General features: G+C 61.2%; 66 protein-coding genes, 1 tRNA gene and 2 pseudogenes (1 of these 69 cut by a window edge). 66 read left to right on the top strand and 3 right to left on the bottom strand.

The features are described 5' to 3' along the window. On the bottom strand, nt 1-286 hold the 5' portion of the coding sequence (locus ACK1VC_RS07135) for a hypothetical protein (protein WP_449117921.1). 110 nt of this gene lie to the left of the window's left edge; 286 of the gene's 396 nt are visible here — the first part of the coding sequence; the start codon lies at nt 284-286; its stop codon lies beyond the left edge, outside the window. Nucleotides 287-687: 401 nt separating this feature from the next. Then, nucleotides 688-1530 (bottom strand): LexA family transcriptional regulator, encoded by an 843-nt coding sequence (locus tag ACK1VC_RS07130; RefSeq protein ID WP_449117920.1) that lies wholly within the window; start codon nt 1528-1530, stop codon nt 688-690. 102 nt (nt 1531-1632) lie between these two features. Here ACK1VC_RS07130 and ACK1VC_RS07125 point away from each other — a divergent pair, with 102 nt between their 5' ends. From ACK1VC_RS07125 to ACK1VC_RS06930, 40 genes are all read left to right on the top strand, one after another. Further along, a complete protein-coding gene (locus ACK1VC_RS07125; RefSeq protein ID WP_059395662.1) occupies nt 1633-1854 on the top strand; it encodes a hypothetical protein in 222 nt (73 codons plus the stop codon). A 29-nt stretch (nt 1855-1883) separates the two neighbouring features. Continuing rightward, complete coding sequence (locus ACK1VC_RS07120) at nt 1884-2093, top strand: hypothetical protein (RefSeq protein ID WP_014859732.1); 210 nt, start codon at nt 1884-1886, stop codon at nt 2091-2093. A gap of 18 nt (nt 2094-2111) precedes the next feature. Then, nucleotides 2112-2324: a hypothetical protein gene (locus tag ACK1VC_RS07115; protein ID WP_014859733.1), complete on the top strand. Its 213-nt coding sequence runs from the start codon at nt 2112-2114 to the stop codon at nt 2322-2324. Nucleotides 2325-2503: 179 nt separating this feature from the next. Next, nucleotides 2504-3241: a Rha family transcriptional regulator gene (locus ACK1VC_RS07110; RefSeq protein ID WP_449117919.1), complete on the top strand. Its 738-nt coding sequence runs from the start codon at nt 2504-2506 to the stop codon at nt 3239-3241. 169 nt (nt 3242-3410) lie between these two features. After that, the gene (locus tag ACK1VC_RS07105; protein ID WP_449117918.1) at nt 3411-4160 is read left to right on the top strand and encodes a helix-turn-helix domain-containing protein; all 750 of its coding nucleotides are present in this window, start codon (nt 3411-3413) and stop codon (nt 4158-4160) included. Then, nucleotides 4150-4956 (top strand): ATP-binding protein, encoded by an 807-nt coding sequence (locus tag ACK1VC_RS07100; protein ID WP_449117917.1) that lies wholly within the window; start codon nt 4150-4152, stop codon nt 4954-4956. The genes ACK1VC_RS07105 and ACK1VC_RS07100 overlap by 11 nt, the downstream gene beginning before the upstream one ends. Next, nucleotides 4957-5202 (top strand): hypothetical protein, encoded by a 246-nt coding sequence (locus ACK1VC_RS07095; RefSeq protein ID WP_449117916.1) that lies wholly within the window; start codon nt 4957-4959, stop codon nt 5200-5202. It begins immediately after the preceding gene. Next, entirely contained in the window at nt 5199-5390 is a 192-nt protein-coding gene (locus tag ACK1VC_RS07090) for a hypothetical protein (protein ID WP_449117915.1), read from the top strand. Before ACK1VC_RS07095 ends, ACK1VC_RS07090 begins: the two co-directional genes overlap by 4 nt. Continuing rightward, on the top strand, nt 5390-5998 hold the full coding sequence (locus tag ACK1VC_RS07085) for a hypothetical protein (RefSeq protein WP_053870489.1): 609 nt from the start codon (nt 5390-5392) through the stop codon (nt 5996-5998). The genes ACK1VC_RS07090 and ACK1VC_RS07085 overlap by 1 nt, the downstream gene beginning before the upstream one ends. Then, nucleotides 5998-6492, top strand: a complete 495-nt coding sequence (locus ACK1VC_RS07080) for an ead/Ea22-like family protein (RefSeq protein ID WP_028697949.1) — start codon at nt 5998-6000, stop codon at nt 6490-6492. The genes ACK1VC_RS07085 and ACK1VC_RS07080 overlap by 1 nt, the downstream gene beginning before the upstream one ends. Next, on the top strand, nt 6479-6655 hold the full coding sequence (locus ACK1VC_RS07075) for a hypothetical protein (RefSeq protein ID WP_153811171.1): 177 nt from the start codon (nt 6479-6481) through the stop codon (nt 6653-6655). Before ACK1VC_RS07080 ends, ACK1VC_RS07075 begins: the two co-directional genes overlap by 14 nt. Further along, nucleotides 6648-7118, top strand: coding sequence for a hypothetical protein (locus ACK1VC_RS07070; RefSeq protein ID WP_047934752.1), 471 nt, complete (start codon nt 6648-6650; stop codon nt 7116-7118). The genes ACK1VC_RS07075 and ACK1VC_RS07070 overlap by 8 nt, the downstream gene beginning before the upstream one ends. Then, nucleotides 7115-7720: a recombination protein NinG gene (locus ACK1VC_RS07065; protein ID WP_449117914.1), complete on the top strand. Its 606-nt coding sequence runs from the start codon at nt 7115-7117 to the stop codon at nt 7718-7720. Before ACK1VC_RS07070 ends, ACK1VC_RS07065 begins: the two co-directional genes overlap by 4 nt. Beyond that, the gene (locus ACK1VC_RS07060) at nt 7717-7863 is read left to right on the top strand and encodes a hypothetical protein (protein ID WP_449117913.1); all 147 of its coding nucleotides are present in this window, start codon (nt 7717-7719) and stop codon (nt 7861-7863) included. Before ACK1VC_RS07065 ends, ACK1VC_RS07060 begins: the two co-directional genes overlap by 4 nt. Next, the gene (locus ACK1VC_RS07055; protein ID WP_449117912.1) at nt 7860-8405 is read left to right on the top strand and encodes a hypothetical protein; all 546 of its coding nucleotides are present in this window, start codon (nt 7860-7862) and stop codon (nt 8403-8405) included. Before ACK1VC_RS07060 ends, ACK1VC_RS07055 begins: the two co-directional genes overlap by 4 nt. Nucleotides 8406-8497: 92 nt before the next feature. Next, nucleotides 8498-9031 (top strand): GIY-YIG nuclease family protein, encoded by a 534-nt coding sequence (locus ACK1VC_RS07050; protein ID WP_449117911.1) that lies wholly within the window; start codon nt 8498-8500, stop codon nt 9029-9031. Between the two features lie 296 nt (nt 9032-9327). Continuing rightward, nucleotides 9328-9401, top strand: a tRNA-Gly gene (locus tag ACK1VC_RS07045). An 87-nt stretch (nt 9402-9488) separates the two neighbouring features. Beyond that, nucleotides 9489-9800 carry a hypothetical protein gene (locus tag ACK1VC_RS07040; RefSeq protein ID WP_064314657.1) on the top strand — a complete coding sequence of 104 codons (312 nt, stop codon included), beginning with the start codon at nt 9489-9491 and terminating at the stop codon, nt 9798-9800. Then, nucleotides 9800-10069 carry a hypothetical protein gene (locus ACK1VC_RS07035; protein ID WP_332729220.1) on the top strand — a complete coding sequence of 90 codons (270 nt, stop codon included), beginning with the start codon at nt 9800-9802 and terminating at the stop codon, nt 10067-10069. Before ACK1VC_RS07040 ends, ACK1VC_RS07035 begins: the two co-directional genes overlap by 1 nt. A gap of 310 nt (nt 10070-10379) precedes the next feature. After that, nucleotides 10380-10610 (top strand): Acb2/Tad1 domain-containing protein, encoded by a 231-nt coding sequence (locus ACK1VC_RS07030; RefSeq protein WP_063426746.1) that lies wholly within the window; start codon nt 10380-10382, stop codon nt 10608-10610. 8 nt (nt 10611-10618) lie between these two features. Then, complete coding sequence (locus tag ACK1VC_RS07025) at nt 10619-11053, top strand: proteasome subunit beta (protein WP_449117910.1); 435 nt, start codon at nt 10619-10621, stop codon at nt 11051-11053. Nucleotides 11054-11062: 9 nt separating this feature from the next. Then, nucleotides 11063-11587, top strand: coding sequence for a hypothetical protein (locus ACK1VC_RS07020; protein WP_449117909.1), 525 nt, complete (start codon nt 11063-11065; stop codon nt 11585-11587). A gap of 2 nt (nt 11588-11589) precedes the next feature. Beyond that, complete coding sequence (locus tag ACK1VC_RS07015; protein ID WP_449117908.1) at nt 11590-13077, top strand: terminase; 1488 nt, start codon at nt 11590-11592, stop codon at nt 13075-13077. A gap of 8 nt (nt 13078-13085) precedes the next feature. Next, a complete protein-coding gene (locus tag ACK1VC_RS07010; RefSeq protein WP_449117907.1) occupies nt 13086-14504 on the top strand; it encodes a DUF4055 domain-containing protein in 1419 nt (472 codons plus the stop codon). Further along, the gene (locus tag ACK1VC_RS07005) at nt 14505-15551 is read left to right on the top strand and encodes a phage minor head protein (RefSeq protein WP_449117906.1); all 1047 of its coding nucleotides are present in this window, start codon (nt 14505-14507) and stop codon (nt 15549-15551) included. A gap of 116 nt (nt 15552-15667) precedes the next feature. Continuing rightward, nucleotides 15668-16378: a hypothetical protein gene (locus ACK1VC_RS07000; protein ID WP_449117905.1), complete on the top strand. Its 711-nt coding sequence runs from the start codon at nt 15668-15670 to the stop codon at nt 16376-16378. Nucleotides 16379-16390: 12 nt separating this feature from the next. Continuing rightward, nucleotides 16391-17359, top strand: a complete 969-nt coding sequence (locus ACK1VC_RS06995) for a major capsid protein (protein ID WP_016487763.1) — start codon at nt 16391-16393, stop codon at nt 17357-17359. A gap of 48 nt (nt 17360-17407) precedes the next feature. After that, on the top strand, nt 17408-17989 hold the full coding sequence (locus ACK1VC_RS06990; RefSeq protein ID WP_046787135.1) for a hypothetical protein: 582 nt from the start codon (nt 17408-17410) through the stop codon (nt 17987-17989). A 39-nt stretch (nt 17990-18028) separates the two neighbouring features. After that, complete coding sequence (locus ACK1VC_RS06985; RefSeq protein WP_449117904.1) at nt 18029-18421, top strand: protein singed; 393 nt, start codon at nt 18029-18031, stop codon at nt 18419-18421. 2 nt (nt 18422-18423) lie between these two features. Then, nucleotides 18424-18807 carry a glutamate 5-kinase gene (locus ACK1VC_RS06980; protein ID WP_449117903.1) on the top strand — a complete coding sequence of 128 codons (384 nt, stop codon included), beginning with the start codon at nt 18424-18426 and terminating at the stop codon, nt 18805-18807. After that, nucleotides 18807-19187, top strand: a complete 381-nt coding sequence (locus tag ACK1VC_RS06975) for an HK97 gp10 family phage protein (protein WP_449117902.1) — start codon at nt 18807-18809, stop codon at nt 19185-19187. The genes ACK1VC_RS06980 and ACK1VC_RS06975 overlap by 1 nt, the downstream gene beginning before the upstream one ends. Continuing rightward, complete coding sequence (locus ACK1VC_RS06970; RefSeq protein ID WP_449117901.1) at nt 19184-19606, top strand: hypothetical protein; 423 nt, start codon at nt 19184-19186, stop codon at nt 19604-19606. The genes ACK1VC_RS06975 and ACK1VC_RS06970 overlap by 4 nt, the downstream gene beginning before the upstream one ends. A 65-nt stretch (nt 19607-19671) precedes the next feature. Continuing rightward, nucleotides 19672-20835 carry a phage tail tube protein gene (locus ACK1VC_RS06965; RefSeq protein WP_449117900.1) on the top strand — a complete coding sequence of 388 codons (1164 nt, stop codon included), beginning with the start codon at nt 19672-19674 and terminating at the stop codon, nt 20833-20835. Nucleotides 20836-20913: 78 nt separating this feature from the next. Beyond that, complete coding sequence (locus ACK1VC_RS06960; protein WP_064614185.1) at nt 20914-21375, top strand: hypothetical protein; 462 nt, start codon at nt 20914-20916, stop codon at nt 21373-21375. 59 nt (nt 21376-21434) lie between these two features. Next, nucleotides 21435-21644: a hypothetical protein gene (locus ACK1VC_RS06955; protein WP_449117899.1), complete on the top strand. Its 210-nt coding sequence runs from the start codon at nt 21435-21437 to the stop codon at nt 21642-21644. A gap of 14 nt (nt 21645-21658) precedes the next feature. After that, nucleotides 21659-21982 (top strand): hypothetical protein, encoded by a 324-nt coding sequence (locus tag ACK1VC_RS06950; RefSeq protein ID WP_060489611.1) that lies wholly within the window; start codon nt 21659-21661, stop codon nt 21980-21982. 417 nt (nt 21983-22399) lie between these two features. After that, a complete protein-coding gene (locus ACK1VC_RS06945; protein ID WP_054830723.1) occupies nt 22400-22684 on the top strand; it encodes a hypothetical protein in 285 nt (94 codons plus the stop codon). 55 nt (nt 22685-22739) lie between these two features. Continuing rightward, a complete protein-coding gene (locus ACK1VC_RS06940) occupies nt 22740-23126 on the top strand; it encodes a hypothetical protein (RefSeq protein ID WP_054830724.1) in 387 nt (128 codons plus the stop codon). Nucleotides 23127-23183: 57 nt separating this feature from the next. After that, nucleotides 23184-27356: a tape measure protein gene (locus tag ACK1VC_RS06935; RefSeq protein WP_449117898.1), complete on the top strand. Its 4173-nt coding sequence runs from the start codon at nt 23184-23186 to the stop codon at nt 27354-27356. Nucleotides 27357-27377: 21 nt separating this feature from the next. After that, nucleotides 27378-27950, top strand: coding sequence for a hypothetical protein (locus tag ACK1VC_RS06930; RefSeq protein WP_280091202.1), 573 nt, complete (start codon nt 27378-27380; stop codon nt 27948-27950). Here ACK1VC_RS06930 and ACK1VC_RS06925 read toward each other — a convergent pair. Further along, nucleotides 27947-28201, bottom strand: a complete 255-nt coding sequence (locus tag ACK1VC_RS06925; RefSeq protein ID WP_449117897.1) for a hypothetical protein — start codon at nt 28199-28201, stop codon at nt 27947-27949. The two genes, ACK1VC_RS06930 and ACK1VC_RS06925, sit on opposite strands and share 4 nt — an antisense overlap. A gap of 108 nt (nt 28202-28309) precedes the next feature. Between ACK1VC_RS06925 and ACK1VC_RS06920 the strand changes: the two genes are divergently transcribed. The 26 genes and pseudogenes from ACK1VC_RS06920 to ureG all read left to right on the top strand — a co-directional run. Next, nucleotides 28310-28762 carry a transposase gene (locus tag ACK1VC_RS06920; RefSeq protein ID WP_449117896.1) on the top strand — a complete coding sequence of 151 codons (453 nt, stop codon included), beginning with the start codon at nt 28310-28312 and terminating at the stop codon, nt 28760-28762. Beyond that, nucleotides 28759-29238 carry a DUF1833 family protein gene (locus ACK1VC_RS06915; RefSeq protein ID WP_449117895.1) on the top strand — a complete coding sequence of 160 codons (480 nt, stop codon included), beginning with the start codon at nt 28759-28761 and terminating at the stop codon, nt 29236-29238. Before ACK1VC_RS06920 ends, ACK1VC_RS06915 begins: the two co-directional genes overlap by 4 nt. Nucleotides 29239-29240: 2 nt before the next feature. Further along, nucleotides 29241-29618, top strand: coding sequence for a hypothetical protein (locus ACK1VC_RS06910; protein WP_209952924.1), 378 nt, complete (start codon nt 29241-29243; stop codon nt 29616-29618). Beyond that, a complete protein-coding gene (locus ACK1VC_RS06905) occupies nt 29615-32671 on the top strand; it encodes a host specificity factor TipJ family phage tail protein (RefSeq protein WP_449117894.1) in 3057 nt (1018 codons plus the stop codon). Before ACK1VC_RS06910 ends, ACK1VC_RS06905 begins: the two co-directional genes overlap by 4 nt. Nucleotides 32672-32727: 56 nt before the next feature. Beyond that, nucleotides 32728-34773, top strand: a complete 2046-nt coding sequence (locus tag ACK1VC_RS06900; RefSeq protein ID WP_449117893.1) for a sialidase family protein — start codon at nt 32728-32730, stop codon at nt 34771-34773. Nucleotides 34774-34784: 11 nt separating this feature from the next. After that, entirely contained in the window at nt 34785-35861 is a 1077-nt protein-coding gene (locus ACK1VC_RS06895; protein WP_449117892.1) for a hypothetical protein, read from the top strand. Nucleotides 35862-35922: 61 nt separating this feature from the next. After that, entirely contained in the window at nt 35923-36354 is a 432-nt protein-coding gene (locus ACK1VC_RS06890; RefSeq protein WP_449117891.1) for a lysozyme, read from the top strand. Further along, on the top strand, nt 36351-36851 hold the full coding sequence (locus ACK1VC_RS06885; RefSeq protein ID WP_449117890.1) for a DUF2514 domain-containing protein: 501 nt from the start codon (nt 36351-36353) through the stop codon (nt 36849-36851). Before ACK1VC_RS06890 ends, ACK1VC_RS06885 begins: the two co-directional genes overlap by 4 nt. Before the next feature lie 65 nt (nt 36852-36916). Next, the gene (locus tag ACK1VC_RS06880) at nt 36917-37210 is read left to right on the top strand and encodes a hypothetical protein (protein ID WP_151325724.1); all 294 of its coding nucleotides are present in this window, start codon (nt 36917-36919) and stop codon (nt 37208-37210) included. Beyond that, on the top strand, nt 37207-37506 hold the full coding sequence (locus tag ACK1VC_RS06875) for a hypothetical protein (RefSeq protein WP_449117889.1): 300 nt from the start codon (nt 37207-37209) through the stop codon (nt 37504-37506). Before ACK1VC_RS06880 ends, ACK1VC_RS06875 begins: the two co-directional genes overlap by 4 nt. Nucleotides 37507-37614: 108 nt before the next feature. Then, the gene (locus ACK1VC_RS06870; RefSeq protein ID WP_449117888.1) at nt 37615-38625 is read left to right on the top strand and encodes a LysR family transcriptional regulator; all 1011 of its coding nucleotides are present in this window, start codon (nt 37615-37617) and stop codon (nt 38623-38625) included. Nucleotides 38626-38830: 205 nt separating this feature from the next. Next, nucleotides 38831-40372 (top strand): UxaA family hydrolase, encoded by a 1542-nt coding sequence (locus tag ACK1VC_RS06865; RefSeq protein ID WP_016486433.1) that lies wholly within the window; start codon nt 38831-38833, stop codon nt 40370-40372. Nucleotides 40373-40407: 35 nt separating this feature from the next. Then, nucleotides 40408-40821, top strand: a pseudogene (locus tag ACK1VC_RS06860) (Ldh family oxidoreductase); the annotation flags it as partial. 109 nt (nt 40822-40930) lie between these two features. Then, complete coding sequence (locus ACK1VC_RS06855; protein ID WP_016486435.1) at nt 40931-42148, top strand: fumarylacetoacetate hydrolase family protein; 1218 nt, start codon at nt 40931-40933, stop codon at nt 42146-42148. 147 nt (nt 42149-42295) lie between these two features. After that, nucleotides 42296-42556 (top strand): annotated as a pseudogene (locus tag ACK1VC_RS06850) (hypothetical protein); the annotation flags it as partial. Nucleotides 42557-42672: 116 nt separating this feature from the next. Further along, nucleotides 42673-44322, top strand: a complete 1650-nt coding sequence (locus ACK1VC_RS06845; protein WP_191087612.1) for a VRR-NUC domain-containing protein — start codon at nt 42673-42675, stop codon at nt 44320-44322. Beyond that, complete coding sequence (locus tag ACK1VC_RS06840; RefSeq protein WP_070086624.1) at nt 44319-46622, top strand: ATP-dependent DNA helicase; 2304 nt, start codon at nt 44319-44321, stop codon at nt 46620-46622. Before ACK1VC_RS06845 ends, ACK1VC_RS06840 begins: the two co-directional genes overlap by 4 nt. 173 nt (nt 46623-46795) lie before the next feature. After that, complete coding sequence (locus tag ACK1VC_RS06835) at nt 46796-47710, top strand: site-specific integrase (protein ID WP_016486438.1); 915 nt, start codon at nt 46796-46798, stop codon at nt 47708-47710. A 367-nt stretch (nt 47711-48077) separates the two neighbouring features. Continuing rightward, the gene (locus tag ACK1VC_RS06830; protein WP_449117887.1) at nt 48078-48911 is read left to right on the top strand and encodes an urease accessory protein UreD; all 834 of its coding nucleotides are present in this window, start codon (nt 48078-48080) and stop codon (nt 48909-48911) included. A gap of 9 nt (nt 48912-48920) precedes the next feature. Continuing rightward, nucleotides 48921-49223, top strand: coding sequence for an urease subunit gamma (locus ACK1VC_RS06825; protein WP_016486440.1), 303 nt, complete (start codon nt 48921-48923; stop codon nt 49221-49223). Between the two features lie 19 nt (nt 49224-49242). After that, complete coding sequence (locus ACK1VC_RS06820) at nt 49243-49560, top strand: urease subunit beta (RefSeq protein ID WP_016486441.1); 318 nt, start codon at nt 49243-49245, stop codon at nt 49558-49560. Beyond that, a complete protein-coding gene (ureC, locus tag ACK1VC_RS06815) occupies nt 49557-51260 on the top strand; it encodes an urease subunit alpha (protein WP_197884327.1) in 1704 nt (567 codons plus the stop codon). The genes ACK1VC_RS06820 and ureC overlap by 4 nt, the downstream gene beginning before the upstream one ends. A 10-nt stretch (nt 51261-51270) precedes the next feature. Beyond that, nucleotides 51271-51768, top strand: a complete 498-nt coding sequence (gene ureE, locus ACK1VC_RS06810) for an urease accessory protein UreE (RefSeq protein ID WP_016486443.1) — start codon at nt 51271-51273, stop codon at nt 51766-51768. A gap of 18 nt (nt 51769-51786) precedes the next feature. Further along, entirely contained in the window at nt 51787-52332 is a 546-nt protein-coding gene (locus tag ACK1VC_RS06805; protein WP_191087614.1) for a HupE/UreJ family protein, read from the top strand. Further along, the gene (locus ACK1VC_RS06800; protein WP_060516645.1) at nt 52332-53006 is read left to right on the top strand and encodes an urease accessory protein UreF; all 675 of its coding nucleotides are present in this window, start codon (nt 52332-52334) and stop codon (nt 53004-53006) included. The genes ACK1VC_RS06805 and ACK1VC_RS06800 overlap by 1 nt, the downstream gene beginning before the upstream one ends. Before the next feature lie 11 nt (nt 53007-53017). Next, on the top strand, nt 53018-53606 hold a 589-nt coding region (gene ureG, locus ACK1VC_RS06795), incomplete at its 3' end, for an urease accessory protein UreG (RefSeq protein WP_449117886.1).

Genomic DNA, 53606 nt, shown 5'->3' with positions numbered 1-53606 from the left:
AAACCATGCCAGATACCGCTCCGACGAAAGAGGCAGATCCGAGCATGACGGGCACATCCCGGATGTCATAGGAAAGCATTTCTTTCATGGATACCCTCCTTGTGCGCTCTTCATTGATCTCCATGATCAAATTATACACTTGAATAGTTTGCCCGCACGCGCCATACGTGTCGATCAAGGCGATGCTGCCAGCAATCTCTCGAAAATGCTCGTGGACTTCATAGGGTGACTCATCGACCTCGTCTTCGACCAGGTCATAGAAGTCGTAAGCAACAGCGAGCTCCATCAGTGCTCCTCACTCATTGCTTCTCTGACATGGTTTGCATGGAACAGGCGAGTGTCACCGCATACGTCGCAGCTGGCAGAGTAAAACCAGATCCCTAGCCCCTTGATGTATGGAACCGGCGTAGATAGCAGGCCAGCAGTTCCGCCAGTAGGGGCCGGTACTGCCTCATATGTACCTCTCTCGCAGAATGTGCAGCGTCTTCCTGGCCTCATGCGCTCAAGGTAATCCCTCAAAGCATTACGGGGCACCCTTAACTTGCGAGCCCTAGCCTCGATCACTTCACCGTCTGCAGATTCCGCTGGTCTTTCTTGATCGTCAGGCATTGGCTTCTCCTTGGCTATGCGGACACCCCGGTGTGGGCAGGGCAAAATTATGCGGGTTGGGCTTGGTTAGGGGCATGGTTAGACCGGTTGCCCGTTCCAGACGTAGAGCACACGAGCCAAGATATGCGTATCGTCGACGCGAATGTCCTCGGGATCGTGATGCTTGTTGTCCGATATCATCTTGAATCGATCCTTTCCTTTCTTCTGGAGGCGCTTCACGTAAAGCATCTCGTCATGAGAGAAGAGGTAGATGCCGTCACCGGTGAACTCACGGATCGTGATGTCGACAAGCAAGGGGTCGCGATCCTTGATTGTCGGAGCCATCGACTGGCCCCAGCCGGTGATCACTTTAAGGTGATAATGCTCCTTGAACGTGATACCCATCTCGCGCAGATGTCTAGGGCTTACTCGTATGTCCTGAAGCATTTCTGGGTAATCATGAGGGATCTGACCGCCGCCCATCGCCGCCCGGACGTCGTAGTGAGCAATCCATACTTCGTCGCCAACCTGGCCAGGCCTGGAAAAGTCGACAGTTACCATGTTGGATGAAGCCTGCTCAGCGGACTTTTCCTCAATGGCATCGGCGATTTTCTGGCGAGCATCTTGAGAAAGACCTTTGCCATGCTTGGCCAGCATCTGCTTGACGATATCGGCAGTGGAAAGGGTGGCTCGCTCTTCCGGCTGAGTCTCGACTTCGCCCAATGGCTCATAGCCACGCAGCTGATCGGTGGTGATACCGAAGAAGTCGGCTAAAGGCCTGACCTGCTTGTCAGTCGGCTCTTTGATGCCTTTTGGGCCTTGAGGCTTGAGAATCCTGGAAATGGTCGACTGGCCGACGCTTGTCCGGCTCGACAGCTCAACCTGAGTTATGCCATTTGCGGCCATCAGTTGAGCGAGAATTTTATCTATCGATTTATGCATGAGTGCAATGCTGCCTCCCGGCGGTGCATACAGCAATACAGCGGAGCGTTGACAGATATGCACCAGTGCATGATGATGTGCATATCAAAAAAGGAGGCAGCCATGAGCGCTACCGATCTTCCGAAAAAACTGGATGAGCTGCTGGGCTCAGGCATGACCTACAAGGCCATTGCTGAACGCGCCAAGTGCGACGTCTCGACCGTTTTCCGTATTCGCAACGGCCAGATCAGCAACCCGAGCTATGTCGCCGGAACCGCTATCGACCAAATGCACGCTGAGCTGGCCAAGAACGGCAAGCAAAGCCTCAAGAAATCTGCCGCTTAACCACTTTTCAATCACAAGGAAATCCCTGAATGCACCTGGACCCCGCCAACAAACGCAGCGAAGTGATCAAGTCGCGCTGGAAGCCTGAAGAGGTCCGAAAGCTGCGCATGGAAGCCCGTATGGCTGGCATGCAGCTGGCCACCTACGTGCACGAACTGGCCAACCTCGGCCGCCGCCTGGGCGCTGCTGATCTGCTCCGGGAAATGAACGGCGCTGGTGAGCAGGATAAAACGGCCTGAAGCCCCTATGGAGGGCCTATGCCTGAAACCACCTTCGAATTGCTGCCAATCGAGGTGAAGGCTGAGGTTCGACAGCTGGCTGCCGACCTTGGCTGGAGCCTGGATAGATCGACGGATGAGTACTTGGAAATGAGTCGCTCACTCGCAGTCCAGGAGCAATTGAGACAAATGCGACACAAGGCCCCCGTGTTGGGGCTGGTAGGGCACAAAAAGGGCCTCGATGTTCCCTGATTGTGGAAAGACAGAGGCCCTATTTCGGGCTTCTTACAGGCACAAAAAAGCCGGGATTGCGCCCCGGCTCTCTGCAACACATAACTGAGACCAATTATATGCATACGCAGAACCTGAGTCTACAACCCAACAACAGGCCCGCGCCACAAAATGCGAGGCAGGAAAACGTGGCGCGCACGATGTCATCGCGTGAAATCGCAGAATTGGTGGAGGCTCGCCACAACGATGTGGTCGCCACCATCGAGCGGCTCTTCGCCAAAAACCTTTTACGATCAAGTCGTAAAAGCCGGCGCGAGGCTACTGGCGGGCGACCAGTCGACGTCTACGACCTGATTGAGCGTGACACCCATCTGGTGGTGGCCGGGTACAGCGACGAACATCGGGCAAAGGTCATCGACCGCTGGCAGGAGTTGGAAGGCCAGGTAGCCGTAGCGCTACCCGACTTCACCAATCCAGCCGCCGCCGCGCGCGCGTGGGCCGACCAGGTCGAACAGAAGGAGGCCGCCGAGCAAGCCCGTGTACTGCTGACCGTCGAAGTCCAGGCCCAGGCCACAAAGATCGAGCACCTCGAGAACCTGTTCAAGGAAGGTATGACCGCCACCCAGTTCTGCAAGGGCCTCAATGGGGTCAACGTCATGCAGATCGGGCATTACCTGGAAGGCCGCAGCTGGCTCTTCAACGAGAGCAAGTCCGGTACCCGCTGGCGCGTCGGCTCGTACGCCCGCGACAAGTACATGACCGAGCATCAGCACGAGGTCGCTCCCCACGGCAAAGACCCGTTCATCTCCTTCACGCCTGTGCTTCTGCGCAAGGGCGCTGTGCGCCTGTACGAGCTGTACCTGGCCGGCCAGTTGCCCATGAAGAAGAACTGGGACGGCCTGCACACCCACGACAAGGCCGTGCGGGGTGCAGCATGACTCCTGAGGATATCCAAAAAATTCGCCAGATTTTCGAAAGCATCTGCGCAGAAAAGATGGAGTTCTTGCATCGAGCGCACAGGGCCGAGAGGGCATCGGTTATCTGGAAAGCTTTTGCGCTCACAGGCTGGTCGATTTTAGGAATGTCTCTGTTGCTTGGAGTACTGCCATGAGCATGGAATTGATGGTCAAGGCCATGAAGACCAAGGTCGGCAATCCGCTGCGCAAGCTGGTGCTCATCAAGCTGGCCGACAACGCGAGCGACCAGGGCGAGTGCTGGCCGTCGTATCAACACATCGCCGACCAGTGCGAGATCGACCGGAGCACCGTTCGCAAGCATATCAAGCACTTGGAGGCTCAAGGCTTGGTGCGTATCGAAAACCGCGAAGGGCCGAAGGGAAACAGCTCGAACCTGTACCGCATAACCCTGTGCCGACCTGTAGGCCCAAACAGCACCCCTGTAGGCCCAGAAAGCACAGGTGTAGGCCCACAGCCTACAGGGGGTGTAGGCCCAGAAAGCACCAGAACCAGTCACTATTTTGAATCAGTCACTGAACCAGTAGAGCAGACGGTCGCTGCCGCTCCCTCGGCGAAGAAGAAGGCTCCGAAGTTTGATCCGATGACCTGCAAGCCAACCAACGTCAGCGAGCAGACCTGGGCCGACTGGTGCCAGCACCGCAAAGAGATCCGCAAGCCACTGACCGCCACCACCTGCGAGAAGCAGGCCAAGACGCTGGCCGGCCACCACGCGCCCGACGCTGTGATCAACCAGTCGATCAGCAACGGCTGGACCGGCCTGTTCCCGGAGAAGGTGTTGCCAGGTACTCAGGCGAACGGCAGTAGCCGCCACCACGGCTTCAACGACAAGGACTACACCAGCGGCCTCAAGCGCCGGGAGGATGGCAGCTATGCGCTCTGAGAAAGTCACCCCGATCAACCAGTCATCCCTTGTTGATCGCATCCAGCCAGCCGAGTGCGAGAAGCACGGCCCCTTCGAGCAGAAGGTCACCATGCTGCTGGGCAAGGCTCTGCGCAGCCACTGCCCTGAATGCGCTCGCATTGCCAAGGAAGAGCGAGAGGCCCGCGCAGAGGCCGAGCAGGCCCTGAACGTGCGCCTGGCGATCTCCCGCAAGCTGGGAGACTCGCTGATCCCGAAACGCTTCGCGGATCGCTCCCTGGCGAACTACAGGGCAGAACACAAGGGCCAGGCCGAGGCGCTGCGCTTCTGCCGGCACTACGTGAAGACCTTCGACCAGATCGCCGAGAACGGGCGCTGCATGGTGCTGCTGGGCAAGCCAGGCACCGGCAAGACTCACCTGGGCGCCGGTATGGCCAACGACCTGATGCGCAACACCTCACATTCAGCCGTGTACCGCACTGTCGGCTCAATCCTGCAAGCCATCCGCGCCACCTACGACCGTTCCAGCGAGGCGACCGAGGCCAGCATTCTCGCCAGCCTGATCGAGCCATCACTGCTGGTGCTGGACGAGGTAGGCGTGAGCAAGGAGCAGCCCAGCGACTTCGAGCTGACCACCCTGTTCGCGATCATCAACGGCCGGTACGAGCAGGTGAAGCCAACGGTGGTCATTTCCAACCTGGATGGCAGCCAGCTTCCAATGGCCATGGGCGAGCGCTGCGTCGACCGCCTGCGCGAGGGCGGAATGATCGTGGTCCCGTTCGAGTGGGAATCGCACCGCGGCAAGGAGGGCGTCTGAATGTGCATCTGGTTTGAAGTGACACCGCTCCATGGGAATCCCGAGGAGGTCGACAACGCCACGCAGATGGCGGCCATCGCTGGGTGCGAGGTATCGGACCTGCCGACCATCAGCGGTTCAGCCATGCAGGAAAACGACTGCCTGTGCGATTTCGACGCCGAGGCCTTCGGGAAGAAGTTCGGTTTCAGGCTGCAGGAGGGTGAAGCCACCTTCGATCACTACCTGATTCAGGAGGCCCGCCCATGACTCCAGCACAAGAAATCACAGTCGCCCAGCTCAAGAGCCAGGGCTTTTCACGGGTCGTGGAAGGCCGGGAAATCGTCCGCATGACCAAGGGCGCCGACCGCCGTGTCGTGATGGCTGATGGCAGCCAGAAGCGCGGGTATCACGTTGAGTTTGAGCGCGCCGGGCAGCCGGCCGGGGAGGGGGTGTGATGGAAAAGCCAATTCTTTGTCTGGACTTCGACGGAGTCCTGCACAGCTACGAAAGCGGCTGGAAGGGTGCCGATGTGATCCCTGATGCTGCCGTACCCGGCGCAGTCGAGTTCCTGGCAGGAGCAGTGAACGAGTTCACCGTTTCCATTTACTCGAGCCGATCTGGCCAGGACAACGGGATTATGGCCATGCAGTTCTGGCTCACGCTGAACCTGTACAGGGCGATGGATCAGGCGGATGCGGATGAAATCCTTGGTCAGATCCAATGGCCCACGGAGAAGCCGCCGGCGCTGGTGACCATCGACGACCGGGCAATCACTTTCACCGGCGAGTGGCCGTCAATCGCCTCCCTGAAAGCGTTCAAGCCCTGGAACAAGGTCGATCACCTTACCACGCACGATGGATGTGACCAGTGCATCCACTGCCAATTGATGCGTCAGCAGGAGGCGCGCGAGCGTGGCGGCATGCCCTCCCTGATGAGGGAAGCTCAAGCCATCGTCGAGCAGAAATTTCTGTTCCCCCGGTTCATCGACGGGACGCCACTGGCCAATGACATCGCAGTCTGGATGGCTGAGTTCGCCGCTCAGAAGCTCGAGGAGAAGCACTGATGGACACCAACAAGATGCGCGACCTGAAAGCGATGGCTGAGGCTGCAGGCAGCGATGAGTGGTATGCCGCTGGCGATCTGCGCTATTGCGACGACAAGACCGGAGAAACCCATGGCCTACACCATGATGACAGCCGGTTCATCGCCGCTGCTAGCCCGGCCACTGTCCTGGCCCTATTCGTGGAGATCGAGCGGCTGGAGCGTTCTCGCCACGAGGAGGAGGGGCGCTCCAATATGTCCAGCCGGGCGCATCGAGTCGTATCCGAGAAGCGTGACTCGGTTGAGCAAGAGCGCGACCAGCTCAAGGCGGAGAACGAGGCCCTGCGCAAGGCCTTGGGCGAAATCAGCGGGCAAGTAGACGGAAACATCAGGTGCACCGTCCGTGACGTAGTGAATGGCCTTCCTGACGTGCAGGACATCTACGGCTATTGCGATGCGATTGACGAGATCATCGACGCAGCCATGGCAAAGGAGGCGAGCCATGACCATGAATAATTTCGCTCAACTCGTTGGCTACGCGGTCATGGGCGCTGGTGGTGCGATGTTGGCCATGTACGCGCTGTACCTGGCCTGGGCGATGTTTTGCGGAACTGCCAGCGGCTTCGTCAGGGCGGCCAGGGTTATCAGGGCGGCATGCAAGGGGGTGAAGCGTGGCTGAGAAAATCTCCGTCAACTCCCAGGCCAAGCTCTCCGAGGCCGTGACCATGCTCACCCGTATGTTCCGCGACAAGAAGTTCGTAGTGGTCAGTATGCGCCCGGGGAAGGACCGCACTCTTGACCAGAACGCACTGTGGTTTGCCATGTACGACCGCATCGCCAAGAGCACCGAGATGGGCGACATCGAGGATGTCCGCCGGTACTGCAAGCTGCACTTCGGCGTGCCGATCATGCGCGCCGGCTGCGATGAGTTCCGCACCGGCTGGGCCGAGTCGTTCATCCACCTGCCGTATGAGGTGAAGCTTCGCCTGATGGGGCCTTGTGCGATGTTCGGGCCCGATGGTTTCCCGGTAACCCGCCTGTTCGACCGAGCCCAGGGCTGCCAGTACACCGACCGCATCGTGGCCGAGTTCGCACCGCAGGGTGTGGTGTTCAGCGACTTGCTTAGCGAGGAGGCGGCATGACCCTGGCCAAGGAGATCAAACCGAAGAAGTGCAAGGCGCCGGGCTGCGGCAAGCCCTTCAAGCCAACCATGACCACGCAGAAGGTGTGTAGCATCGCCTGCGCCCTGGCCATGTCGAAGGATTCGAAGGTGCAGAAGGTCGCGGCCAAGGCCATCACCAAGCAGGCCCGCCAGGACCTGCAGGAGCGCCGGGAGAAGCTGAAGACCCGCCGCGAGCACATGGCCGAGGCGCAAACTGCGTTCAACGCGTACATACGTGAGCGCGACGCCGGCCTTCCGTGCATCAGCTGCGACTCGAACCCGAGCGACCACGACCTCATCACCGGCAGCCGCTGGGACGCCGGCCATTACCGGTCAGTAGGAGCCTATCCGGAGCTGCGCTTCGAGCCGCTGAACGTCCACCGCCAGTGCGTGAAGTGTAACCGGAACCTGTCTGGTAACGCGGTCGAGTACCGCATCCGTCTGGTAAAGCGCATCGGCGCCGACCAGGTGGAATGGCTCGAAGGGCCTCATAAGCCCCAGCGCCTGACCATCGAAGACCTGCAGGCCATCAAGGCCCTGTACAGGCAGAAGCTCAAAGACCTACGGAGAGTCGCAGCATGACACCAGCATGGGGATTCCTGATTCTGGCCATCCTCATGGTGGTGGGTGGTGTGGCGTTGTCCTGGGCAGGCGCAGTGCGCCGCAAGCGCAGCTACGAAGAATTCATTTTGAGAAAGGCCAAGCGGGCAGGGGGTGGGCAGTGAACTATCAGAACGTGGTATCGGCAGTGGTTCGCGCACTGGCGGCCGAGACGATCAACAGCGCTGGCGGGTGTGACTTCGAGCCGAAGGTCCAAGTAGCCAAGCAGAAGGGCGCCATCGTGGGCAAGGAGGCTGCGTTCCTCTTCGACTGCATGGTATTCAGCCGGCTGCACAAAAACCTCACAGCGGAGCACTGGCGGCACCTGGTGGCGAAGTATTCGACTCACGTCGACCGTAAGCACGCGGCGATCGAGCAGATCACGCGCTCGCACCGCTCGCCAGCGCCTGAACGGTTTCGTCACTGCGCGATCTTGACCTGGGCCATGCCCAAGCTGCCAGGGGTGGACGGCAAGCGCAGTACCTGCGTTCTACCTGCTGCATGGTACGAGATGGATAACTGGACCGATGACCCTCATCCGATCAAGACTCAGGAGCGCTGGAGGCGGGACATTCGCAAGGCTCTAGAGCGCGAAGTAGACGCTGCGCTGGTCGAGGCCCAGCACATTCTCGACCATGAAGGCCTTTTGGTGGCAAATGTCGCTTGACTGCGAATGAGCCAGTGAGCCAATATACGTCCATCCTGTGATTCCTGCGCCTGATGATGGCGGCACCGGTCACAGGGTGGTCTGGAGATTTCATGACCCAGATCCATCGCTTCCCCTTCATCGAGACGTCCAGTCTCCCCAGCTACAACATTTGCCAGCGAGCACGTTGCCTCCGAGATGCCTTGGAAGGTACGCATTACTGCGCAGGCCATCAGCCGAAGCCGAAAGCTCCTGATTCCGCCTGGACTGGCATGAAAGTCGTTTACATCATCGGCGCTGCCGGCGACGAGTTCGTCAAGATCGGCTACGCTACAGACCTGAGCGCCCGCCTGGTCAACATGCAGGTAGGATCAGCGCGCGAGCTGCTGGTGCACTGCGTGCTTGAGGGTGGCGTCAAGGTCGAGTCAATTCTCCACCTGGAGATGCAAGAGCATCATGTGCGCGGAGAGTGGTTCAACGCTGAGCCAGTCAAGGCCCTGTGCGAGAAGCTCCGGAAATGCCGCCACACCAGGATGAGGCTCAAGGTTGAGTCGGTCATCAGCGAGTGGAGCGACAGCGGCCACCCATGGGATGGTCGCGGAGTAGCGCAGCGTCGTAAGCGACCAGGCTTCACGATCAGAACGTAAACAAAGCCCAGCCAAGTGCTGGGTTTTTTATTGGCCCCATGAGGGCCTCAAGAGGGGCGGCCAGTAGCCGTCCTTCGCGATTTGTAAGGTGCGGGACCCACTGCCAGAGTGGCCCGAAAGGGGTAACTGGACGCGGATAAGCCGGTAGTGCCGCGATGCAGAAAAACACCGGCAGCCCAAGCCCCGCACCTAACATGCTTTGCGGGTGGCTTGAGGCAGAAAAGGCGAGACCGATGCAGAAGGGTGTCGGCGCCAGGTATGCCTATGGCGGACAGGTGGGGAAAGACCCACGCAAAGCGGGCAAGCAGAAGGTTTGCCGCCAGCCTTCCAAGCTGAGTAGAGAAGGGTTCGATTCCCTCTGCCCGCTCCAAATTCGATTCGTTAAGTGCTGCTCCGCACGTTTGCCCGGTCCCTCAATAGGGCCTCCCCTCCGGGCCTTTTCTTCTAGGAACCACTCATGGCCGAACCAGCAAGCACGACTGCCGGCGTCCTGCTGGTGAAGTACGGCGTGATCATTGGCGGCTTCGCGGGAGCGATCCTCTCGCTGACTTTCCTGCGCGGCCTCACCCGTGGCCAGGCTGTCGCCGCCTTCTTCACCGGTTTCACCTCGGCAGTTTTCTGCACCCCGCTGGCAATCAGTTTCTTCAAGCTTGAAGCTGGCGGAGAAACCCAATACGGCGTGGCCTTTCTGATAGGCCTTCTGGCAATGAACATCATCCCGGTGCTGAAGTCGCTCGTGGGTCAGTTCGGAGCCAAGGGAGCTACCTGATGAGCTCGACCCTGATTTCAATGCTGATCGGCGCCAATGCCTTTTTGAGCGTGATGGTGGTTATCGCTGCGTGCGACTACCTGCGCCGGATCCGGCCGATGGATGAGCCGCTGTTGGCCGTCGCGTTCTACCTGGTGGCCATTGGGGCGTTCGGCGCCTTCGTCCTGGCCATGAACGGCCATGTGCCCACTGTGTACGGCGTGGTGATGAAGCTCGGCATCGTCTTGTACGCCGTTGCCCGGCGCGGCCATGTGTTCCAGCCGGGGTAGGGCGCTACAAAATCGACATTCGCCGTTTCGTGGCTCGAGGCTGACTGACAGATAAGGCACCTATCTTTTGGCCCCTGTCGAAAATGGAGATCGCCAGTCTTTCTCCTTCGAGACAGCCTGTTCTAGCTGGTGTATTCGATGATCAAGCCGCATGACCACCAATGGATCGGTGCTGCCTGAGTGATCGTGCAGCATGCTGGACAGTCGTTTGAGTTGGCCGATCAGCTCTAGATGCTTTCTGGCGAGATCCTTTTTTCCTTCCATAGCGTCCTTCTCCATTGAGCCTTGCGAACAGCATAGAGGATCACCCATGGACAACCAGCACAAGAAGATCACCGGTTATCGCGACCTCACCCAGAGCGAGATCGACGGCATGAACTCGATCAAGGCCCTAGAGGCCGACGCCGGCGAACTGTTCAAGCAGATCGGCCAGATCGAAGGCGTGGACCAGCGCACCTTGGCCCTGGCCAAGACCAACCTGCAGCAGGGTTTCATGTGGTTTGTGCGCTCGATCGCCAAGCCGGCCGATCCTTTCGACTGAGTGCAGCCATGACCACCATCGCCTACAAGGACGGCGTGATCGCCTACGACTCTCGGGTAACCCGCGGCGACCTGATCACCGATGACGACTGTGACAAGTGCATTGAGCGTGACGGTGTGAAGTTCTTCATGTCGGGCGCCCTCTGTGACTATGACGCATTGGTCGGGGCCTACTTCGGCACCGCGCCATCCGGGAAGGTCGACGCATCTGCAATCGTCGTGGATGGCGGGAAGCTGCTGATGGTGGCGGTGGATGACGATACGGGTCTGTGGAAGTCGCCAATCAAGCCTGATCGTCCGTACGCCATCGGCAGCGGCACACCATACGCATTCGCTGCGATGGATATGGGCGCATCTGCCGAGAAGGCCGTCGAGATGGCGGCGAGGCGCGATACCAGCACTGGCGGAAGGGTTCGGACAGTTCGAGTCGACCGCGACCAATAAGGATTCACCATGAGCACCAAGCAACCCGACTGGGAGGCGATCGAACGAGCCTACCGGGCCGGGTCGCTTTCCATCCGCACCATCGCCGAGCGTCACGGCATCAGCGACACCGCGATTCGCTCCAAGGCGAGAAAGAACGGATGGACGCGAGACCTGAGTGACCAGGTCCGCCAGGCAGCCAAAGCCAAGCTGGTTCGCACTGAGGTTCGCACGGAAGGTTCGCACTGCGAACCGCGAACTGATGATGAGATCGTAGAGGAGGCAGCCACTGAGGCCGCTTCTGTCGTTCTAGCTCACCGCACCGGTCTGGCCAACTGGCGCTCCATCGCCGACAAGCTATCCGTGGCATTGGCTGAGATCGACGTCAGCGAAGACAACCTGGGTGACTTCTCTCGAGCCTTGAACGCTGGCGTCGATGCCCAGCTCAAGGTCATCAAAGGTGAGCGGCAGGCATACGGCCTGGATAGCGAGGAAGGTAGCCGAACGGTCGATGATCTGGCCGCCCTGATGGATGAACTATCGAAGGACGCCTGACCATGAAGCCCGAGCACATGAAACTGCTCCGGGATCGGTTCTGGCGGCTGAACAACCTGTATTTCATCACGGACAAGCAGGGCAAGAAGGTCCGCTTCCGCATGACGCAGGAGCAGGTCGATTATTTCCAGGGGATGCACACCCGCAACATCATCCTCAAGGCTCGGCAGCTGGGCTTCACCACGCTGGTCTGCATCGTCCAGCTGGATGCCGCGCTGTTCGAGGCTGCCAAATGCGCCCTTATCGCCCACACCCTGAACGACGCCAAGCGCCTGTTCCGGGAGAAGGTGAAGTACGCCTACGATCACCTGCCCAAGGAAATCAAGGCAGCTAACCCGGCGCGCAACGATGCCGCGGGCGAACTGGTGTTCAGCAAGGGCGGGTCGCTTTACGTGTCCACCTCCTTCCGGGGCGGCACGCTGCGCTACCTGCACGTTTCCGAGTTCGGGAAGATCTGCGCCAAGTTCCCGCACAAGGCGCGGGAGATCGTCACCGGTGCGTTCGAGGCCGTGGCCGCTGAGTGCTTCGTTACGATCGAATCGACGGCGGAAGGCCGGGCCGGGTACTTCTTCGATTACAGCCAGTCAGCCGAGAAGCAGCAGCTGGCTGGCGTGCCCCTGGGCCTGCTGGACTGGAAGTTCTTCTTCTTCAGCTGGTGGCGGAACCCGCTCTACTGGCTTGACCCGACCGACGTGCTGATTCCGGACCGGCTGGCCAAGTACTTCGACGACCTGGCCGCCAAGAACGGCATCGTCACCAACCCCGGCCAGCGCGCCTGGTATGTGGCCAAGGAAAAGACCCTCGGCGACGACATGAAGCGGGAATACCCGTCGATCCCTGCCGAAGCATTCCAGCAGACGATCGAGGGCGCTTACTACGCCAAGCAGTTCACCAAGCTCTACGCCGCCCAGCGCATCGGCAAGCTGCCAGACAACAGCCACCTGCCGGTGCACACCTTCTGGGACATCGGCGTGGGCGACTCGACCGCGATCTGGTTCGTCCGGATCGTCGGCGGAGAATTCCACGTCATCGACTTCTACCAGAACAGCGGCGAAGGCCTGCGGCACTACATGAAGGTGCTGAAGGATCGCGGATACACCTACGGCGAGCACTGGGGCCCCCACGACATCGACAACCGGGAATTTGGTAGCGACGGCAAGACTCGGCGTGAACTCGCGCGAGAGGGCTACGAGATCGACGGCCAGCGCTATTCGATGACCTTCCAGGTGGTGCCCAAGCTTGGGGTTGACGAAGGCATCGAGCAGGCCCGCGAGATTCTGCCCAACTGTGCCTTTGACGAAGCCAAGTGCGAGGAAGGCATCACCGCCCTGGAAAGCTACCGCAAGGAGTGGGATGACAAGCGCGGGTGCTGGAAGGACAAGCCCCTGCACGACTGGTCTTCTCACCCGGCCGACGCCTTCCGCTATTTCGCCGTGGCCAAGACCAAGCGCTCCGTGGTCAAGCACGTTCCAATCTCGTTCACTTTCTGAGGCCATCCATGCCTAATTTCCTCCCCCGGGCAGAGTACTCGGAGGCCTTGCCCGGCTGGCAGCTGGTCAAGCGCTGCGTGGCGGGCGCCCGCGAGGTGCGCAAGCACGATATCTACCTGCCGATGCCGGACCCGGAGAACAAGTCTCCTGAGAACCAGGCGCGGTACAAGCAGTACAAGAAGCGTGCGATGTTTCTGAACATCACCGGGCGCACGCGTACCGGCCTGCTGGGTGCGGTGTTTCGCAAGACTGCAGAGCTGGAGTTGCCCGCCGGGGTCGAGTACCTCAAGGAGAACGCCAGCGGCGATGGCACGAGCCTGGAGCAGCTGTCGAAGGATGCCGTTGGCGAATGCCTGGACGCCGGTCGCGGCGGCTTCCTCGTGGACTTCCCTGCGGTTGAGGGCGTGTCCTCGATGGCTGACATGCAGGGCCGCAGCGCGCTGATTCACCACTACGGCGCCGAGTCGATCATCGACTGGGACGAGCAGGTGGTCGATGGCGTGAAGCGCCTGGTCTATGTCTGCCTGTTGGAGTGCGTGTCCGTGTTCAGTCCGGACAGCCTGGAGCGCACAACGAGCACCCAATATCGCGTGCTGCTGCTGGTTGATGGCCGCTACGTCCAGCGCGTCTACGCCGAAGACGGCAACACCTACACCGAGGTCGCGCCGCTCGACAAGAATGGCCGCCCGTTCGATCACATCCTCTTCAGCTTCTACGGCGCCCAGAACAACGACGCCAGCGTCGACAAGTCCCCACTGGAAGACCTGGCCGATGTGAACATCCTGCACTACGGCAACAGCGCCACGGTGGAGGAGAGCGGCTTCATCAGCAGCCAGCCCACGCTGTTCATCACCACCGATATCAGCGCTGACGAGTTCGCCAAGGTGAACCCGAACGGCATGCACATCGGCTCGACCCGCGGCTACAACCTCGGCAAGAGCGGTACTGCGACCCTCGTCCAGGCAACCGAAAGCCAACTGGCTCGCACGCTGCTGAAGGACAAGGAAGAGCAGATGCTGATGATCGGCGCGCGAATCGTCCAGAAGGCGGGCGGTGCCGAGACAGCAGAGGCCGTGCGCATCCGCTACAGCTCGGACAATAGCGTGCTGGGCACCATCGCCGGCAACGTTTCCGAGGCCCTGAAGCGGGCCATCCTCGACGCAGAGCGCTTCATGATGGGTGAGCCGGATGAGGCCGGGACGGTCTTCTGGCTCAACCAATCGTTCTTTGACGAGACGATGACCGCCCAAGACATCCTGGCCCAGGTCCAACTATGGCAGCAGGGCCTGATTGCGAAGTCGGACCTGCGCACGAACCTGCGCCAGGGTGGTGTGCTGGAGGCGGATCGCACCGACGAGCTGATCGACCTGGAGCGCGAGAGCGAGGCTCCGGTAACTGGCGGGGTCACGGTCGAGGCGGAGGAGTAAATGAGCGCTGACGGATATCTGGAGGATGAGGCCACCCGGCACGCCATCTACGTCCAGCTCTATGCGGCGCACAACGCCGAAGAGATCGCAGCATTCATCGCCCAGGCCATTGATGTTGCCAAGAGCAGGGTGGCTGAAGGCCTGAGCGCATACGGCACCAGGCGCTACGAGCAGCAGATCAGGGTTCTGCAGAAGGACTTGGCCGGGATCTACACCGGGATGAAGGGCCAGATGGAGCTTGAACTTCAGTCCTTCGCCGGCGTGGAGGCCAAGTACAACATCGACCTGCTGGAGCAGGTGGTGAAGCCAAGGGTTCAGCTCAACACTCCTTCTCCGCAGATCGTCACTTCGGCGGCCAAGCTTGATCCGATGGCATTGGAGGCTCGCAAGGGCGTCCAGAAGATCAGCATCAGCGGCGCGCTGGACGAGTTCGGCACCAAGAAGGCCGCCGACATCCTCAGCGAGATCAAGATCGGTTCTGCGCTGGGCGAGACCACTCCGGCAATCGCCCGGCGCCTCAACAGCCTGCACCAGGTGCAGCGTGATCAGGCGTCAGCGCTGGTGAGAACGGCCACAAACCACATCGCCAGTACCGCCCGGGTCGAAACGCTGAAGGCGAACGACGACATTCTGCTGGGCATGCGCCGTATCGCCACGCTCGACTCAAGAACGTCGCTGTACTGCATGAGCATTGACCGGACGATTATCCCGCTTGATGGGCCACGGCCGCCATACCACTGGAACTGCCGGACTACCGTCATCCCGGTGCTCAAGCCTGAGTACGAGCGGAAGATCCCTGGCTCAACGCGGCCATCGGTTGGGCCGGACGGCACGAAGCCTGTGGTCAGTGACACCAGCTACCCCGAATGGCTGGCGCGCCAGTCAGCGGGCTTCCAGAAGGAGGTGCTTGGGCCCTCCCGGTATGCCCTGTTCAAGAAAGGCGAATTGCCTATTGAGCGATTCACGGACGCCAACGGCAAAACGCTGAATCTTCAACAGCTGCGCGAACGCGAGCCTGAGGCTTTCGAGCGGGCCGGCCTGAACTGATCCGCGCCACAAAACGCAGGTCCGCCATTTCGTGGCGCGCATTTCCAAGCCCTGGCTGAGTCAGGGCTTTTTTGTATCCGCAGGCAGGGCCTGCCCAACGTCTCTGGGAGACAGCAATGACCTTGAAATTCCAACTGGACAGCCTCGAAGGCGTCGACGAATCCATTCAGGCCCTTTACGTCGAGAAGGACGGCAAGTTCGTCCTTGGCATCGATGGGCTCCCTCAGCAGGAAGACGTCACCGGCCTGAAGGCCAAGGTGGAAGAACTGCTGGGCGAGAAGAAGGCGGCCGAGAAGGCCCGTCGCGAAGCCGAAGAGAAGGCGCGCACAGAGGCTGAGGAGGCCGCCCGCAAGACTGGCGATGTCGAGGGCCTGGAGAAATCCTGGTCCGAGAAGTACGCCCGCCGTGAAGCAGAGCTGACCGGCCAACTCGAAAGCACCAACAGCACCCTGCAAGGCCAGATCCGGGATCTGACCGTGGGTCGCACCGCTACCGAGATCGCGACCACCCTGGCTGTCCCAGGCAGCGCCAAGGCATTGCTTCCCCACATTGAACGCCGGCTGAGCGTTGAGCAGCGCGACGGTAAACCGACCGTTGTTGTGCTCGACGCCGCCGGCAAGCTCTCGGCGGCAACGCTTGACGAGCTGAAAGCAGAATTCACCAACGATCCGGCCTTCGGCCCGCTGATCGCTGGCAGCAAGGCATCTGGCGGCGGGGCCGGGGGTGCCGGAAAAGGCGGCGGGGCCGCAAGAGGCAACATCGGCGGCACCAAAGAGGAACGCACGGCGGCACTGGCCAGCCGGTTCCCAGACCTTCCATTGAAATAAGGAAATACACCCATGTCCCTGTCGCAAATGCAGGTTTTCAACGAATACATCATGCCGGCGACCATCGAGACGCTGGATCAGATGCTCGTTGCGTTCAACGCCGCCAGCCGCGGCGCCATCGTGCTGTCCCCGGACGGCTTCACCGGCGACTTCCTGCAGGAGTCGTTCTTCCAGACCCTGGCCGCTGCCCAGCGCCGCGTTGATCGCTACGCCGCCAACGGCGCCGCGCCGATCACCGACCTGACCGAGCTGAAAAACACTTCGGTGAAGGTAGCTGGCGGCTTCGGTCCGATCCGCTACGAACCTTCGCAGATGACCTGGCTGGAGCGCCCGACCGCTCAAGGCATCGAGGTCGCGTCCCGCGCGTTCGCCGAGATCCTGCTGAAGGACCAGCTGAACACCGCCATCGCCGCCCTGGTCGCCGCGATCACTGCCCAGGCCGCTGCCGTCAACGACGTGTCGGCCACCGCCGGCATCACCTACGCCGGCCTGAACAACGCTCACGCGAAGTTCGGTGATGCGAGCCAGAACCTGGTCACCCAGGTGATGCAGGGCACCACCTACCACAAGCTGGTGGGTCAGAACCTGGCCAACCAGCAGCAACTGTTCCAGGCCGGTAACGTCCGTGTGATCGACATCCTGGGCAAGGTCTCGGTTGTGACCGATGCCCCGGCGCTGATGCAGGATGGGACCCCGGACAAGGAGATCATCCTGTCTCTGGTCCAGGGTGCGGCTCTGGTGCACGACGGTCGCGACATCATCAGCAACGTCCAGACCACCAACGGCAAGGAGCGGATCGAGACCACTCTGCAGACCGACTACACCTTCGGCCTGGGCCTCAAGGGCTACACCTGGGATGTGACCGCCGGCGGCAAGTCTCCGACCGATGCCGAACTGGCCACTGGGACGAACTGGGACAAGACCGCCACCAGCATCAAGCACACCGCTGGTGTCGCTCTGATCGGTGACGCCTCCAAGTAACCCTGATGGCGGGCTGGGTCGATGGCTTGGCCCGCTGAGGACGTGAGCATGAGCAAGAACAACATCTGGTACTTGGCGGGACCGTTCCACCAGTATCAGGAGAACGTGAAGGCACTGGCTAAGGAAGCCGGTTTGGTAATCGTTGATGCCAACGCTGCTACCAGTCGCAAGGGCGAGGCCAAAGACGTGCCTGAGGTGACCATTCGCCCCGAACTGAAGGCCGTGGCCGTGGTTGTCGAGTCTGGTGGACTGAGCCATGACGATGTCGACCGCCTGACCGCTGAGCTGGCGTCCATCGGCGTGATTGTCGAGTCGTTCGCTGATCAGAGCCTGGAGCGTCCGCAAGGCGAACTGGGCGAAACCGCAGGCCGGCTGCTCCAGGTGCTCGAAGCGGTGAATGCTGGAGTTGCCAGCCTGCAGCGCGAGCGCGACGGCGAAGTCCAGAAGGTAATCGACCTGGAGCAGGAAAAAGCTGATCTGCTCAAGCAGATCGAATCCCTGAAGGCTGCGGCTGCTGATCCTGAGGTCGAGGCTTTGAAGGCTGCGCTGGACAAGGCCGGTGTCACCTACCGCGCCAACGCCTCGAAAGAGTCGCTGCAGAAGCAGGTAGCCGAGCTCGGCCAGCAGTAATCCCGGGGCTGCGGCCCCTCTCATTCAAGCGGAGGCCTGATGGCTACCTACATCACCGTGGCCGCCGTGGATAGCATCCTCGGGGCTAACTGGGCGCCTGACGCCGACAAGGAAGAAGCGGTATTCGAGGCGAACGCCTACCTGACCGCGCTCAACCTGGTTGGCATCGACATGGACGACATCCCCGACGACGTGAAGGAGGCTGGTGCCCGACTGGCCAAGTGCGCATCCCAGGGCAAGCTGTACCAACAGCAGACCGAGGGCTCGCTTGAGGCGAAGACCGTCAAGGCAGGATCGGTGACGACCAGCAAGGCCTTCGGCTCGATCGACAAGGCCAGCGCGGCCGCCCAGCCCGCCTGTGTGCAGCTGGCCCTGGCGCTGCTCGCCCCATGGCGCAGTAACCCGTTCGCCTTCGCTGTAAAAAGGGGGTAGGGATGGGTATTCGCGACGAAATCCAGGCCGACCTGGCCGAAGCCTTTGACGAAGACTTGGCCGATGCGGTCGTACCGTTCTCCGGCGCCTACTTGGGGCCTGGCGTGTGGGACCCAGTCAACGAGACGACCACGGCTCAGCCAGTTACCTACACCGGGCGAGGCGTGCTCGACAGCTACGACAGCCGTCGCGTCGACAACATCAACATCAAGGTTGGCGACGTGCTGCTGATCTGCCTGGCTAACGAAGTCACTGACAGGCCGGCCGTAGGTCACCAGATCACTGCCGACGACCTGATCACTGGCCAGCCGGTGACATACCGAATCGTGAGCCCTGAAATCGACCCGGCCAAAGCCCACTACGAGATCCAGCTGAGGAGGTCGTAATGGCTGGATGGAGCACTCCACCTACCGCATTCGCTGATCAGATTGAAAGCGACCTAGTGAAGCAGGCGAGAATCATCGCCATGGCATTGCTCGGCGACATAGTACAGAGGTCACCGGTAGACACTGGTCGTTTCCGGGGAAATACCGTCGTTAGCATAGGCGCTCCGATCCTCTCGAATAGCGACAATGTGGACAAAACTGGATCCTCGACCATCGCTGCGGGCCAAGCGGTGCTGACCGGGCTGAAGCCGTACACGGTGGTCTACATCCAAAACAACCTTCCATACGCCGAGAAGTTGGAGAACGGGCACTCTAAGCAAGCTCCCAATGGCGTATTTGGCCTTGCCTTCACCGGCGTGGCAGCGGCGTACTCGTCATGACCTATGAGCAGATTCGACAGGCAATAGTGGCTCGCATGGTGTCGTTCACCGGCATTGACCAGGCCAGAATCCTTTATCCGAATGCCCAGATTCCTTCAACGAGCCAGGACACCTCTGGCGCATTCAAACCTCCCGCAACAGGACTCTGGTGCAGGCTTCATATCGGTCACGCGACGGCTTTCATGGTCGGCATGGCTGATCGCCCATACACCAGGAAGCCAGGAATCATCACGGTTCAGTGCTTTGCGCGGTTGCAAACAGGAATCAAGGGATTGAACGAGCTTGCCGACGCGCTGGAGGCACACTTCGCATACTGGAGCAGTGGAGACCTTGAGTGCATCGAGACCAGCCAGGTAGACGCAGGTGAGTTCGAGGGCTTCTACCAGATCAATGTGAACACCCGGTTCCACGCCGGCTGACCCGAAACACCAAGACCCACCCGCCGCGAGCGGGTTTTTTTATGCCCGCAGAACGGAGATAACCCATGAGCAGCGGCGCCCAAGTAACCAGCTACCTGATTCCCGAGGTCACCCCGGGCGTCACTCCACCAACCGGCGCTTGGGATACCCTGCGCCTGACCAGCAATACCCTGTCGCCGACCGTGAACACCCAGGTCAGCGATGAGATCACCGACTCCCGTATCAGCCAGGGTTCGGTCGTGTCCAGCGCCGACATTCAAGGCGACCTGGTAGGCGAGCTGTCCTACGGCACCTTCGATAAGCTGCTGGAGGCCGCCTTCTACGGCACCTGGACTGGTGACGTCCTGACCGTGGGTAGCACCCGCCGCACCTTCACCGTCGCGAAGAACTTCAACGACGTCAGCGTGTACACCCTGTTCAAGGGCATGCACGCTTCGGTCTTCGCCTTGGACATCCCTTCAGACGGCAAGATCACCGCCACCTTCACCATGGCCGGCCTGGACTATGCGGACGGCGACACCAACACCGTTGCCACAATTACCCCGCCGACCACCACCCCGTTCATGTCGAACCTGAACGTGGGCAGCATCACGGTGGATGGCGTCAGCCTGGAAGGCTCGGCCTGCGTATCGGCCTTGACCGTCAACTTGGACAACAGCCTGCAGGCTCAGCGCTGTATCGGTAGCGGCAAGCTTGGCCCGGGGGCGCAGATCGCCACTGAAGCAGCGATCACCGGCACCGTTACCTTGGCCTGGTCGAACCGCGCCTGGCAGATCTGGAAGAACACCTTCAGCCGCAAGACCATCGCGGTGGCGTTTCCGATCACTGACAGCCTTGGCAACCGCTACGACCTGTCGTTCCCGGCCCTTGAAGTGGATGGCGACCTGCCAAACGGCGGCAAGCGCGACCTGATCGAGGTCACGCTCAACTACACCGTTGCCAAGCAGGCCCCGACCATTACCCGGGTGCCATTCGTACCGGTCTCCAGCGTGTCGGTGGCCCCGACCACTGCCTCGATTGCCGTAGCGGCGACCCGCCAACTGACCGCATCTGCGCTGCCATCGGGTGCCGCCCAGAACGTCACCTGGTCCAGCTCGGCGCCGTCGATCGCCACGGTCAACTCCTCCGGCCTGGTCACCGCCGTTGCCGTTGGGTCGGCAGTCATCATCGCCACCAGCGTTTCGGACCAGACCAAGACCGCTACTTCGGCCATCACGGTCACCGCATAACCCGCATCACCTTTCGGTCGCTCCGGCAATAACGCCGGCCGGGGCGGCCTCTTTTATGGCGTGGCGTGAGGATGATTCATGGCTCTCAAATTGAAAAAGACTGACACCAGCAAGAGCGGTGAGGCGCGCTGGGAGAAGTTCGACGAAGACACCCAGGTACTGCTGATGCCGCTGGATAATCAGCAGTACCAGATCGCGCTGGAGCGTATGCGCCGTCGCCTGGATCGAAATGACGCCCAATTCGGAGAAGGCTCGGTTGGCGTGGTCGCTGGCGAGAAGTCCGAGCATGATAACCACTGCATGCTGCTGGCCCAGTTCATCCTTCAGGACTGGCAGGGCGCCCAAGACGAGGATGGAAACCCGCTGAAGTACAGCGAGGCCATCGCCACCGAAATGCTGCGCGGCGATACCGATTTCTTCGTGTTTGTCATCAAGCGAGCAGCAACCATCGCGGCCGACAACAAAAAGGAGCAGGAAGAGATCAAGGGAAAGCAGTCGACCGCTTCAAGTGGGAGCGAGACTGGGGTTCTTCAAGCGTAAAGAAGAGCCTGATCTACCAGAAACTGCGCATTGCGGTACCAGATGAGCCTGAGCTGGATGTGATCACCGGCAGCCTGCTGAATGCGTTCCGAAATGCGGCGCGCGGCCGGCGCTACCTGGTCGGGGCCACTGCAGTGCAGCCGCTGAGGCTTTCAGCCCGCGAGATCACCGACTGGCTTGAGGTGCACCCACTGCCGCTGCCCAGGCGGCTTGTGGACGAGGTGATATTCGCTTTGGATGAAGCAGCGCTGGCGGAAGAAAACGAATAGAAAGAGGTCATGCCATGACTGGAAACCAATCATTCACCGCTGTGCTGCCCGAGCTGCTGTCTACCCCAGGCGAATGCGAGCAGGCAGAGCTGGATAGGTTACGCGAGCTGGAAAAGGTGGCGATGCAACTCACCCATGGACTGGGCTTTGGGCGCTGGAATGTGCCGAATAAGGGTGGTGTGGCAGGAAACCTCGTGGCCGCTGTAACGGATCTGCATCTTGATGCAGAGCTTGAGGCAGAGGTTCGCCAAGCTTACGAGAAAAAACTCGTAGAGCTCGGCGTTGACGTGAAGGCTATTTCAGAAGCTGTTGTAGTCGAGCCTGGCCCGCTTCTGTGATGGTGTCGCCGCCTAGAGGTCTGATGCGATATCTACCCGACGCAAAGAGCGTTATTTTGAAGCGCACGTAAGGCGATCTCGAAAGTGCATCGCCATCCTGGTAGCTCATCTGCTTCTGGAGCTCTTCGAAATTGATCTCTTTGTTGACGTATCGGTGATAGCAGACAAGGGCTTTATCCACGATGGGGTAGTTCACTGTCACGCTGAGACTCATGCGACCTCCTGGTCGATTTTGCCCTGGTCCATGGGCTTGCCGGCAATGGACCGGGGCGGATGATAGGAGGCGAAACGCTACTACGGTGCCGGGCTGGCCGGTTACTGGGTTTCCATCCACGCTGGATGGGCGGACAGGTCTGCCGGGTTTTGGCGCTTCCTGCTGATGGTGGTAGATTGCCACCTTCAATCAAGGAGTTTCCCATGAACAAAGGAAGTATCTTCGCCGCGCTCGCCATCATGGCCATCCCCGCCGTCGCCAGCGCCGCTGCTGAATCTAGCTCCGTGTCGATGAGCTTCGAGAAATGCCAAGCAGCTCAAGCCAATACCATCGCACAGCTGAATGTCCCGCCTGGCGATATCGTGCACATCGTGAACACCAGCGCCATGACCATGACCAGGGTTTATGTGGCAGACGGCAGCGTGATCATCACCTGCAGTGCCCCGGACAACAAAATGGTTATCACGAAGTCGTCGGAAGGGCGTTGATGCCTGATCGCTACGGTGAATGGTAGATTACTGATATCTACAGGGAGTTTCTCGAATGCGGCTAATCATCGTCCTTCTGCTGATCATCATCTTCATTCTGGCGCCGTGGCTGATCGTTGTCGCCATAGGCGCGGCAGCCGTCTATGGCGTGTATGTTCTGGCTGCTTCGGCAGTTGCTGGCCTGCTTGTGGCTATTTTCCTGCTCAGGCGTCGGCCGTCTTCTGGGCAAAGTCCGCAGATGCGAGAAGCCATTAGGCGCGCCAACAGGCAGGCGAAGGAGAAAAGTGACCTCGCCTGGGTGAATGGCCACGTGGAGCAGACTGATGAAGGGCCGGCGCGAGAAGAAAAGGCTCCTGATACGGTAAGAGTTTGCCGTGACTGCCAAGTCGAAGTTATGCCAGGGGAGTTCAGCTGCAGTTCATGCAGAAAGAAAATAACCTGAACCCAAAAAATACTTGAAGCCCGCCATGCGCGGGTTTTTTAATGCCCGGAGAAAAGCATGGCCCTGAAATCTCGACTCGAGGTTGAAGTAGACGGTCGCACCGCAGAGCAGCAGGTAAATGCTATCCGCGTGGCACTGGATGCTCTCACCCAGGCCGGCCTGCGAACTGGCCCGGCTATGGCAAGTGTGTTCAATAGCGTTTCAGGGTCGGTCAGCAGCATCAATGCGGCAACCACCAGCATTAAGGCAGCCCAGGCAGCATTGAATGGCCTGGGTACAGCAGGCTCAAAAGCCGGGCAGTCGCTTTCTGGGGCGTCCGGGAGCTTGTCCACTACCGGAGCAAATGCCACGGCAGCAGAGGCCAGACTTGCAGCCGCCACCCGAGCCATGAATGAGCTGCAGCAGTCCTCGCTGCGGACCACGGCAGCACTGAATGGAGTTGGCGGCTCTGTTACCGTTTCTACCAGGAATGCCGCCGGGGGCGTCAACGGGCTGAACAGCAGCATGTCGTCATTGCGGTCGACGGCCGCTGACCTGGCCGGGCCGCTGCTCGCTATGTTCGGCGGCGCCACGCTGACAAAGTCTATCTACGACGCAGCGGAAGCATACTCATCGCTAACCAACCGCATGAGGTTGGTAACTGAAACTGCCAACGAGCTCAGCACTGCTCAATCAGCTGTTTTCCAGATCGCGCAGAGCGCATATCAGCCTCTGACCGCCACGGCCGAGTTGTATCAGCGAATCGCTACCAACCAAAAAGAACTCAAGCTGACTGGCGAGGGTGTGGCCGGAATCGTTGGCACCATCAGCAAAACCCTCGCAATATCTGGCGCCTCTGCCGCGTCATCCAGCGCTGCTCTGGTACAACTTGGCCAGGCATTCGCATCCGGAACGCTGCGCGGCGAAGAATTGAACAGCGTGATGGAGCAAGCGCCCGCACTGGCCCAGGCAATTGCTGCTGGCATGGGGAAGACGGTGGGCGAGTTGCGTGCGCTCGGGGCTGCCGGTCTTCTTACCGCTGAAGCTGTCGTCCAGGCGCTGCAAAAACAAGAGGCTGCGGTAGACGCTCTGTTCAACAAGACCGCAGTGACGATCGGCAACAGCCTGACCGCATTTGGAAACTCGTTCACGCAGATGATTGGCAAACTCGATCAGGTCAGCGGTGCTAGCCAGGCTATTGCCAGCAGTATCGTAGATGTATCGAAAGTCTTTGACTCCCTGACTTCTGGATCCTCTGAGGTTGCTAAGACCGTGGAGTATGCCGGGGCTGTGATGGCTGGCGTTGGGGCTGCTGGCGCCGCGCTACTTTCAGCCAAGTTGCTTCGCCTTGCTTCGGCAAGCGCAGCAAGCAGGGTGGCGGCAATAGCGCAAGCAGAGGCAACTCTTAACGCGGCCAACCAGGATCGGATCAAGGCCCAGACTGCGACAATTCTTGCTGAGCGTGAGGCTATTGCTGCGAGGGGTACGGCCGCTCAGACCATAGCATCTATTGCGCTGGCTGAGGCCAGGATGAACGAGGCCAAGGCCACGGCTGCTGCAAGCGCGGCCCAAGCGGGGATGAGGTCGGCATATCTTGGCATTCTTTCATCCCTGGGAGGCCCGCTGGGGCTGGCAGTTTTAGTCGGAACCCTTGCTGCAAGCTACATCCTTATGAAGGACAACTCCGACGACGCCACCAAGGCTCTCGATGCCCAAGGCCTAACTGTTGACCAGCTGGTCGAGAAGTTCAACGAGCTCGGCAAGGCTCAGCAGCGCGTCAAGCTGATCGAGTGGGTCGACGAGCGTGCAGAGAAGGTTGAAGCTGCTACCGAGTCGCTCAAGAAGTACGCCGATGCTGAGAAGGTTTTGGGGCTTGACGATGGCCTTTCTGGCCAGTTCCGTGGACTGATAAAAGAGGTTGAGAACGGAAAGCGCGACCTTGACAGCGTTACCGAGTGGCTGAAGAGCACCGCCAATATCTCGCCCGACGTGGAAAGAGCCTTGTCGGTCATTGCAGCCGAATACGAGAAGAGTGCGCAGCGCGGAAAAGATCTCGCGACCGTGCTGGAGCAAGTTGACGGCGCCAATGCCAAGACCGCCAAGGGCACAGCATCACTTTCTTCGGCTCAGGCTGGAGCATCTGGTCAAACCAAGGCCCAGACGGCAGAAACAGAGAAGCTCATCGCCAAAATGCGCGAAGAGATTGCCCTGTACGGCGCCAACGAGAAGGCCATCGCTGCCTACAACGCTACGAAGCTCAAGATGACTGCGGAGCAGCGCAAGGAGGTTGAGGTTCTGGGCTCAATCCAAGACGCCCAGAAAAAATACAAGGAGGCGATTCAGGAAAACGACAAGGTACAGCAGGCGGCGCTTAAGGCTCAGCTGGTAGCCCTCTATACCCAGCAGCAGGCAGCCGAGGATGCAGCGGCAGCGGTCAAGAAATCGCACGAAGACGCTGCTAAGGCGGCAAAGGAAAGTGCGGACAAGCAGCTTGAGCAGATGAATCGGGTGGTGTCGGCGGCCAGGAATCTTGTGTTCCCCGGCACGCCCCGCCAGAACTTGGCCGGTTACGGTCTTCTCACCAATGGCGGCACACCCGAAGCGCCTAAGGTGCTTCCTCGCAAAACGCCCCAGCAACTGGCAAATGAGGCCATCAGCCAGCTAAGCGAAACAACTGATCCGAACAAAAGCACCCTTAAGGATGCGAAGGTTCTGGAGAATGCGGGCCAAAAGCTTCTGGATGACGCCCGCCAGCGTTACGCAGTACTCCAGCAGCAGAGTAAGGAAATTCAACTTCAAGGTAGTGGCGGCAAGGCGCTGGGCACCGAAGCCAAGAAGCTGATCGAGCTCGAAACCGAGATCGCCAGCCTCAAGGAGAAGAAGACCCTCACCGCCTCGCAGAAGCAGATCCTCGCGATGGCCGAGCTGAACCTGGCGCAGCAGAAGCAGAACGTTGCGCTGGAAAAGGCGAACGAGCTGATCAAGGAGCGGCTGGAGAACGACGCCAAGCTGAGAGCCTTTACAGAGAGCCTGAAGTCCGAGACCGACCTTGCGCGCCAGGGCCTGTCGACTGAGTTGGCGGGCGCGGGGCAAAGCGACAGAGCACGTAATCGCCTCCAGGATGATCTGAAAATCCAGCAGGAATATCAGAAAAAGCTGGAGAAGCTGACCTACGACTACAACAAGATCAAGAACCCCACGTCCGAGGATTCGGACCTCTACAAGGGCGAGACCCAGGCCCTGCAAGCAGCCCTGGCCACGCGCATGGCTGACCAGCAGAACTACTACGCCGCGCAGGATGCAATGCGGTCGGAGTGGCTCACTGGGGTGTCGGAGTCTTGGCAGAACTACGTCGATATCGCCACCAACTACAACGAGCAGGCCCGGGCGGCTACCGAGTCGATCCTTGGCGACACAACTTCGTCGATCTCCGGCAGCATTCAGGGCATCATCAAGGGCACGGAAAGCCTGGGGGATGCCTTTGGCAACCTGGCGGGCACCATCGCCAACTCGATGCTGACAGCGTTCGCCGACATCACAGCCCGATTCTTGGTCATGCAGGCGCTGAAACTCGCCGGCATCGAGACGGAAAAGGGCGCCGTGGTGGTAGCCGAAGGCGAGAAGGCTGCCGCGAAGGTTGCGGCAGACGGCATCGCCGAGGCGTCCACCCTGTCCACGATCGCTACCACCCTGGCGGCGAACGTTTCTGCGGCTGTGGAGACCCTGGCCTCTTGGGCGCCGGCGGCACTGGTCGCATCGATCGGTTCCTTCGGTGCTGCGGCTGTGGTCGGTGGTACTGCGCTGATTGCAGCCTATGCCCTGATCCGTGGAATCAGCGGCGGGTTTGCTGAGGGCGGCTACACCGGTCCTGGTGGCAAGTACGAGCCAGCTGGTGTGGTGCACAAAGGCGAGGTGGTCTGGTCCCAGGCTGACATCCGCCGCTTTGGCGGCGTCTCTGCAGTCGAGGCTCTGCGGACTGGCAACGTCACGCCTATCACGTCGGCGCGCGTGACCGGGGGCTCTCAGTCCGGAACCGCCAGCGCGCCTGGAATCCAGCAAAACATTAACGTCCACAACTACTCCAGCGCACAGGTGGAACAACGGCGCATGCCTAACGGAGACATCGATTTCATTATCCGAGAGGCAACTGACCGGGCCGTACAAGAGGTCGCTGGGCAGTTCGCGACAGGCTACGGCGATGTTGTTGATTCGTATGAGAGTGCATATGGGCGCCGTCGAACAGGCGGCTAACAGACAAATCAGGAGATACACATGGAACAGCAAGTAGTTGAAGCGACCAATGCACCAGCCTATTACCCGGTCTTGGCGCTTGTCTCCGAAGGCTGGGCTGACATCGCGCACGGAGCAGTCTTCGACCTTTCGGCAGTTGAGCTGAGCATTGGCTTCCCTTGCGGGCTGGCGATCATCGATCGCGATGGGGCGTTACTGCCTGAGACCGTAAAGGTGGACATCCAGGTGATGCAGGTTTCCGAGGATGGCGTCGAGTCTGGCGAATGGGTAGATTCCTTCAGCGGCGACTGGACCATGGGATCCTTGGATCATTATGCAGATGCGATTCAGTTAATCGGCGACGGTTTCGTTCGAGTTCGAGCCCGAAAATCATCGTCATCCAGCGAATATGCCCGGGTCGACACCGTGCTGAAAATCACGCTCAAGCCAGAAGAAAATGATGGCCTTGATGATTGGCAGCGGGAAAACAAGCAAGGGCGTGTGAACTGGGAAAGGATGCGGCGCTCGCTTGATGAGAAAGAAAGGCAAGCCCGCATACTGCATCACAGGCTTGCCCGGATCGAAGAGGCCCTTGGATTGGCCCCCTTCGCTTAGCGCTTCACGAATCCGTCTGCAAAGCGCTGCACTGTGTGTCTGTCAGCCGGCAATGCATAGGCTCGATCGCATTCCTTGACCTCCTCAAGCGCTGTTGCAATTACAGCGTCCAGCGCCTCCTGACCTTGATTGGCCTTGATGTGCTGGCAGAGGCCGGTAACCAAGCAGCGAACTGATGAAAGCTCGGTGCTCAGCCTTGTGATCATCTCGTGCAGCTCTCTTTCGGCATCCGTTGGGTATTCAAAACTCATAAGACATTCCTGTTCAGTATTTATCCAATCCCCGCCGGCTCCTACACCTTGGGGCGCTTGGAGGATATGACGGAGTGGTCGCAAATAGCCATGACATGAGGAGTGGCAATGATTCAATACCCGGCAGAATTGCCACTTCCTCTGCAGGAGGGGTATGGCCTGAGCACGGTTGATCCGATGCGGGCTACCCAGATGGCCACTGGGCGCACGCGGTACCGGGTCAGGCACAGGTATGTGCCAACCGAGGTGAAGGTCAATTTCAACTTCAGCCAGGAAGAGGCGGGGATCTTCGAGGCCTGGTACGCGCGGACCATCGACAATGGTTTCGAGTGGTTCGAGATCCGGCTACAGACCCCGGCAGGATTCACTACCTACCAGGCGCACTTCAAGGGCATTTATCAAGGCCCTGACCTGACGCAGATTACGCGCTGGCGGTACTCGGCCGTGCTTCAACTGAAAGAAAGGCCGCTTATCCCGGCCGGATGGGAGCAGTTCCCGCAGTACTGGCTGAACAAGAACGTAATCGACCTCGCTATGAACAAGGAGTGGCCTGAAGTATGAGCCTAATCGAGGAGTGTTACGCCTCGGGCAGGGGCGAGCTGGTCGATACCATCGAGGCGCGGGAGGAGGGCGGCACTTTCTCCCACCTCTACTGCTCAGGCTGGGAGGACCGGGTGTGCACCACCGAGGACGGTCGCACACTGACCTTCATCGCGATGGCCATGGACCTGGCCCTGCCGAAGAACGACAACAGCGCGTTCCAGAACCTGGTGCTGGGCTTGGACAACGTCACAGGCGAGGTGCAGGAGGTGGTGGAGGCGGCGAAGGCTGCCGACAAGCGCTTCATCATCACCTTCCGGCGCTATCTGGCCGAGGACCTGTCTTTCCCGCAAGAGCGGTACCGCATGACGCTGCTCAGTCGTGAATATGAAGACGACGTGGCGAAGCTCACCGCTGGCTTCTTCGACCTGCTCAACACCAACGGTCTGCGCACCGTGCTGACCACCTCTCTTGCACCTGGCCTGAAGTACATCTGACCATGATCGAGAAATTCATGCGCGCCCCGTATCGCGAGGGTGCACGGGGGCCTATTGCCTTCGATTGCTGGGGGCTGTGCCGGGCGATCCGTCACGACTTGTTCGGTCTGCCATGGCTCCCATCCTTGGGAGCGGTTGGCAAGGACAAGATCCGAGAAAACACCAAGGCCTATCGCAGCCTCCGTCAGGCGATGGAGGAATGCGCTCCGGAGCCTGGAGCCATTGCCGCAGTGCTGCGTGGGAGCGCGCTTCTGCATGTCGGCACGGTCCTCCTGAGCGAAGGACGGCTGAAGGTGCTGGACACAAACCCCGGCGGCGCCTGCCTCCGGACAACTGGCGACTTTGAAGCCGCATATCCCAGGGTGGTGTACTACCGATGACCGTCGAGTTCTATCCGAACAAGATGTCTAACACTGCTCCAATGGGCATGTGGAAGACCGACCGCCGAATCACCATCGAAGAGTGGCTGAAATCTTTGGCGCCTTCGTATGAGCGCCGCGAGAGCCCGCCAATCAGCGTGGTACTGAACGATGAGGTGATCGAGCAGCACCTGTGGCACAAGGTGAAATTCAAGCCTGTCGACTTGTTGCAGATCTATCGGGAGCCGAAAGGTCTGGAGCAGGCCTTCATGGGGTTCACCCTTTTTGCTGGGGTGAAGGCATTCGCCAAGCTGGTTATGCCCAAGATGCCCGGCATGCCATCCAGCGCCGGCACTCAGCAGGGCGACCCCCTGACCGAAGCCAGCGCCAAGGGCAACAAGGTCAAGCTGGGCGAGCCGGTGCGCCAGATCGCAGGGCACCAGCGGGTCTATCCGTCCTACCTGACCCAGCCCCGCCGGGCGCATCTCGCACCGCGTGACCAGCGCGTGGAAATGCTCCTGTATATCGGCGAGGGCGAGTACGACGTCCCGCTGGCCAAGGTCAAGGTGGGTGAGACCCCGCTGATCTCCCTGGGGTCAGACGCGACCTTCACCATCTACCCGCCAGGCGCTGACCTTTCGGCCGATCCCGCGCACATCAACTGGTTCAACGTGCCCGAGGTCGGGGCAAGCTCCAGTGGGTCGGCCGGCCTGGAGCTGACCATGGCCACCGACCTCACCAGGTCGGCCACGGCATCGGCGTACCAGTTCGTTGGCGACACGATCAGCGTACCGGCTGGCTCCGGCCAGTTCCCGGCCGACTGGTCGAACGGGATCATCATCCGCGTGCTCTCGCCATACACCTACACGGTGATCGACGGCGGTGCCGGACGCGACATCATCCGTGGTCCGCTGGAAATGCTGAACCCAACGGCGGGCATGCTCATCGAAGTGGCAGGGGCAAACGCGGGCCTGTACGTGGTGCACAGCTACACCCCATACACACCGGCGGTACCGGCCAACCCTGGGACAGCATCGACACGCACCGGATCGGCGGCGCCAACTCGCTACGACTTCAACGTCACGCCGCTCACGTTCAACCTGGTGCGCGGCAGCTCTACCTATCCCGTCACGCTGAACACGGCCACAACCGACCTGGCTGGCCTGGTAGCAGCGCTGAACACTCAGCTCAGCGGATTGCCGTTTGAGGCTCAGCAGAGCAGTGGCCGGTTGCGTTTCGTGGAATTGACACCGTTTAGTGGCCAGGCCATCTCTGCCACCGGTGCTTCAACCATCCTCGGCTCCTCCCCGGTAGGTGTCACCGGCACAGCAACTACCAGTGGCACTCCAGAGCAGCCAGCGGAAATGACGCTGGATTATGACGGTGGTTCGCCAGTGGTCGGCTTGGCGCTGGGGCAGGGGCTGGCAACCATCGGCCCGCGCGGGCTGCGTTACCGGATCACCGCCTTCAGCACCAGCCTGCTCGAGGTGGAGCGTCTGACCTCGTCTGGCTCGACCGATGCGGGATGGCCTGGCTTCAACGCCATGCAGACGGTGAGCGGCCTGATTACATTGGACGCTTCGAACCTGCAGGGTGGCTACCGCGGGCCATTCGCCTGCTGCCCAGAGAACGAGCAGGTTACCGAGCTTGAATGGACGGTAACCTACGCCAACGGACTGGCCGGTATCGGGCGGGAGGGGCAAATCTACGAGATAAATACCTACTACGTATTTGAATACCGCGACATGAATGTGGCTGGGGCCTGGACTGTTCTCGAGCGGGCGAACTCTGGAGGAAGCCTGGATGCTCAGGGGTTCACCGGGCGGGTTGCGCTTCCGTATCCAATGCGCGCCGAAGCCAGGGTACGAAAGCTGTATAAAGATCGACCGGGGCGCGTCAATGACGAAGCCAGGGATGACGCCACATGGACGGACCTGCGCGGCCGGATGCTAAATTCCCCTACGAGCTACCCAGGTCTGACAGTCATGACCTGCAACATTAGGGGCGGTGACCGCCTTTCGGCGCAGTCGGAGAGCCAGGTCAGTGCCGAGGTAACCCGCATCCTGCCGCTGATGGAGGGCGGCACCGGGCCAAGCCGAGACATCGTGCCGTGGTGCCTTTATCAGTTGAAGCAGCGCGGGTACACGGGCGACGACCTTGATCTGCCAGAGTGGCAGGCCTTCCACGATATTTGCGTAGCCCGCGGCGACACCTACGACGAAACGCTGGATTCGACGATCACCGTCAAGGACATGATCAACAACGCGCTGGCGTGTGGGTTCGGCGAGCTGGTGACTTTCCGTGGCCTGCTGCGCCCGGTTCGGGACAGTGCTCGGGCAGCGTTCGATGTGACCTACGGCCCGAAAACCCAGACCTACTCGCCACAGAACATGACCAAGATGCTGAAGATCAGCGGCGCCATGCCGTCGATCAACGACTTCGACGGGGTGGATGTGGAGTTCTTCTCTCGCACCACCTGGGCGTGGGAAACGGTTGAGTGCCGCTGGCCAGGCGACCTCGGCACCAAGGTCGAGAAGATCAAGATGCCTGGAGTCAGTGACAGGGCCAGGGCATGGCGGGTCGGAATGCGCCGGCGTGGCCACCAGAAGTTTCGGACGGACATCTACACCTGGGAAACCGAAATGGACGGCAGCAACAGCGGCTACCTGAGTTTCGCAGCCGTTGCAGATGACGCGCCTAAGCGTTGCCAGAGCGCGATCCTGCTGGACTTCTCGGTAACCGGGTCGGAAACCCTTCTGCACAGCTCAGAGCCACTGGACTGGTCCTTTACAGAGCAGAATCTGATTGGTGTCCGCCGCCTCGATGGGACGCTCTCTGGCCCGTGGGATGCGGTTCGAGTCGATGACTATACCGCGATGGTTGCAGCATTGGACTTCACACCAGTTGTGGATGGCCCGCTTGAGCCGCCGCACATCCTGTTCGGCCCAGCCTCGCGCTGGGCCTACCCGACGCTGATCACCAGTTCAGACCCAGCCAACGGCAACGTGGCGATGAAGGGCATGCCCTACGACGCTCGCGTTTACATCTACGACGACCAATTCCCGCCGGCCTGACCGGACCCTGACGAGCATGCCCGCCCAGCGCGGGCTTTTTTGTGCCCGGAGAAAACATGGCTTACAACACAAACAATCCGCTTGGTTCGAGCGATCCGCGGGACCTGTTCGATAACTCGGCAAACTTCGATCAGGGCATGGGCAGTACCGAGGACACCTTCCTAGATCGGTTCGGGCGCCCGAGATACACCTGGCAGGCGTATCACAACCTGGTCATAGATGCTAAGGGACAGATTGACCCAACCGTGGCTGCTGCGAAGGCGGCGGTGAACTCGGCGCGTGACGCTGGCATCGAGGACATAGACGATTCAGTCGCTGCTGTGGACGCTGCCGAGGCTGCTGCCAAGACGCAGATGGAAGAGACCGCTGCAAACCTGGGCGACGACCTTAACAACAAGCGGTATGACACGTACGCCGAGATGCTGGCGGACCCCCAAACCCGCGATGCGGTCATGGCGGTGGTAGATGGAGACGAAGATCCGAACCTGAACGGTTGGTATTCGTGGAGTGCTAGCTCTGGCGCTTGGCGTCGGTTTGCCGATCAGCCGGCCATCAAATCTCTGGTGGATGATCAATTCTATCGCGAGGCCAACAAGCTTTCAGGAGATGGTGACTTGGTAATGGATGCGCAGAGCGGGCAGATGTTGGTTTCACTTCCGTTGAAACGGGCCGATGCTGCAGTCTTCATCGCGGGTGACAGAGAGCCGTTCCGGGTTGATACCGAGCAGGACCACCTGGTGGTGAATTCGGCCCTGCGTCGGTCGGTAGACATCATGGACGGTAGCGAAGGCCACAGCGATCGCCGCGAATATCCAGAGATCTACACGCTTCCAGTCAGCGACAGCGCGCTAGTGTTTGGCCTGCAGGATGGCTCGATTGCCCTGCATATCGACACGAAGAACCGGAAGGTCAAAACTGACTTCTCTTTCGATTGGAGCATCGAGCAGCGGCCTCCAAGCGTCTACGTGGACGCGCCTCCACGCCTTGAGCGGAACATCAATGACCCTGACTATCGGCTGTCCGGGAGGCTGTATCAGGCGACAGCAACCATTGAGCGCACCGGCAGCGAGCGCTACTGGCTGGCATGGCGGGCCGACAATCAATTGGCAGGAGAGGGGCCTGGCAACTTCGCGGTTCTTGCTTGCTCCGATGATGGCGGTCAGACCGTCGAAGAGTACGGCTATTTTACCTTTACCGCAGCAGATGACCCGCTGAACCCCTTGCCGATCGCTCAGCGCGCCGGCCGAGACAAGCACATCGTTGATCCTATGCTGTGGAAAGACCCGGATGGTCGCCTTTGGCTGTTCTTCGGGGTCTTCGGAAACAACAAACTCATGGATGGCGTGGGTGGGTGCTGGGCCGTTATCTGTCACAACCCTAACGCGGAATTCCCAGTATGGGGTGTTCCCTTCCGTTTATCGTATTTCGGCGACCCTCGCCATCCGGTACAGGTCAATGGTGATTGGTATCTGGCAGTAGATGGCTGGAGATCCAATGCACTGTACCCGCCTCGAGAGATGGACTATGTGGGGCCGCATATCTACAAGTTCGACTGGCGAAACAAGAAGCTCGAGCATATTTCCCAGCTTCCGCCCAACAACGGAAGTCAGCACAGCGGTTTCTTCGAAACTGAATTTGTGCAGCGGGCCGATGGTTCTGTTTTGGCGACGTGCCGCTGGAACCCAGGAGATTCTGGGGTACTGATGTCGGTCAGTACCGACATGATGAAGACCTGGACGCCTTGGGTGAACTACCTGGCGTTGGCTCCTTCTTCGTCCTCGCGGATCTGGCTGGGCCGTTCTCCGAGCGGTCGGTTGTTGATCTGCTGGAACAACGATATCGAGAGGAAAACCCTCACGCTTGCTCTGTCGGATGATGAGGGGGCCACCTGGCCTCACAAAGTGGTGCTGGAGCCCAACTCCGTTGGGCAAGTCACGTACCCGATCGCGACCTTCGGGGACGATGGGTTGATCCTCATCGCGTACGACAACGAACGGACCGCGAAGCGGCAGATTCGCACTGCCAGGGTCATTGAGCAGGAGGTCGTGGCCGGCACCAGTGTGCCGGTGATCAAAACCGTCAGCGACCCTTTTAATCCATAAGGAACACAAGCATGCGCGTATCGAGCTACAGCCATAAGGTGGCGCCGTTTTTTCCCCATCAGTACAAGTTGAAAAAGGCTATTGAGTCTTTTTCAGGAACGAAGACGAACACCTATGTAGCCGGGCCATCCGTTGCAGTGGCGAACGACAAGTTCGCCGGCTGCATCGTATTGCCCAATGGGCTGATTATGTTCGTGCCATACAGCCGGAACCTCATCGGGCTCTATGATCCGGTGACCAATACCTTCAAGGATGGGCCTGCAGTTCCTACCGGAAGCGCCCGCTATCGTGGCGGATGCCTTCATGCCGAAACCGGCATCGTAGTGATGTCTCCGCTGCTTTCGCCCACGATCGGGCTCTATGACACCATTCGGAACGAATTTCGCACCGGCCCTGATCTTGGCTCATCGCCCGGTTACCACGGGGCGATCGTTTCCAGTGTGACGGGCAAGGTCATTCTGGTGCCTGGTACCAGTCCGTACATTGGCATCTACGACGTGGTGAAGAACACCTTCACCCAAGGGCCTGCGCATGGAGGTGCGGCGACCACCTATTTCAGTGGTGCCGAAGAGCTGCCAGATGGCCGGATTTTGTTGATCCCCTACGGTGCGCAGGCATTCGTCATCTACGACCCGATCGCCAACACCTGTACCAAAGTGGTCACCGGGATTACCTCGGCTGCCTACTACGGGTCTGCAAAGATTCAGAACGGTGACGTGGTATGCGCTCCGTACACTGCCGCTACGATTGCGATCTTCCGCTGGCGCTCGAACACGCTCTACACCGTTCCAGCGCCTGCCGGCGGCGCCAAGTTCCGAAATGCCGCACTTGTCCCGGATGGGCGGGTGTTCTTCGGTCCTTCAACCTACGACCGCCTAGGTTGGTACAACCCGGCGACCGACTCTTATGAAGAGGGCGATCCTCTTGGCCTGGGAAGCGTGGTCAAGTTTGCCGGTATTGCCCAGGCCGCCAATGGTGAACTGATCTTGGCCCCTCATGTGAATGAGGCGGTTGGCCGCATCAAGGCTGTTTCCTCTGGCGCGCTACCTGCTGCAGCGATGACCAGTATCCAGTGGAACAAGAACTGATCGACCTCGGCCGACCCCGCGCCCGCCCAGTGCGGGCTTTTTTTCACCTGGAGAAAACACAATGCGAACATCGCAACGCGGCTTGAGCCTCATCAAGTCGTTCGAGGGCCTGCGCTTGCTGTCCTATCAGGACTCGGTCGGCGTCTGGACCATCGGCTATGGCGCCACCCGGGGCGTGAAGGCTGGCATGAAGATCAGCAAGGAGCAGGCCGAGCGCATGCTGCTGAACGACGTGCAGCGCTTCGAGCCTGAGGTCGAGCGCCTGATCACCGCGCCGCTTAACCAAAACCAATGGGACGCCCTGATGAGCTTCACCTACAACCTGGGTGCGGCCAATCTCGAATCGTCGACGCTTCGCCGACTGCTCAACGCTGGGAACCATGCAGCGGCTGCCGAACAGTTCCCGCGCTGGAACAAGGCAGGCGGGAAGGTGCTGGCTGGTCTGGTGAGCCGGCGTGCCGCTGAGCGGAATTTGTTTCTGGAGTCGGCGTGAACGGCTGGGTCTCTGTCGGTGTGCTGGCTCTGCTGGTGACCACTCATTGGGCGGCCTACGAGCACGGGCGGTCGATGGAGCTTGCCCAGGCAGGCCAAGTATCAGCGCAGCGAGACAGTGGCGACCGCCTGGCTGAGGTGATCGGCGAACGATCGGCCCGCCAGGAAGAATACCGGAGCGCAGACGCGCAGCAAGAGGCGAGGGTAAAAGGGCATGAAGAAAGAAAGATTGCTGATGTTGGCGTTGCTGACGCCGATGCTGCTGGCCAGCGGCTGCGCAGTGACGCAACCCAACTCGCTGCCACCATCAGTTGCCCCGGCACGGATACCGCCGCTGTCGCCAGAGGCCAGGCAGCCACCCGCGCCGCCATGGTGCTCTCCGACCTGCTCGACCGGTCTGTCGCTACGAATCGAGAGTTGGCGCAAGCGTATGACCGAGCCCGGATCGCCGGCCAGCAGTGCGGGCGCGAGTATGACGCCATGATGCCACCCGGCTGATCGGGATTGCTGGATAGCTCTTTCCATGAGTAGGATACTGTTTTTATATACAGTATCGGTGCCGTATGTATTTCCTCCTCGTTCGACGCCGCGAGCATGGCGTGGCCTTACCCTCTGACCGTCTCCGGAAGATCCAGCCCCTGCGCGCGGATGTGCACATCGGTGACCACCACAGCGAGCCATTGGGTCGAGTCGCGACCCAGGCCTGGGTGTTTAACCCTACGCCCGGGCCCGACATCATCCCCCGGCTGCATGACGCGAAGGTCAACGGCATGGCCCAGCTCGGCATCAACATCAACGGGATCGAGGAAGTCGACGGTGTGCTGTACGCGCAATCCTGGTGGTGCAGGGCAGAATGATGACCAGGATACCGCGGGCATGGATAGATGAGCTGAACGACCGGTTCGCCTTGGTCACCGATCCCGAAGGGCGCGCTGCGGTGCTCAGTGAGATGGCCTACGCCGCTCACCGGCGCCGGGATGTCGATGACAATGACCTGGTCGACATGCTCGAGCTTGCCGAGGCGGGCAGGATGTGGGCGCTGATGGAGCATGAGGAGGCTTGGGCTATCGGCCTTTTCGGCGATTACGAGCCTGATCACCATGCCGGGTACCAGGTGATCAAGGGCGCCGGAATTCCGCCCAGCTGTGAGTAGCTATATAAAGGAAGGGAAACGGTCGGCAGAACGCCGGGGGGCTGGAATAGCTGCGTTGTCATAAAGCTGGCATTATCGAGCCATTCAGGCCCCAATAGGACCTAAAGGATGACTTCCCGAAACGATGCAGCCCCCGTGGTTAAAGGGCTGCAAATTAGTCACGCAAGCTTTTGCAACTGGATCCGCTACAAGCACCTGGTGCTGATCGACACCCTGGCGCGCACCCGCAACATGCACGCAACCGCCACGCGCATGAACCTCAGCCAGCCGGCCCTGAGCAAGATGCTGCGCGATCTCGAAGAGCAGTTCGGCTTTGCCCTGTTCGAGCGCCTGCCACGCAGCATGCCGCCCACCGAGCTGGGTGAATATGTGGTGCGTTATGCCCAGGGTGCGTTAGCCGAGTCGCAGCAATTCGTCGACCAGGTCAACCGCCTGCGCAACGGCGGGCACGGTTTTATCCGCGTCGGCGGCATCTTCGCCGCCACTGCATTGGTCCTGCCGCAGGCCATCGCTGCGATCAAGGCGCGCAGCCCGCTGTTGTCGATTGAAGTGGTAGAGCATTCCAGTGATCACCTGCTGACCATGCTCGAGCAGAACAAGCTCGACATCATGATTGGCCGCTTTACCGAAGAGCGCTTCAGCCAGTTGTTCGACTTCCAGCCTCTGGAGCCCGAACCGTTCAGCCTGGTGGTCAACAGCGAGCACCCGCTTAACCAGCTGGAAAGCCCGCCACTGGCGGCGTTGGGCGACTGGCCGTGGGTGTTGTACCCGGTGGGCACGCCGATTCGCAACCGCCTGGAGCAGGCCTTCCGGGTGGCGGGTATCGCCACGCCGGCTGACAGCGTCGAGACCATCTCCATGCCGATGTTCCTGCAGTTACTGCAATCGGCTCCGATGATTGCCATGTTGCCGCGCTCGATGGTTGCCGCGCAGCTGGCCAGCGGGCAGTTCAGGGAGCTGCGCAGCCCCTTGCACGTACCCGCCCTGGAGTATGGCGTGGTTACCCGCAAGGATGAACCGCTGAGCGCTTCGGCCCGGGCGTTTGTCGAGATTTTGCTGGAGGGCGCCAGGCAGCGACAAAAGGAAGGTACGGCTGCAACCGCCTCGGGCAAGGCCTGATGGTTCAGGCGCTCCCACAGGGTGTGTGCAGGCCTGAGTAATTGGAGGCAGGCTTTTAGACGATCAGGGATCACCGCCCGATTACAACTTCCGATAACCATTGGTTATCGCTTGATCGGATCATCTCATTGGGAATGCTGCCCAAGGCTTCTTACAGTGGCAACAGCCATAACAAGAAGCTCGCTGCACTACCCTGAGAGGTCCCATGCAACTGATTGCCAAGTCCGGTGACCTTGCCGTCATCCGCCTCAACCCGCTGGACAATGTGCTCATCGCCCGCCAGGCCTTGCCGCAAGGCCTGCATCTGGATGCCGAGGCGATTACCGTGCGTCAGCCGATTCCTTCGGGCCACAAACTCGCGACCGAACGCGTGGAGCAGGGCCAGCCGCTACGCCGCTACGGGCAGATTATCGGTTTTGCTTCGCAGGCCATTGATGCCGGCGACCACGTGCATGTGCACAACGTACAGATGGGTGATTTTGCTCGCGACTATGCCTTTGGTGTCGACACGCGCAGCTTGCCGGGTAGCGAAGCAGTGTTCCAGGGCATCGTGCGCGCCGATGGGCGTGTTGCCACCCGTAATTACATCGGCATTCTCACCTCGGTGAACTGCTCGGCGACCGTGGCCCGGGCTGTGGCCGACCACTTCCGCCGTGACATTCACCCCGAGGTGCTGGCCGACTACCCGAACATCGACGGCGTGGTCGCCTTGACCCACGGTGCCGGTTGCGCAGTGGACCCCAGCGGGGAAGCCCTTGGCCTGCTGCGCCGTACCCTGGGCGGGTACGCCGTGCACCCCAACTTTGCTGCGGTACTGATCATTGGCCTGGGCTGCGAAACCAACCAGATCGAAAGCCTGCTGGAAACCCAGGGGCTGCAAGCCAGTGCGCAGCTGCGTGCCTTCACCATCCAGGGCATCGGCGGCACGTCGAAAACCATCGCTGCCGGCATCGAGCAGGTCCGCAGCCTGCTGGCCGAGGCCAACCATGTCCAGCGCCAACCGGTCAGCGCACGGCACCTGGTGGTCGGCCTGCAATGTGGCGGCTCCGATGGCTACTCCGGCATTACCGCCAACCCGGCACTGGGCAACGCGGTCGACCGTCTGGTGGCGGCCGGTGGTACGGCGATCCTGTCCGAAACCCCGGAAATCTACGGCGCCGAGCACTTGCTGACCCGCCGCGCGGTCACCCGTGAGGTCGGCGAAAAGCTGGTGGCGCGCATCCGCTGGTGGGAAGACTACTGCCAGCGCATGAACGCCGAGCTGAACAACAACCCTTCAGCCGGCAACAAGGCCGGGGGCCTGACCACCATCCTCGAAAAGTCGCTGGGCGCAGTGGCCAAGGCGGGCTCCAGCAACCTGGTCGATGTGTATCAGTACGCCGAAGCTGTGCGTGCCCAAGGCCTGGTGTTCATGGATACCCCCGGTTACGACCCGGTCTCGGCCACCGGCCAGGTGGCCGGCGGGGCTAACCTGATCGCCTTCACCACCGGGCGCGGCTCGGCTTACGGCTGTGCTCCGGCACCGTCGATCAAGCTGGCAACCAACAACCGGGTGTTCGAACACCAGCAAGAGGACATGGACGTCAACTGCGGCGGCATTGCCGACGGCTCCACCACTATCGAGGAGCGTGGTGCGTACATTTTCGAACAGATGTTGCGCATTGCTTCCGGGGAACGCAGCAAGAGCGAACAGCACGGGTATGGGCAGAACGAGTTTGTGCCCTGGCAGATCGGTGCAGTGACCTGATTGACCGCTTCTGTTCCGCCTACGAGATGACACCCATGACTCAAGCCACACATTTCAACGTGCGAGCGCTCACCACCTTTGTCGAGCAACTGTTCGAAAAGGCCGGCGCCGATGCCGAAGTCGCCCAGGTGGTGACCCAGGTACTGCTCGAGGGTGAACTGCTCGGGCACCGCACCCACGGCCTGAACCTGGTCAGCCGCTACATCGGCGGCATGCTGGAAGGAACGGTCAAGGCCCGTGCGCAGGCACTGGAACAGGTGTCGCACAGTGACGTCTCCAGCGTGTTCGATGGCCACTACCTGCTGGGGCCTTACTGCGTCAGCCGTGCGCTGGATTGTGCGGCAAAGGGGGCGACTGCGCAGGGCATCGGTATTGCGGTGGTGCGCCGTGCTTCGCACATCGGCTGCCTGGCCGCCTATCTCAAGCCCTATACCGACCGGGGCCTGGTGGGGAACAGGGCATGACCCTCTCGCCTGAACTGCTGGCGGACCTCGACCGCCTGGCCGGCCAACTGCAACTGCCGGCACTCTCCCAATAATGCACACCAAGGGTACACAGATGACTGATCGATCGAACGCCAATCAACCGCTGTCGCTGAACCAGAACGCCAGTGTCTTCGAGAGCGGGAGCTGGGTAGGGCGGGTCTGGCTGGCGGACCAGGGCCCGGCGGTGGTGCTGGTGAAAGCAGGCGCCGTCTACGATATCAGCAGCCACGTGGCGACTGTTTCGGCCCTGCTGGAAGTGACCGACCCGGTGGCCTATCTGCGCGCCTTGCCGCTGGCCGAGCCACTGGTTGCGCTATCGGTGTTGCTGGACAACAGCGATCCGAGCCAGCGCGACCCCAGTCAGCCATGGCTGCTGGCACCCATCGACCTGCAGGCGGTGAAGGCCGCAGGTGTGACCTTTGCGACCAGCTTGCTGGAACGTGTGGTCGAAGAGCAGGCCAAGGGCGACCCGGCCAAGGCCGATGCAATCCGTGACACCTTGGTCAGCCGCATCGGCGCCGACCTGTCGCAGATCGTGCCCGGCTCCGCCCAGGCCGAAGCGCTACGCAAAGTGCTGGTGGAGCAGGGCCTGTGGTCGCAATACCTGGAGGTGGGCATCGGCCCGGATGCCGAAGTGTTCACCAAGGCCCAGCCGCTGTCGGCGGTTGGCCACGGTGCCGCTATCGGCATCCACCCCAAGTCCAGCTGGAACAACCCAGAGCCGGAAGTGGTGCTGGCGGTGTCCAGTGATGGCCGCATCAAGGGCGCGATGCTTGGCAACGACGTCAACCTGCGCGACTTCGAAGGGCGTAGCGCCTTGCTGCTGTCCAAGGCCAAGGACAACAACGCCTCTACCGCCCTGGGCCCGCTGCTGCGCCTGTTTGACGAAAGCTTCGGCCTTGACGATGTGCGCAACGCCGAAGTGGACCTGCGTGTTGAAGGCGAAGACGGCTTCATCCTGTCTGGCCGCAGTTCCATGCGCCAGATCAGCCGCGACCCGCAAGACCTGGTGCAGCAAACCCTCAACGAAAACCATCAGTACCCCGACGGCATGGTGCTGTTCCTGGGTACCCTGTTCGCCCCCAAGCAGGACCGTGACCAGCCAGGCAATGGCTTTACTCACAAGCCGGGCGACGTGGTGACCATCAGCAACCCGCAACTGGGCACCCTGTGCAACCGGGTGACCACCAGCGACCAGGCACCTCAGTGGGCGTTTGGCCTGCGCGCGTTGATCGACAACCTTGGCCGGCGTGGCTTGCTGGAGGTCGCAGCCACCGCACGCCAGCCCTGAACAACACGCTGCGCCAGGGAGGGGCGCAGCACGCTCGATGGATCGCCAAGGCGCTGACAGCGCGGCAACAATAATAATAAAAGGTCGACACATGAACCCTATGAAGAAGTACCAGCGCATCACTGTTGTGTTCCTGCTACTGATCGGTATGGCTTTGGTGCGGCGGGCACAATCGTCGCGGGGCGCTTCTGCGACTGGCTGGTGAAGCGTGGCATGACCGTGCTGGGCAGCCGCAAGTTCAGCGTCATTACCGGCTTCAGCATCCAGTACTCGGGTTCGTTCACCACGGCGTTCATGATCAGCGCGGGGGTGGCACTGTGCTCGGCGGTGGCGTACTTCCTGCGGCTGCAGGCGCCGATTGGCAGTGCCAAGGACGCGGCAGGGGAGAGGGTCCCGGCAACCAAGTAACCCGGAAACGTCACGTAATCCCTGTAGGAGCGTCAATGGACTGACCCACGGCTCTTGTCAGGCATGTTTATCTGTATGTATAAACAGTGCCTGATACCGCAATCTGACTTCAGCCCGTGATCGCCCATTCTGTCGACGACCCTTTCTATTACCTGCACAACTTCCGCCAGGTAGTGCTGTGGGTCGAACAACGCTACCAGGACCTGCTCGATGAGCAGGAACTGGCTTTCATCCGTGCCTTCAGCCAACTGCAGGCGCCAGCCCAGGCCTTGATGGTGCGCATGGTCATGCGCAAAGGCGAGTTGTTTCGCAGCGACCGGCTCGACTACGCCGAAATCGGCGACAGCGCGCTGGCGCTGCAGCCGTTGCAGGTTCTTGGCTGGGTGCGGGAACCCGAGCAACTGGAACTGGAGCAGCTGTTTGCCTTGCTGCGCAAGGAGGAGCTGGCCCGCTGCTTCGCCCGGCAACTGAGCCGCCCGCGGGCCGCCAAGCATGAGTTGTTGGCACAGCTGCAGCCTTTGGAGCTGGCGGCCCGATCACTGCTCGAGTGGTTCCCGGACAGCGAGGTGCGCATTCTCCAGTGGTGCTTGCAGCCCCTGTGCGACCGTATCCGGTTGTTGTTCTTTGGCAACCTTTACCAGGACTGGTCAGATTTCGTCCTGGCCGACCTTGGCCTGTTGCGCTACGAGCAAGTACCGTTCAGCACAGATTCCCGCGCCTTGCAGCAACGTGACGATATCGACCTGGCCATGGCTTTGCATCAGTGCGCCGAGCGCCTGGAGCAGGGCGGCGATCCAGTGCCGATCCTGGCGACTCTACAAGGCCTGCACAGCGAGAACCCTTGGTTGGCCAGGCGCCATGCGCGCCTGCAATTCGCCTTGGGCCAACAATGCGAGCGTCTGGGGGAGTGGGACCTGGCCATGGCCGTGTATGCGCAGTGCAACCATGCCCAGGCGCGCATTCGCCAGGTGCGTGTACTTGAGCGCACCGAACAGTGGCCCCATGCCCACGCGCTGGCACTGCAACTTGCTGCGGCACCAGCCAATGCACTGGAGGTGCAAGCACTCGAGCGCATGCTGCCACGCTTGGCGCGCAAGCTCGGCGGCCCGCCACAGCGGCGCCAGCGGGCCACGCCGCTGGAGCTGATCGAGCTCGAACTGCCCCGCGAGCACGCTGCGCTGGGTGTGGAGGAAGCCGTGCGACAACACCTGGCACAAGAAGGCGGCCAGGTGCATTACGTGGAGAACACGTTGCTCAACAGCCTGTTTGGCCTGTTGTGCTGGGAGGCTATCTTTGCGCCGGTGCCCGGCGCGTTTTTCAACCCGTTCCAGGCGGCGCCACAGGACCTGCATGACAGTGACTTCCAGCAACGGCGCAGTGCGCTGTTCGATTTTTGTCTGGGCCGGCTGGACGATGGCAGCCATCGCCAGGCGATACTCGACTGCTACAGGGGCAAGCAGGGCCTGCAGTCGCCGTTCGTGTTCTGGTCCATGCTCAGCGAGCCACTGCTGGAGCAGGCCCTGGCTTGCCTCCCGGCAGCCCAGCTGAAACAGTGCTTTCTGCGCCTGTTGCAGGATATTCGCAGCAACCGCGCGGGCATGCCCGACCTGATTCAGTTCTGGCCAGAGCAGGGCCGTTACCGCATGGTCGAGGTCAAGGGGCCCGGTGACCGCCTGCAGGACAACCAGTTGCGCTGGCTGGAATTCTGCAGGCAACACGGTCTGCCCGTTGCGGTGTGCCATGTGCGTTGGCGCGAAGCGCCATGAGCTACAGCATTGCGGTGCGTGCTCTGTGCGAGTTCAGCGCCAAGGTTGGTGACCTGGACCTGCGTTTCACGCCGTCGCCCAGCGCTCAGGAAGGCATCGAAGGGCATCAGCGGGTAGTGGCACGGAGGGCTGCGGGCTACGAGTCGGAAATCACCCTTGAAGGCCAATTCGAAACCCTCAAGGTGCGGGGCCGCGCCGACGGTTACGACCCTGGCAGCAACCGCCTGGAAGAGATCAAGACGCACCGTGGCGACTTGGCGCGTCAACCCGCCAATCACCGTCAGTTGCACTGGGCACAGGCCAAGGTCTATGGCTGGTTGATGTGCCAGGCACGACAACTGTCCGCCATTGAGGTGGCGCTGGTGTACCTGGACGTGGACAGCGATGAGCAGACACTGTTCAGTGAGCACTATGAGTCCGCTGAATTGCGGGCCTTCTTCGAAACCCAGTGCCAGCGCTTTCTAGGCTGGGCCCAATTCCAGCAACGACGCCTGGCCGAACGTGACCAAGGCCTTCAGGCGCTGCGCTTCCCCTACCCACAGTTTCGCCAGGGCCAGCGGCAGCTGGCCGAAACCTTGTACAAGGCGGTAAGCACCGGGCGTTGCCTGATGGCCCAGGCCAGCACCGGCATTGGCAAGACCCTTGGTACGTTGTTCCCGCTGCTGAAAGCCATGGTGCCGCAGCAGCTGGACAAGCTGTTCTTTCTCACCGCCAAGACGCCGGGCCGGGCGCTGGCCCTTGATGCCATGCGTCAGATCACTGATGCTGCGCCACAACCTGCTTTGCGCACACTGGAGTTGATTGCCCGCGACAAGGCCTGCGAGTACTTGGACAAAGCCTGTCATGGCGAGTCCTGCCCATTGGCCGCTGGCTTCTACGACCGCTTGCCGGCAGCGCGTGAGGCCGCCGCAACACTGCCGTTGCTCGACCGTGCCAACCTGCGCGAAGTGGCCTTGGCGCACCAGGTTTGCCCGTATTACCTGGGGCAGGAGATGGCGCGCTGGGTCGACGTGCTGGTCGCCGACTACAACTACTACTTTGATGCGCATGCCTTGCTGTTTGGCCTGACCCAGCTCAACCAGTGGCGCGTTGCGGTGCTGGTTGACGAAGCGCATAACCTGGTTGAGCGTGGTCGTGGCATGTACAGCGCCAGCCTTGACCAAGGGCAGCTGCTGGCCCTGCGTCAGCGCAAACCGCCCGGGCTGGTCAGCGCCCTTGACCGCCTGAACCGGCAGTGGAATGCGCTGTACAAAGAACAGCGTGCGCCGTACCAGGCCAGCGAGTCGCTGCCCGACGGGCTGTTGCGCGCCTTGCAGCAGTGCATCGGCCTGATTCAGGAGCAGATGAATCAGATGCCCGCGCACATGGACCCGCAGGTATTGCAGTTCTTCTATCAGGCCTTGCAGTTCAGCCGGGTTGCCGAGCTGTTCGATGAACACTTCCTGTTCGACATCAGCCAGCGCCAGGGCCCGCGCAAGCGCCGGCTGGCTACCCTGTGCCTGCGCAATGTCACCCCGGCGCGCCTGTTGGCCCCACGCATGCTGGCGGCGCGCAGTGTGACGCTGTTTTCCGCCACGTTGAGCCCGCGGCATTTCTACAGCGACTTGCTGGGTATGCCGGCCGATACCGCCTGGCTGGAAGTGGCTGCGCCGTTTCGCGCAGAGCAGCTGGAGGTACGGATTGCCAGCCAGGTGTCCACCCGCTACCAGCAGCGGCAAGCCTCTCTGGTACCGATCGTGGAGCTGATTGCCCAGCAGTATGAGCACATGCCGGGTAACTACCTGGCATTCTTCAGCAGCTTCGAATACCTGCAGCAGGTGGCCGACCTGTTGGCCGAGCGGCATGGGCAGATTCCCCTGTGGGCCCAGGCCCCGGGGATGGACGAGGCCGCCCGCCAGGCGTTTCTTGATCGATTTGTTGCCGACGGCCGGGGCGTTGGCTTTGCCGTATTGGGGGGGGCTTTCGGCGAAGGCGTGGATTTACCAGGTACGCGGCTGATCGGGGCGTTTGTCGCCACCTTGGGGTTGCCGCAGGTCAACCCGGTCAACGAGCAGTTCAAGCAACGCCTGGGTCGGCAATTTGGTGCGGGTTTTGACTACACCTATCTTTACCCGGGTGTGCGCAAAGTGATCCAGGCGGCTGGCCGGGTTATCCGTGGAGACCAGGACCGGGGCGTGCTGGTGCTGATAGATGAACGCTTCGCCGAGCCCCGGGTGCAGCAGATGTTTCCGGCATGGTGGCCCAAGGCTGCGCCGGCCAGCACGCCGGCTGATGACAAAAGCACGCTCCGATTGCGGTAAGATCACGAACCATGCCAGTTGCAAAGCCTTGTATATCAAGGTGATGGCACTTCACAGGGGCTTGATGGAATGCGTGCTTGGCATTCGTCAGGACTTGTTTTTATGTCGTTTCGACTTGCTTCAGGGTTTGCCAGTTTCACGACCGGCCGCCGCTTCGCTACAGGGTTCACGTTTTGTCCGATCTCCCCAAAAATCCGCTGCTGCAGTACATGGACCGCCTGGCCCCCTCCAGCCAGCAAACCATGCGCTACATCCTTCAGGACGCTGCCGACCGGCTTGGCTTTGTCGACTGCAATGTCGTTGACGTGCCTTGGCATCGGCTAGAGCCGGGCCATGTGATTGCCTTGGTGTCGGCCCTGCGTGCCGACGGTTATGCGCCAAACAGTTCGTCTTTGTATGTCAACGCCATTCGTGGGGTGATGAACGAGGCCTGGCGTCAGGGCCTGATCGACCATGAGCAGTTGCTGCGCATTCGTGAGGTCAAACCGGCCACCGGCAGCCGCCTGCCGCCAGGGCGCAACCTGCGCCGCAGCCTGATTCGCGAACTGATGGAGGTGTGCGCATCCGACCCTCGGCCGCAAGGCGTGCGCGACGCGGCGATCATCGCCTTGCTCTATGGCACCGGCATGCGCAAGTCAGAGTCGGTGGACATCGACCTGGCCCAGGTCGATTTCCAGGCGCGCAGCCTGCAGGTGGTGGGCAAGGGCAACCACCAACTGATCAAGTACGCCCCGCCATGGGCGTTCGAGAAGCTGCAGGCGTGGCTGGACTTGCGCCGTCAGGACCTGCCAGCAGGGGCAGAGGACGACCCGTTCCTGTTCAACCGCATCCGCCGCGGTAGCCACATCACCCGGGCGCGTATCACCAAGCATGCGATCTACTACATTGCCCGTCAGCGCGGTGCGCAAGTGGGGGTGAAAATCATGCCGCACGACTTCCGCCGGGCGTTCATCACCCGGGTGATCGAAGAGCATGACCTGTCGATTGCCCAGAAGCTGGCGCACCATGCCAATATCCAGACCACCGCCATTTATGACCGGCGTGACGACAACGAACGCCGGCGAGCGGTCGACCGCTTCGACTACTGAGTCCTTGTGTTTGCGGTCCATTCGCGGGACAAGCCCGCTCCCACAGGCTCCTCGCAAACCTTGAGTCCTGTGTAATACCTGTGGGAGCGGGCACGCCCGCGAAGGGCTGCAAAGCAGCCCTATTTGCACGGGTGTCGGCACTGAAACGGGGCCGACATGCGCCCCCGCTTTGTGCGCCATCTGCGCGCATGCCCGATGCCAGAGCGGCCACAGCTGAAGTTTCATCTGCCTTCACCTGCGGAGTTGGCCCGCAACCTGCTATATCCAGCCTGCGAATTTGATCGAGTGGTCAGGCCGCGCGCGCTAGCCATTGCCCGCGCCGGACCCTCTAAACGGCCAGCAGGCCACGGATTTCAGGGGCCGCAGGATGTCGCTCGCGGAGCAGATCGAACAACAACAAGACGATGCAGGCTGGAGTGCCCACCTGCAGTTGCGCTTTGTCAGGCGTGACGATGTGACCCGCCTTGGTGCGCGTCGGCATTTCGGACCTCTTTTGGTGCAGCGGCCCTTCTACCCGGAAGGTGCACCGTGCCATGTCTATGTGCTGCACCCGCCGGGTGGCATCGTCGCCGGCGACCGCCTTGATCTGGATATCCACCTGGAGCCCGACAGCCACGCGCTGCTGACCATGCCCGGTGCCAGCAAGTTCTACCGCAGCATCGGCCCGACCGCGCGGCTGACCCAGCGTTTTCAGCTGGCTGCAGGCAGCACACTGGAATGGTTGCCGCAGGACAGCATCTTCTTTTCTGGTGCCCGCGCCAGCCTCCACAGCCGCTTCACCCTCGAACCCGGGGCGCGCCTGCTGGCCTGGGAAACCTTGTGCCTGGGGCGCCCTGTCATGAACGAGCGTTTCGAGCAGGGCGCCCTGGACAGCTGTTTGCATATTGAACTACCCGACGACGTCGGCCTGCATGAACGCCTGCGTATCGAAGGCGGCCGCCTGGACAAGCTCGGTGGCCACCCGCTGCTCGCTACGTTCTGTGCAGCACCCGCCGACCAGGCGGTGCTGGAGCAGGTTCGCCCATTGCTCAATGAACTGGCCAACCCGGCCGGCGCGACCCTGCTGGGGTCGTTGCTGGTTATCCGTGTGCTTGACCATGACAACCAACACCTGCAACGCACCCTGCAACGCCTGTGGCATGTGCTGCGCCCGGCCGTCCTTGGCCTGCCAGCCTGCCCACCGCGTATCTGGGCTACCTGAGAGAGCGCCATGGAGCTTACCCCGAGAGAGAAAGACAAATTGCTGCTGTTCACCGCCGCATTGCTGGCAGAACGGCGCCTGGCCCGCGGCCTGAAGCTCAACTACCCGGAGGCCGTGGCGCTGATAAGTGCTGCCGTGCTCGAAGGCGCCCGCGATGGCCGCACCGTTGCCGAGCTGATGAGCCAAGGGCGCGAAGTGCTGACCCGCGAGCAGGTGATGCCCGGCATTGCCGAAATGCTCCACGACGTGCAGGTCGAAGCGACCTTCCCGGATGGCACCAAACTTGTGACCGTGCATGACCCCATCGTCTGAAACTGCCCAGGAGCCCCGCATGATCCCAGGTGAAATCCAGGTCGCCGCTGGCGACATCGAACTGAACAGCGGCCGGGAAACGGTCAGTGTCAGTGTGGCCAACCACGGCGACCGGCCGGTGCAGGTCGGCTCGCACTACCACTTCTACGAAGTCAACGAGGCGCTGGTGTTCGATCGTGCGCCAACCTTGGGCTTTCGCCTGGATATCCCGGCCGGCACCGCCGTGCGCTTCGAGCCTGGCCAGGCGCGCACTGTGCAACTGGTGGCCTACGCCGGCAAGCGTGAAGTCTATGGCTTCCAGGGCAAGGTGATGGGCCCGCTGGAGGGCAGGGTATGAGCCGTATTTCCCGCCAGGCCTATGCCGACATGTTCGGGCCCACCGTGGGCGACCGCGTGCGGCTGGCCGACACGGCATTGTGGGTAGAGGTGGAGAAGGACTACACAATCTACGGCGAAGAGGTGAAGTTTGGGGGCGGCAAGGTCATCCGCGACGGCATGGGGCAGGGCCAGATGCTGGCCGCTGAGGCCATGGACCTGGTGCTGACCAACGCGCTGATCATCGACCACTGGGGGATCGTCAAGGCCGACATCGGCATCAAGCACGGGCGTATCGCGGTGATCGGCAAGGCCGGGAACCCGGATGTGCAGCCGGGCGTCAACGTCCCGGTGGGCCCCGGTACCGAAGTGATCGCGGCCGAGGGCAAGATCGTGACGGCGGGGGGTGTCGATTCGCATATCCATTTCATCTGCCCGCAGCAGGTGGACGAGGCACTGAACAGCGGCGTCACGACCTTTATCGGCGGCGGCACCGGCCCGGCCACCGGCACCAATGCAACCACCTGCACGCCTGGCCCTTGGTACCTGGCGCGTATGCTACAGGCCGCCGACAGTCTGCCCATCAACATCGGTTTGCTGGGCAAGGGCAATGCCTCGCGGCCAGAAGCGCTGCGTGAGCAGATCGCGGCCGGTGCGGTGGGCCTCAAGCTGCATGAAGACTGGGGCTCGACCCCGGCGGCTATCGACTGCTGCCTGGGCGTTGCAGAGGAAATGGACGTCCAGGTGGCGATCCATACCGACACCCTCAACGAGTCCGGTTGCATCGAAGACACCCTGGCGGCCATCGGCGACCGGACCATCCACACCTTCCACACCGAAGGTGCCGGCGGTGGCCACGCGCCGGACATCATTCGCGCTGCGGGGCAGGCCAACGTGCTGCCATCCTCGACCAATCCGACCCTGCCGTACACGGTCAACACCGTGGACGAGCACCTGGACATGCTCATGGTCTGCCATCACCTGGACCCGAGCATTGCGGAGGACGTGGCCTTTGCCGAATCGCGCATCCGCCGCGAAACCATCGCTGCCGAGGACATCCTTCACGACATGGGTGCATTTGCCATGACCTCGTCCGACTCTCAGGCCATGGGCCGGGTCGGTGAAGTGGTGCTGCGCACCTGGCAGGTTGCCCACCAGATGAAACTGCGTCGTGGGCCTTTGGCGCCAGACACGGCCTACAGCGACAACTTCCGGGTCAAGCGCTACATCGCCAAGTACACCATCAACCCCGCGTTAACCCACGGCATCGGCCACGAAGTGGGTTCGGTGGAGGCGGGCAAGCTGGCCGACCTGGTGCTGTGGTCGCCGGCGTTCTTCGCGGTCAAGCCGGCCCTGGTGATCAAAGGCGGGATGATCGTCACCGCGCCCATGGGCGACATCAACGGCTCCATTCCCACACCGCAGCCGGTGCACTACCGGCCGATGTTCGGCGCCCTCGGCGCCGCACGGCATGCCACGCGCATGACCTTCCTGCCCCAGGCGGCAATGGAGCGCGGCCTGGCCGAGGAGCTGAACCTGCGCAGCCTGATTGGCGTGGTCAACGGCTGCCGCCGCGTGCGCAAGCAGGACATGGTCCACAACACCTTGCAGCCGCTGATCGAAGTCGATGCGCAGACCTACCAGGTGCGTGCCGACGGCGAATTGCTGGTCTGCGAGCCCGCCAGCGAACTGCCGCTGGCACAGCGTTATTTCCTGTTTTGAAGGAGCACCGATGATTGTCTTGACCCGCCGTATCACCGACCCCGGCACGCTTGCTGTAAGCGGCACCGTCACCCTGGACGTGGACAGCCGCATCAAGAGCCGCCTGCGGGTAACCCTGGACGATGGGCGCGAAGCCGGGCTCATGCTGGAGCGCGGCCACCTGTTGCGCGGGGGAGAGCTGCTTGCCGATGCTGACGGCAGCCAGTTGATCCGCGTACTGGCGGCGCCCGAAGCAGTGTCGACGGTGCGCTGCGCCGATCCACACCTGCTGGCTCGCGCGGCCTATCACCTGGGTAACCGCCACGTGCCCCTGCAGATCGAGCCTGGTCTGTTGCGCTTCCAGCACGACCATGTGCTGGGCGACATGCTGCGTGGCCTGGGCCTGACGGTAGAGGCCGAACAGGCACCGTTCGAACCTGAAGCGGGGGCCTACCAGAGCGCCCCGCATGGCCACAGCCATGCACACGGCAACGATCACCCGTTCGTACGCCTGCCTGCCCATTCCTGAACTGCCTTGGAGCAACCAATGAAAAAGACGCTCGCATTGTTTCTGCTGATGCTGGCCCTGCCAGCCTTCGCCCACCCTGGCCATGACAGCAACCCGCTGCAGGACGGCCTGTTGCACCCGCTGACCGGCCTTGACCATCTGCTGATGCTGCTGGGCACCGGGGTTCTCGCTGCATTGACCGGGCGCAGCCTGACGTTGCCCCTGGCAACCCTGGCGGCGATGTTTGGCGGCGCGGTGTGTGGCCACCTGTTTGGTGACATGCTGGGCATGGAAACCTTGATCGCCCTGTCGCTGCTGGTGGCTGCCGGGGCAGTGCTGCTGCCGAGCCGCCAGTTGCTGCTGGCCATGGCCATGCCGGTGTTCGCCTTGTTCCACGGCTGGGCTCATGGGGTGGAAGCCACGCCAAGCGCGTTCTGGCAATTCAGCGCAGGGTTTGTCGCGGTCAGCGGCTTGCTGCTGGCGGCGGGCTTTGCGGTCGGTTGCCTGTTGCGCCGGCACAGTGGCGTGCAGAAGGCCTTTGGCGGTGGCTTGCTGGCCGGCGCCGCGCTGGTGCTGGCCGGTTGATGGACAGCGACCTGGCATTGCTGCGCCTGCTGCAGCTGGCCAGCCCCGGCTTGCCGGTGGGGGGCTTTACCTACTCGCAAGGTCTGGAGTGGGCAGTCGAGGCGGGCTGGGTAAGGGGCGCGGACGGTTTTGCGGCCTGGCAGCGGGAGCAGGTCGATGACACCTTGGCCTGCCTCGACTGGCCGGTGCTGGCGCGTCTGTACCACGCTTGCCAGGGCGAGGATGCCGCGGCGTTCGCCCACTGGAGCCGTTTTCTGCTGGCCAACCGCGAGACCGCCGAGTTGCGCCTGGAAGAACAGCAGCGCGGCGCGGCGCTGGCCCGGCTGCTTGATGGCTGGCAATTGGGCCAGGCCCCGGCCTGGCGTGCCAGCCTTGAATTGACTCAACTGGGCGGCATGGCCTGGCTGGCTGCGCACTGGGCAATCCCGCTGCGCCCGCTGGCCCTCGGCTATGGCTTTGCCTGGCTGGAGGGCGCGGTAATGGCAGGAGTCAAGCTGGTGCCTTTCGGCCAGCAGGCTGCCCAGACCTTGCTGCGCGACCTGGGCACCGGCTTGCCGGCAGCCCTCGACCGGGCATTGGCCCTGGGCGATGACCAGCTCGGTGGCGGCCTGCCATTGCTGGCCATTGCGTCATCGCGTCACGAAACTCAATACACCCGTTTGTTCCGTTCCTGAGGACTGCCTTCATGCAAAGCTATCAACAACCCCTGCGCGTCGGTGTCGGCGGCCCGGTCGGTTCCGGCAAGACTGCACTGCTGGAAGCGCTGTGCAAGGCCATGCGCGACCATTACCAGATCGCCGTGGTCACCAACGACATCTACACCAAGGAAGACCAGCGCATCCTGACCGAGGCTGGCGCCCTGGAGCCGGAGCGCATTGTGGGCGTGGAAACGGGCGGCTGCCCGCATACGGCGATCCGCGAAGACGCCTCGATGAACCTGGCTGCCGTCGAGGCGCTGGCGCGCAAGTTTGGCAACCTTGAAGTGATTTTCGTCGAAAGCGGCGGTGACAACCTCAGCGCCACGTTCAGCCCGGAGCTCGCTGACCTGACCATTTACGTGATCGACGTGGCCGAAGGCGAGAAGATTCCGCGCAAGGGTGGGCCAGGCATTACCAAGTCGGACTTCCTGGTGATCAACAAGACCGACCTGGCGCCTTATGTAGGGGCTTCATTGGAAGTGATGGAGCGCGACACCCAGCGCATGCGCCCGCAGCGGCCGTGGACCTTCAGCAACCTGAAGAAGGGTGAGGGGTTGCAGGCAGTGATTGATTTCA

The organism is Pseudomonas sp. XP2 (assembly GCF_053557975.1).
Note: the sequence above shows the minus strand (reverse complement) of the source record. Positions and strands in the feature narration are given on the sequence as shown.

Bases quoted from the DNA above. Each gene is read 5' to 3' on its own strand.
- ACK1VC_RS06995 (WP_016487763.1), top strand. From the start codon at position 16,391: ATGTCCCTGTCGCAAATGCAGGTTTTCAACGAATACATCATGCCGGCG.
- ACK1VC_RS06905 (WP_449117894.1), top strand. From the start codon at position 29,615: ATGACCGTCGAGTTCTATCCGAACAAGATGTCTAACACTGCTCCAATG.
- ACK1VC_RS06865 (WP_016486433.1), top strand. From the start codon at position 38,831: ATGCAACTGATTGCCAAGTCCGGTGACCTTGCCGTCATCCGCCTCAAC.
- ACK1VC_RS06910 (WP_209952924.1), top strand. From the start codon at position 29,241: ATGATCGAGAAATTCATGCGCGCCCCGTATCGCGAGGGTGCACGGGGG.
- ACK1VC_RS06965 (WP_449117900.1), top strand. From the start codon at position 19,672: ATGAGCAGCGGCGCCCAAGTAACCAGCTACCTGATTCCCGAGGTCACC.
- ACK1VC_RS07080 (WP_028697949.1), top strand. From the start codon at position 5,998: ATGGACACCAACAAGATGCGCGACCTGAAAGCGATGGCTGAGGCTGCA.
- ACK1VC_RS06830 (WP_449117887.1), top strand. From the start codon at position 48,078: ATGTCGCTCGCGGAGCAGATCGAACAACAACAAGACGATGCAGGCTGG.
- ACK1VC_RS07010 (WP_449117907.1), top strand. From the start codon at position 13,086: ATGCCTAATTTCCTCCCCCGGGCAGAGTACTCGGAGGCCTTGCCCGGC.
- ACK1VC_RS06875 (WP_449117889.1), top strand. From the start codon at position 37,207: ATGATGACCAGGATACCGCGGGCATGGATAGATGAGCTGAACGACCGG.
- ACK1VC_RS07115 (WP_014859733.1), top strand. From the start codon at position 2,112: ATGCCTGAAACCACCTTCGAATTGCTGCCAATCGAGGTGAAGGCTGAG.
- ACK1VC_RS07095 (WP_449117916.1), top strand. From the start codon at position 4,957: ATGTGCATCTGGTTTGAAGTGACACCGCTCCATGGGAATCCCGAGGAG.
- ACK1VC_RS07090 (WP_449117915.1), top strand. From the start codon at position 5,199: ATGACTCCAGCACAAGAAATCACAGTCGCCCAGCTCAAGAGCCAGGGC.
- ACK1VC_RS06980 (WP_449117903.1), top strand. From the start codon at position 18,424: ATGGGTATTCGCGACGAAATCCAGGCCGACCTGGCCGAAGCCTTTGAC.
- ACK1VC_RS06945 (WP_054830723.1), top strand. From the start codon at position 22,400: ATGAACAAAGGAAGTATCTTCGCCGCGCTCGCCATCATGGCCATCCCC.
- ACK1VC_RS06960 (WP_064614185.1), top strand. From the start codon at position 20,914: ATGGCTCTCAAATTGAAAAAGACTGACACCAGCAAGAGCGGTGAGGCG.
- ACK1VC_RS06920 (WP_449117896.1), top strand. From the start codon at position 28,310: ATGATTCAATACCCGGCAGAATTGCCACTTCCTCTGCAGGAGGGGTAT.
- ureE (WP_016486443.1), top strand. From the start codon at position 51,271: ATGATTGTCTTGACCCGCCGTATCACCGACCCCGGCACGCTTGCTGTA.
- ACK1VC_RS06985 (WP_449117904.1), top strand. From the start codon at position 18,029: ATGGCTACCTACATCACCGTGGCCGCCGTGGATAGCATCCTCGGGGCT.
- ACK1VC_RS06805 (WP_191087614.1), top strand. From the start codon at position 51,787: ATGAAAAAGACGCTCGCATTGTTTCTGCTGATGCTGGCCCTGCCAGCC.
- ACK1VC_RS06950 (WP_060489611.1), top strand. From the start codon at position 21,659: ATGACTGGAAACCAATCATTCACCGCTGTGCTGCCCGAGCTGCTGTCT.
- ACK1VC_RS06880 (WP_151325724.1), top strand. From the start codon at position 36,917: ATGTATTTCCTCCTCGTTCGACGCCGCGAGCATGGCGTGGCCTTACCC.
- ACK1VC_RS07005 (WP_449117906.1), top strand. From the start codon at position 14,505: ATGAGCGCTGACGGATATCTGGAGGATGAGGCCACCCGGCACGCCATC.
- ACK1VC_RS06915 (WP_449117895.1), top strand. From the start codon at position 28,759: ATGAGCCTAATCGAGGAGTGTTACGCCTCGGGCAGGGGCGAGCTGGTC.
- ACK1VC_RS06840 (WP_070086624.1), top strand. From the start codon at position 44,319: ATGAGCTACAGCATTGCGGTGCGTGCTCTGTGCGAGTTCAGCGCCAAG.
- ACK1VC_RS07085 (WP_053870489.1), top strand. From the start codon at position 5,390: ATGGAAAAGCCAATTCTTTGTCTGGACTTCGACGGAGTCCTGCACAGC.
- ACK1VC_RS07125 (WP_059395662.1), top strand. From the start codon at position 1,633: ATGAGCGCTACCGATCTTCCGAAAAAACTGGATGAGCTGCTGGGCTCA.
- ACK1VC_RS06930 (WP_280091202.1), top strand. From the start codon at position 27,378: ATGGAACAGCAAGTAGTTGAAGCGACCAATGCACCAGCCTATTACCCG.
- ACK1VC_RS07050 (WP_449117911.1), top strand. From the start codon at position 8,498: ATGACCCAGATCCATCGCTTCCCCTTCATCGAGACGTCCAGTCTCCCC.
- ACK1VC_RS07060 (WP_449117913.1), top strand. From the start codon at position 7,717: ATGACACCAGCATGGGGATTCCTGATTCTGGCCATCCTCATGGTGGTG.
- ACK1VC_RS07100 (WP_449117917.1), top strand. From the start codon at position 4,150: ATGCGCTCTGAGAAAGTCACCCCGATCAACCAGTCATCCCTTGTTGAT.
- ACK1VC_RS07065 (WP_449117914.1), top strand. From the start codon at position 7,115: ATGACCCTGGCCAAGGAGATCAAACCGAAGAAGTGCAAGGCGCCGGGC.
- ureC (WP_197884327.1), top strand. From the start codon at position 49,557: ATGAGCCGTATTTCCCGCCAGGCCTATGCCGACATGTTCGGGCCCACC.
- ACK1VC_RS07105 (WP_449117918.1), top strand. From the start codon at position 3,411: ATGAGCATGGAATTGATGGTCAAGGCCATGAAGACCAAGGTCGGCAAT.
- ACK1VC_RS07000 (WP_449117905.1), top strand. From the start codon at position 15,668: ATGACCTTGAAATTCCAACTGGACAGCCTCGAAGGCGTCGACGAATCC.
- ACK1VC_RS06825 (WP_016486440.1), top strand. From the start codon at position 48,921: ATGGAGCTTACCCCGAGAGAGAAAGACAAATTGCTGCTGTTCACCGCC.
- ACK1VC_RS07025 (WP_449117910.1), top strand. From the start codon at position 10,619: ATGACCACCATCGCCTACAAGGACGGCGTGATCGCCTACGACTCTCGG.
- ACK1VC_RS06940 (WP_054830724.1), top strand. From the start codon at position 22,740: ATGCGGCTAATCATCGTCCTTCTGCTGATCATCATCTTCATTCTGGCG.
- ACK1VC_RS06990 (WP_046787135.1), top strand. From the start codon at position 17,408: ATGAGCAAGAACAACATCTGGTACTTGGCGGGACCGTTCCACCAGTAT.
- ACK1VC_RS07015 (WP_449117908.1), top strand. From the start codon at position 11,590: ATGAAGCCCGAGCACATGAAACTGCTCCGGGATCGGTTCTGGCGGCTG.
- ACK1VC_RS07030 (WP_063426746.1), top strand. From the start codon at position 10,380: ATGGACAACCAGCACAAGAAGATCACCGGTTATCGCGACCTCACCCAG.
- ACK1VC_RS06975 (WP_449117902.1), top strand. From the start codon at position 18,807: ATGGCTGGATGGAGCACTCCACCTACCGCATTCGCTGATCAGATTGAA.
- ACK1VC_RS07040 (WP_064314657.1), top strand. From the start codon at position 9,489: ATGGCCGAACCAGCAAGCACGACTGCCGGCGTCCTGCTGGTGAAGTAC.
- ACK1VC_RS06800 (WP_060516645.1), top strand. From the start codon at position 52,332: ATGGACAGCGACCTGGCATTGCTGCGCCTGCTGCAGCTGGCCAGCCCC.
- ACK1VC_RS06900 (WP_449117893.1), top strand. From the start codon at position 32,728: ATGGCTTACAACACAAACAATCCGCTTGGTTCGAGCGATCCGCGGGAC.
- ACK1VC_RS06925 (WP_449117897.1), bottom strand. From the start codon at position 28,201: ATGAGTTTTGAATACCCAACGGATGCCGAAAGAGAGCTGCACGAGATG.
- ACK1VC_RS07110 (WP_449117919.1), top strand. From the start codon at position 2,504: ATGTCATCGCGTGAAATCGCAGAATTGGTGGAGGCTCGCCACAACGAT.
- ACK1VC_RS06895 (WP_449117892.1), top strand. From the start codon at position 34,785: ATGCGCGTATCGAGCTACAGCCATAAGGTGGCGCCGTTTTTTCCCCAT.
- ACK1VC_RS07130 (WP_449117920.1), bottom strand. From the start codon at position 1,530: ATGCATAAATCGATAGATAAAATTCTCGCTCAACTGATGGCCGCAAAT.
- ACK1VC_RS07120 (WP_014859732.1), top strand. From the start codon at position 1,884: ATGCACCTGGACCCCGCCAACAAACGCAGCGAAGTGATCAAGTCGCGC.
- ACK1VC_RS07035 (WP_332729220.1), top strand. From the start codon at position 9,800: ATGAGCTCGACCCTGATTTCAATGCTGATCGGCGCCAATGCCTTTTTG.
- ACK1VC_RS06970 (WP_449117901.1), top strand. From the start codon at position 19,184: ATGACCTATGAGCAGATTCGACAGGCAATAGTGGCTCGCATGGTGTCG.
- ACK1VC_RS07020 (WP_449117909.1), top strand. From the start codon at position 11,063: ATGAGCACCAAGCAACCCGACTGGGAGGCGATCGAACGAGCCTACCGG.
- ACK1VC_RS06890 (WP_449117891.1), top strand. From the start codon at position 35,923: ATGCGAACATCGCAACGCGGCTTGAGCCTCATCAAGTCGTTCGAGGGC.
- ACK1VC_RS06870 (WP_449117888.1), top strand. From the start codon at position 37,615: ATGACTTCCCGAAACGATGCAGCCCCCGTGGTTAAAGGGCTGCAAATT.
- ACK1VC_RS06935 (WP_449117898.1), top strand. From the start codon at position 23,184: ATGGCCCTGAAATCTCGACTCGAGGTTGAAGTAGACGGTCGCACCGCA.
- ACK1VC_RS06820 (WP_016486441.1), top strand. From the start codon at position 49,243: ATGATCCCAGGTGAAATCCAGGTCGCCGCTGGCGACATCGAACTGAAC.
- ACK1VC_RS07075 (WP_153811171.1), top strand. From the start codon at position 6,479: ATGACCATGAATAATTTCGCTCAACTCGTTGGCTACGCGGTCATGGGC.
- ACK1VC_RS06855 (WP_016486435.1), top strand. From the start codon at position 40,931: ATGACTGATCGATCGAACGCCAATCAACCGCTGTCGCTGAACCAGAAC.